We start from the raw sequence: 56632 nt of genomic DNA on the forward strand, positions 1-56632 counted from the left end.
CGTCACCGGTGTCAGCGGATCCGGCAAGTCCAGTCTGGTGAACGACATCCTCTACAAGGTGCTCGCGAACGAGCTCAATGGCGCGCGCCAGATCCCGGGCAAGCACACGCGGGTCACCGGACTCGACGACCTCGACAAGGTCGTGCACGTCGACCAGGCGCCGATCGGGCGCACGCCGCGCTCCAACCCCGCGACCTACACCGGCGTGTTCGACAAGATCCGCACCCTGTTCTCCGAGACTGCGGACGCCAAGGCTCGTGGCTACCTGCCGGGGCGTTTCTCCTTCAACGTCAAGGGCGGGCGCTGCGAGAACTGCTCGGGCGACGGCACGATCAAGATCGAGATGAACTTCCTGCCCGACGTCTACGTCGCGTGCGAGGTGTGCGGGGGAGCGCGCTACAACCGCGACACCCTCGCCGTGAAGTACAAGGGCAAGAACATCGCCGAGGTGCTCGACATGTCGATCAGCGAGGCGGCCGAGTTCTTCGAGGCGATCTCCAGCATCCATCGCTATCTCAAGACCCTGGAAGAGGTCGGACTCGGGTACGTGCGACTCGGTCAGAGCGCCACCACCCTCTCGGGCGGTGAGGCCCAGCGGGTCAAGCTCGCGACGGAGTTGCAGCGCCGTTCGATGGGGCGCAGCGTCTACGTGCTCGACGAGCCGACGACGGGTCTGCACTTCGAAGACGTGCGCAAGCTCCTGATCGTGCTGAACGGCCTCGCCGACAAGGGCAACACCGTGATCGTGATCGAGCACAACCTCGACGTGATCAAGTCCGCGGACTGGATCGTCGACCTCGGTCCCGAGGGCGGCGCCGGCGGCGGTCAGGTGATCGCGACGGGCACGCCGGAGCAGCTCGCCGAGGTCGCCGACAGCTTCACCGGGTTCTTCCTCAAGGAGACCCTGGAGGGCGCTCGCGTCTAGCGAGCCGAAGCCATGGCCCAGACCGTGAGCTGGCGCCCGAAGGCGGGCGAGATTCCGCAGCAGGCGGGCGTCTACCGCTTCCGTGACGCGAATGCGCGCGTGCTCTACGTTGGCAAGGCCAAGAACCTCCGATCCCGGCTGAGCAACTACTTCGCGCCGCTCGCGACACTGCACGAGCGCACCCGGCGCATGGTGCTGACCGCGGCATCCGTGGAATGGACCGTCGTCGGCAACGACTTCGAGGCCCTGCAACTCGAGTACACCTGGATCAAGGAGTTCGACCCGCCGTTCAACGTGCAGTACAAGGACGACAAGTCCTATCCCTACCTGGCGATCACGCTCGGCGACGACGTGCCGCGGGTGCTGGTGACCCGCAACCGTGGCATCCCGAACGCGCGGTACTTCGGGCCGTACAGTCGGGCCTGGGCCATCCGCGACACGGTCGACGTGCTGCTGAAGGCGTTCCCGATGCGCTCCTGTTCGGACGGCGTGTACCGACGCGCCCAGCAGACCGGGCGTCCGTGCCTGCTCGGCGACATCGGCAAGTGCGCCGCGCCGTGCGTCGGGCGGGTCACCCCCGAAGAGCACAAGTCGATCGCCGTCGACTTCGCGAGTTTCATGAGCGGCAACGACTCCACCTTCGTGGCCCGCATCACCAAGCGCATGAAGGATGCCGCTGCCGACCAGGACTACGAGGCCGCCGCGCGCTATCGCGACCAGATCGCCGCCATGGAGACGGCACTGGCCAAGAACGCCGTCGTGCTCGACGAGACGGTCGATGCCGACCTCTTCGGCATCGCGCACGACGAGCTCGCCGCCGCCGTGCAGCAGTTCGTGGTGCGCGGCGGTCGCATCCGCGGTGTGCGCGCCTGGGTGGTCGACAAGGAGCTCGACCTGGAGCTGCCGGATCTCGTCGAGTCGGTGCTGCAGAAGGCCTACGACGACGCCGTGCCGCCCCGGGACGTGTTCGTGCCCGCGGTTCCGGATGATGCCCCGGCACTCGAACGCTGGCTGGGGGAGCTGCGCGGTCCAGGGTCGCGCGTGCGGCTCGCGGTGGCCAAGCGCGGTGACAAGGCCGCCCTCGCCCAGACCGTGGCGCAGAACGCCACGCAGGCGCTCATCCTGTACAAGTCGCGGCGCAGTGCCGACTTCGTCGCCCGGTCGCAGGCCCTCGCCGACATCCAGGAGGCACTCGGCATGGACGAGGCGCCGCTGCGGATGGAGTGCTTCGACGTCTCGCACCTCAGCGGAACGAACATCGTCGCCTCGATGGTCGTGTTCGAGGACGGGCTGCCGCGCAAGGATCACTACCGTCGGTTCGCGATCCCCGAGTCCAGCGACGACACCGAGTCGATCTACCAGGTGCTCACCCGCCGCCTGGCCTACCTCCGGGAGCCGGTGATCGAGTCCGAGGACGGCACGGACCGGCGCAAGAAGTTCGCCTATCCGCCGCAACTGCTGATCGTCGACGGGGGACAGCCGCAGGTCGCCGCGGCGAAACGCGCGCTCGACGAGGCCGGCATCACCGGCATCCAGCTCGCCGGCATCGCCAAACGGCTCGAGGAGATCTGGTTGCCCGACGCCGACTACCCGGTGATCCTGCCGCGCAACTCCGACGCGCTGTTCCTCATCCAGCGGATCCGTGACGAGGCCCACCGCTTCGCGATCGGATATCAGCGCCAGAAGCGTCGCAAGGACATCGCGACGGTGCTCGCCGAAATTCCGGGACTCGGCCCGTCGCGCATCAAGGAGCTGCTCAAGCACTTCGGCTCCGTCGCGCGCCTGCGCCAGGCGGATGCCGCGGCCATCGCCGAGGTGCGCGGCATCGGTCCCGCGCTCGCACGAACCATCATCGAGCGGCTCGACGAATCCGCCAGAGGCTCCGCGCAACCCCGGTAGTCTTGGTGCACCATGCCAGCGGAACGTGACAGCCAGGAGATGCTCATCGTCACCGGCATGTCCGGCGCGGGCCGCTCGACGGTCGGCAACGCGCTCGAGGACCTCGGCTGGTACGTCGTCGACAACCTCCCGCCGCAGATGCTGCGCCCGTTCGTCGAGCTCGCACAGCGTGCCGGCAGCGCCCTGCCCCGCATCGCGGCGGTCGTGGACGTGCGCGGCGGCAGGGTGTTCGCCGACCTCGCCGAGGAGCTCGATCGGCTTCGCGAGGACATCCGCTTGCGCGTGCTCTTCCTGGAGGCGACCGACGCCGTGCTCGTGCGGCGCTTCGAGCAGGTGCGGCGACCGCATCCGCTGCAGGGAGACGGCACGACGCTCGACGGCATCGCGGCAGAGCGCGCGCGCATGGGCGAGGTGCGCGCGAACAGCGACCTCATCGTCGACACCTCGGACCTCAACATCCATCAGCTCGCGAATCAGATCTCGGATCTCTTCACGTCCGACGAGCGGGCCGGGCTGCGCATCACGGTGGAGAGCTTCGGCTTCAAGTACGGACTCCCGGCGGACGCCGACCTCGTCGCGGACTGCCGCTTTCTGCCCAACCCGTTCTGGATCAGCGAGCTCAAGAATCTCACCGGTCTCGACGACGCCGTGCGGGAGTACGTGCTCGGACTGCCCGGCGCCGAGCAGTTCCTCGACGATTATGCGCGTACGCTCGAACCGGTCTTCGCGGGATTCCAGCGCGAGAACAAGCGACACGCGACCATCGCGCTCGGCTGCACCGGCGGCAAGCACCGCTCGGTCGCCATGGCCGAAGCGCTCGCCGCCAGGCTGCGCGAGCTGCCGGACGTCGCCGTGAGCATCAAACACCGCGACCTGGGTCGCGAATGACGGCGGCGCCCATGTGGCGCCCAAGACGTGAGAGGAAGGACCGCGCGTGGCACTCACCGCCGAGGTCAAGGAAGAACTCGCTGGCGTTCAGGCCGGCCGCACGAGCGTGCGCGCAGCGGAGCTCGCGACGATCCTGCGGTTCTCCGGGGGACTGCATGTGATCTCGGGTCGAATCGCCGTCGAGTCCGAGCTCGAGACCGAGAAGCTCGCCCGGCGCGTGCGCAAGGACATCGCGGAGCTCTACGGGGTGCGCGCCGACGTGAGCCTCGTGTCGGCATCCGGCCAGCGGCGCGCCACGCACTATCTCGTTCGAGTGCTCGACGGCGGCGAGACCCTCGCGCGTCAGACCGGACTGCTGGATGCCCGGCGCCGACCGATCCGCGGCCTGCCCAACCGGCTAACCACCGGCGGCATCGAAGAGCTCTCCGCGGTCTGGCGCGGAGCCTTCCTCGCCGCGGGCACCCTCACCGATCCGGGACGCTCGGCCGCCCTCGAGGTGACCTGCCCGGGCAACGAGGCCGCGATGGCCCTCGTGGGCGCCGCCGGACGCCTCAAGATCTCGGCGAAGGCACGGGAGGTGCGCGGCGTGCACCGCGTCGTCGTGCGCGACGGCGAGGGCATCGCCGCGATGCTCGTGCTCATGGGCGCCGAGCACACCGTTCAGGCCTGGAACGACCTGCGCCAGCGCCGCGAAGTGCGCGCGACGGCGAACCGGTTGGTCAACTTCGACGACGCCAACCTGCGACGCTCGGCGCAGGCCGCGGTGGCCGCCTGCGCACGCGTGGAGCGCGCGCTCGAGATCCTCGCCGACGACGTGCCGGAGCACCTGCGCTACGCGGGGGAGCTGCGGCTGCGGTTCCGCGACTCCAGCCTCGATGAGCTCGGCCACCACGCCGATCCGCCGATGACGAAGGATGCGGTGGCCGGTCGCATCCGTCGCCTGCTCGCGATGGCCGACAAGAAGGCCTCCGATCTGGGTATTCCCGGCACGGATGCGAACCTTCCGCCGGACCTGGAGGAATAGAGCACTCCAGTGCCCCGGTTCACGTAGTTAGACTGGAACGGTCTCCCCGGCTCGACGTTCTGTCGCAGTTCTCGGGGCAAATCGCTAGGAGAAATCGATGGCTGACTACACCCTCCCCGAACTTCCGTACGACTACTCGGCGCTCGCACCGCACATCAGCGCGACGATCATGGAGCTGCACCACAGCAAGCACCACCAGGCCTACGTGACCGGCGCGAACGCGGCGCTGGCCGCCCTCGCCGAGGCCCGCGACAAGGGCGACCTCGCGAACGTCAACAAGCTCGAGAAGGACCTCTCCTTCAACCTCGGTGGCCACGTCAACCACTCCATCTTCTGGACCAACATGTCCCCGGATGGCGGCGACAAGCCCACCGGTGACCTCGCCTCGGCGATCGACGACCAGTTCGGCTCGTTCGACAAGTTCACCGCGCACTTCACCGCGACCGCCATGGGTGTGCAGGGCTCCGGCTGGTCGGTGCTCGCCTACGACTCCATCGGTCAGAAGCTCATCATCGTGCAGTTCTTCGACCAGCAGGGCAACCTCCCGGCCGGTATCGTGCCGCTGCTCATGCTCGACGTGTGGGAGCACGCGTACTACCTCGACTACAAGAACGTGCGCGCCGACTATGTGAAGGCGTTCTGGAACATCGTCGACTGGGGCAACGTGCAGCGTCGCTTCACCGTGGCCCGCGAGAAGACCGACGGCCTGCTGCTACTGTCATAGCGGCATCGTGGCCGGAGCCCGATGGCTCCGGCCACACTCGATCTCAACCCCTCGAAAAGCGCGTCGTGTGACGCCTGAGAAACTGGAGCAGTAGTGACCAAGATCGGTATCAACGGATTCGGCCGCATCGGCCGGAACTTCTTCCGTGCCGCACTCGCCAAGGGCAGCGACCTTGAGATTGTCGCGGTCAACGACCTCACCGACAACAAGTCGCTCGCCCACCTGCTCAAGTACGACACCATCACGGGCCGTCTCGACGCCACCGTGGAGTTCGACGACACGCAGATCATCGTCAACGGCAAGGCCATCAAGGTCTTCGAGGAGCGCGACCCCGCGAACCTGCCCTGGGGTGAACTCGGCGTCGACATCGTGATCGAGTCGACCGGTCGCTTCACCAAGTCGGAGGACGCCTCCAAGCACATCGCCGCCGGCGCCAAGAAGGTCATCGTCTCCGCCCCGGCCACCGGCTCGGATGTCGCGACCCTGGTGCTCGGCGTCAACGAGGGCACCTACGACCCCGCGATCCACAACATCATCTCCAACGCGTCGTGCACCACGAACTGCCTGGCCCCGTTGGCGAAGGTATTCATGGACAACTTCGGCATCGAGCGCGGTCTCATGACCACGGTGCACGCCTACACCGCCGACCAGAACCTGCAGGATGGCCCGCACGGCGACCTGCGCCGGGCGCGTGCCGCGGCCGCGAACATCATCCCGACCTCGACGGGCGCCGCGAAGGCGCTCGGCCTCGTCATCCCGGAGCTCGTCGGCAAGCTCGACGGCTACGCCCTGCGCGTGCCGGTGATCACGGGCTCAATCACCGACCTCACGCTCACCACCAAGGCGAACGTCACGGTCGCGCAGATCAACGAGGCCTACAAGAACGCGGCCGAGGGTGAGCTCAAGGGCATCCTCAAGTACACCGAGGACGAGATCGTCTCCAGCGACATCGTCGGCGACCCGCACTCGTCGATCTTCGACGCCGGCCTCACCAAGGTGATCGGCGACCAGGTGAAGGTCGCCTCGTGGTACGACAACGAGTGGGGCTACTCCAACCGTCTCGTCGACATCACCGAGTACGTCGGCGCCCGGCTCTAGCGCCGGCGCCTCGGCTCAGACACCATGACGCTTCGCACGATCGGATCCCTCGGGGATCTCTCGGGCAAGACCGTGCTCGTCCGATGCGATCTGAACGTCCCGCTCAAGGACGGCAAGATCACCGACGACGGCCGGATCCGCGCCTCGCTTCCCACGCTCAACGCACTCATCCACGCGGGAGCACGACTCGTCGTGATTTCGCACCTCGGCCGCCCGGATGGCGCACCCGACGCGAAGTACAGCCTCGAGCCGGTGGCTCAGCGCATGTGCGAGCTGCTCGGCAAGCCTGTCGTGTTCGCGCACGACACGGTCGGCTCGGCGGCTGCGGACGCGGTGGGCGAGCTCGAGCCCGGGGGAGTGGCCCTGCTGGAGAACCTCCGGTTCAACGCCGGGGAGACCTCCAAGGTCGACGCCGAGCGACGTGAGTTCGCGTCCAAGCTCGCGGCATTCGGCGATGCCTTCGTCTCCGACGGATTCGGCGTGGTGCACCGCAAGCAGGCGAGCGTGTACGAGCTCGCCGAGTTGCTGCCCAGCGCCGCCGGCCTGCTGGTGGAGACCGAGCTGGACGTGCTCGAGAAGCTCACGGTGCGCCCCGAGAAGCCGTACACGGTCGTGCTCGGCGGTTCGAAGGTCTCCGACAAGCTCGCGGTGATCGACGCCCTGCTGCCACGCGTGGACACGCTGCTGATCGGCGGCGGGATGCTCTTCACGTTCCTCGTCGCGCTCGGTCACAAGGTGGGTGCGAGCCTGCTCGAACAGGACCAGGTGGAGACCGTCAAGGGCTACCTCGAGCGCGCGAAGCAGCTGGGCGTCGAGCTCGTGCTGCCGACGGACATCGTGGTGGCATCCAAGTTCGGTGCGGATGCCGAGGTGCGCGTCACGCCCGCCGACGCGATCGAGGACACCCCGTTCGGCGCCTCGGGCCTGGGGCTGGACATCGGACCGGATTCCGCGGCCGCCTTCGCTCAGGCGATCGGCCGCTCCAAGACGGTGTTCTGGAACGGACCGATGGGCGTGTTCGAGCTGGCGCCCTTCGCGGCCGGCACCAAGGCGGTCGCTGAGGCGCTCACCACCATGGACGGCTTCGGTGTCGTCGGCGGCGGCGATTCGGCCGCCGCGGTGCGTGCCCTCGGGTTCCACGACGACCAGTTCGGGCACATCTCGACCGGCGGCGGCGCGAGCCTCGAGTTCCTCGAGGGCAAGCGCCTGCCAGGACTGGAGGTGCTCGGATGGCAACCGTGAAGCGCATCCCGTTGATCGCGGGCAATTGGAAGATGAACCTCGACCACCTGCAGGCGATCGCCTTCGTGCAGAAGCTCGCCTGGACGCTCAAGGACGCGAGGCACGACTACGGTGTCGACGGATCCGAGGTCGCGGTGTTCCCGCCGTTCACCGACCTCCGTTCGGTGCAGAACCTGGTCTCCGCGGACAAGCTCGACATCGTCTTCGGCGCACAGGACCTCTCCGAGCACGACTCGGGCGCGTACACCGGTGAGATCTCCGGCGCCTTCCTCAAGGCGCTCGAGTGCCGGTACGTGATCATCGGGCACTCCGAGCGTCGGCAGTACCACCACGAGACCGACGAGGAGCTCGGCCGAAAGGTGGCCGCCGCGATCAAGCACGGGCTCATCCCCGTGCTCTGCGTCGGTGAGACCGCGGACGATCTCGAGCAGCACGGCCCGAGTGCGGTGCCGGTCGCACAGCTGCGGGGCGCGCTCGAGAGCATCTCCGGCACGCCGGAGCTGGTGATCGCGTACGAACCCGTCTGGGCGATCGGTTCCGGTCAGGCGGCGACGCCTGAGCAAGCAGAGCAGGTCGCGGCACGACTGCGCGAGACGCTCGCCGAGCTTCTGGGAGACGAGGTGGCGGCTGCCACGCGCATCCTCTACGGCGGCTCGGTGAAGTCCGGGAACATCGCCGGATTCATGCGCCAGCCCAACGTGGACGGCGCACTGGTCGGGGGAGCGAGCCTGGATGTCACGGAGTTCGCGAGCATCGCCCGCTTCCAGAAGCACGTCGGCACCTGATCACATCGCGGCGACGAACTCGGCGTCGCTCGATCGACGAGGCCGAGCGTTTCACCGCTGGTCGAGCGAAGTCGAGACCCGCACTGGGCTACACTGACTGAGGCTTTTCGAAAGGTTTGCTGTGCTTGTTGACATCCTCCAGGTCTTCCTGCAGGTGATCCTCGGGATCACGAGTCTGCTGCTGACCCTGCTGATCCTGCTCCACCGTGGTCGCGGTGGCGGCCTCTCCGACATGTTCGGCGGCGGCGTCACGTCAAACCTCGGAGCCTCCGGCGTCGCCGAGCGCAACCTCAACCGCTTCACCGTGATCCTCGCGGTCGTGTGGCTGGCCTGCATCGTCGCGCTCGGTCTCATCACCAAGTTCGACGGCGCGTAAGGGGTACTCGATGGCTTCAGGAGGCAGTGCGATCCGCGGTTCCCGCGTCGGTGCGGGACCCATGGGCGAGCAGGACCGCGGTTACCGCGCGGACAGCATCGCCGTGTCCTATTGGGACGAACTCGGCAACGAGACCGTGCGCCACTTCGCGGCGAATCTCCCCGAAGAGGAGATCCCCGAGACCATCGATTCGCCCTCCACGGGCCTGCCCGCCGGCCGCGACAAGAATAACCCGCCGTCGGTCACCAAGCTGGAGCCCTACAAGACGCACCTCGCCTACGTGAAGGAGCGGCGCACCGAGGATGAGGCTGCACAGCTGCTCGAAGAAGCGCTCGTGCAGTTGCGCACGCGGCGCGGCACGCTCGGCTGATCGCCGCGACATCCCGCTCTCGGGCGACTAGCCGTCGTCGCGGGTCCAGAACTCGCCGGGGTGGATGAGGTTCTCCGGAACCTCCGCAGCGGCCTCGGCATCCACGAAGAACAAGGTCTTGCGACGGCCCTCGACGCCTGCTGCCGGCACCTCGTTGATGCTCGCGCCGGCGAGCGTCAGCCCCAGCGCCGAGGCCTTGTCGACGCCCGCGACGACCATCCAGACGCGCGCTGACGAGTTGATCGCGCGCAGCGTGAGGCTGATGCGCTCCGGCGGGGGCTTGGGCGAGTTGCGCACCGAGATCACGGTGTGCTCCGTGTCGCGGATGCCGCCGCGCTCGGGGAAGAGCGAGGCGATGTGTCCATCCGGGCCCATGCCGAGGAACGTGATGTCGAAGTGCGGCAGTTCGGCGTTGCGAGGGGCGTGCGCGGCGAGGGTCGCGGCATAGGCGGCGGAGGCGTCATCCAGCTCCAGTCCGCTGTCGGATGCCGCCATCGGGTGCACGCGTGCCGGGTCGAGCCCGACATGGTCCAGGAGGGCCGCCCTGGCCTGGGTCTCGTTGCGCTCCGGGTCACCCGTGGGCAGCCACCGCTCGTCGCCCCACCAGACGTTGACCCGGCTCCAGTCCACCAGGTCGCGGGCCGGCGAGTTGTTGATCGCCTCGAGCACGGCGGAGCCCATCGTGCCTCCGGTGAGCACGACCGAGGCCTCGTCGAACTCCTCGATCAGGTCGGTGGTCTTGGCGATGAATCGTGCCGCGACCGCCGCAGCCAGCGCGTTCTTGTCGTTGTGCACGATCACACGTCGTTCGTTGCTCATGATGCTCCCGTGATCTGCGGTCGGGGCAGCTTGCGCAGTCCCTGAGTCATGACCGCGCCGAACAGGTCGTCGGGGTCGAGTCGCCGCAGTTCCTCGGCAAGGCAGTCCCGCAGGTTGCGACGCGGCAGTGAGAGGTCGTGGATCGGCTGATTCGGCTGCACGAGGCGAGCGATTCCGGGCGTGGTGCGCTCCAGTTCGACGGTGCCCGACTTTCGCACCAGATGCACACCCTGGATGCCGCTGCTGCCGTGCGACGCCGGCGTGACCCCGAGCGTCACATCGACCCGCAACTGCAACTGCAGCCAGGCCGCGAGCAGGAACGTGGAGGGGGAGTCGGCGGCACCGCGCACTTCGATGCCGGTGACGCGCTCGTAGGGCGGCTGGTCGAGCACGGCGGCCAGTTGCGCGCGCCAGAGGGTGAGCCGGGTCCATGCGAAGTCCGTGTCGCCGGGGTGGTACGAGTTGGCGATCGTCTCGAGGGATCGCAACGGATCGGCGGTGGATGCGGCATCCGTGATCCGGCGCTGCGCTATGCGGCCGATCGCCGACTCGGAGACGACGTCGGGATGCTCGCGCGGCCACCATGCGACCACCGGAGCGTCGGGCAGCAGCAGTCCGGTGACGAGGCTCTCCTGATCGACGGCGGCGTCGCCGAAGGCGCGCACGACGACGACCTCGCTCGCACCGGCGTCGCCGCCGACGCGGATCTGCGCGTCGACGCGGGCCGCGACCGCAGGCTCGCTCTCCGGCGCCGTCGAGACCACGATCACGCGCATGGGGTGTTCGCGCGAGGCGTCGTTCGCGGCCTCGATCGCCAGCTCCTCCTCGCCGAGCGCCGTCGAGATCACGAGGGTCAGCACGCGACCGAGCGCGACGGCGCCGCCCTCCTCGCGGATCTTGACGAGGTTCTTGGAGATCTGGCTCGTGGTGGTATCGGGCAGATCGACGATCATGGACGCCTCCAGCTGCGGCCGTCACGGGCCATGAGGGCATCCGCGGATGCGGGACCCCAGGTGCCGGGACGATACTGCTCGGGCTGCCCCTGCTTGGCCCAGTACTCCTCGATCGGATCGAGGATCTTCCAACTCAACTCGACCTCCTCGTGACGCGGGAACAACGGCGGGTCGCCGAGCAGCACGTCGAGGATGAGTCGCTCATAGGCCTCCGGGCTCGCCTCGGTGAAGGCGTGGCCGTAGCCGAAGTCCATCGTCACGTCACGCACCTGCATGCCGGCACCGGGCACCTTCGAACCGAAGCGGATCGTCACGCCCTCGTCGGGCTGCACCCGAATGACGAGTGCGTTCTGGCCGAGGTCGGAGGTCTGGCTCTCCGCGAACAGGTACTGCGGTGCGCGCTTGAAGACGACCGCGATCTCGGTCACGCGTCGGCCGAGGCGCTTGCCGGTTCGCAGATAGAACGGCACTCCGGCCCAGCGACGGGTGCCGATGTCGAGGCGGATCGCGGCGTAGGTCTCCGTCGTGGAGAGGGGGTTCATGCCCTCCTCCTCGAGAAAGCCCAGCACCCGCTCGCCGCCCGACCAACCGCCCGCGTACTGCCCGCGGGCGGTGTGCTTGCCGAGATCCTTCGGCAGCCGCACCGCGGAGAGCACCTTCTCCTTCTCGGCGCGCAGATCACCGGCGTCGAAGGAGACGGGCTCCTCCATCGCCGTCAACGCCAGCAGTTGCAGCAGGTGGTTCTGGATGACGTCACGGGCGGCACCGATGCCGTCGTAGTAGCCGGCGCGACCGCCGACGCCCACGTCCTCCGCCATGGTGATCTGCACATGGTCGACGTAGTTCGCGTTCCAGATGGGCTCGTAGAGCTGGTTGGCGAAGCGCAGCGCGAGAATGTTCTGCACCGTCTCCTTGCCCAGATAGTGGTCGATGCGGAAGACGCTGTCCGGAGGGAACACCGATTCGACGACGGCGTTCAGTTCGCGCGCGGTCTTGAGGTCCGAGCCGAACGGCTTTTCGATCACCACGCGACGCCATTGCCCGTCCGCGGGCTCCGCGAGTCCCGAGTTGCGCAACTGCTCCGTCACGAGCGGGAACGACTTGGGCGGGATCGAGAGGTAGAACGCGTGATTGCCCATCGTCCCGCGCTGCACGTCGAGCTCCTCGAGGGTCGACTTCAGGCGTTCGAAGGCTTCGGGCTCATCGAACTCGCCCTGCACGAAACGGATACCCTCCGACAGCTGCATCCAGACGTCCTCGTCGAACGGCGTGCGGGCGTACTGTTTGACCGCATCGTGCACGACCTGGGCGAAGTCCTGGTCCTCCCATTCCCGGCGGGCGAAGCCCACGAGGGCGAACCCCGGCGGCAGCAACCCGCGATTGGCGAGGTCGTAGACGGCCGGCATGAGCTTCTTGCGCGACAGATCGCCGGTCACACCGAAGATCACGAGCGCGCTCGGACCGGCGATCCGGTTCAGCCGTCGATCGGTGGGCAGGCGCAGCGGGTTGAACTGAGCCGAGATCTCCACGGGTGCCATCGAGGCCCTCTCAGCGCAGGGCGTCGATCACGACGGGCAGGGACGCCGCATCGCGCACGGTGAGGCTCAGCACCGGCCGGCCGTGCGCCGCCAGGACGCTCGCATCGCCATCGGCCTGTGCCCGGATCAACTGACCGAAGGTGAACGGACGGTCCGGGATCTGCAGATCGGTCGGCTCGTCCAGCGTGAGCTGGAGGAAGACGCCGACCGCGGGGCCGCCCTTGTGGAACTGCCCGGTCGAGTGCAGGAACCGTGGTCCCCAGCCGAACGTGACCGGGCGCCCCGTGCGCGCGGCGACGGCGTCGCGCAGTTGCACCAGCTCGGGATGGGCGACACGGTCGACGTAGGCCTGGATCGCCACGTAGCCGTCGGGCCCGAGCGTCGCCAGCAATGCGTCGATCGCACCGGGGAGATCGGATGCACCGCCCACGACGTCGGCGGTACCGCGCACCTCGACCCCACCGGCCACGAACGCGGGATCCGCACGCGGCGCCGGGTGGTCGATGATCTCGCGCGTCGCGACCTTCGCGGACTCCACGTCGGGCTGGTCGAACGGATTGATGCCCAGGAGCCGTCCCGCGACGACGACCGCGTACTCCCAGGTCAGCAGCTGCGAGCCGAGCGTGCCGGTGATCTCTATCTCACCGGGCGCCACGTGGCGGGTGTCCTCCCAGTCGCCGACCAGACGGATGATCTGGAGGTCCGGCAGATCGAGCGAGAGCTCCGGAGAGTCGACATCGAGCACCACCGGGAGCACGCCCTTGCCGAGCTTGCCGGTGGACTCGGCGATGAGCTGCTCCGCCCAGTCGCCGAAGCCGAGGATGTGCGTGCCGTCCGGCACGATACCGAGCTTGCCCTTCAACGCCATCGCCGCGCCGAGCACGAGGCCCGCGTTGTCGGGGGAGTCGATCGCGAGTTCGAGCGACATGGTCTCGGCCTCGTCGAGCAGCTCCTCGAGGTCGACGCCGGCTAGGCCGGAGGGCACCAGGCCGAACGCGGTGAGCGCCGAGTAACGCCCGCCGACGTTCGGGTCGGCGTTGAACACGCGGTACCCGGCGGCACGGGCCGACTGATCGAGCGGCGAACCCGGATCGGTGACGATCACGATGCGGTCGAGCGGGTCGATGCCCGCCTCGCGGAAATACTGCTCGTAGATCCGCTTCTGGCTGTCGGTCTCCACCGTCGAACCGGACTTCGAGGAGATCACGACGGCGGTGGTGGCGAGCCGGTCGTTCAGCGCGGCGAGCACCTGGCCGGGATCCGTGGAGTCCAGCACGGTCAGCTCGACGCCGTAGGTGCGGGTGATCACCTCAGGGGCCAGCGACGATCCACCCATGCCACCCAGCACGATGTGGTCGACGCCCTGGTCGCGCAGCGAGTCCCGCAGCGCGTAGATGTCGTCGACCAGGGGGCGGGAGACGGAGACGGCCTCCACCCAGCCGAGGCGGATCGAGGCCTCGGCCTCGGCATCCGCACCCCACAGCGAGGCGTCGCTGCCCGTGATGCGGCTCGCGACCAGGTCCGAGACAAGCTGCGGCACGACGCGGCGGACCGCGTGCTCGACATCGCTGCCGAGGGCGAGCTTGACGCTCACTTGGCTGCCTCGAGCGCGGCGGAGACGGTGTCGAGCAGCTCGTTCCACGAGACGATGAACTTCTCCACGCCCTCCGACTCCAGCAAGGCCGTCACCTCGTCGTAGGAGATGCCGAGCGCGGCGATCGCGTCCAACTCGGCGCGTGCCGAGTCGTAGGCGCCGGTCACGGCGTCGCCGCGGATCTCACCGTGGTCGAAGGTGGCCTCGAGCGTCTTCTCGGGCATCGTGTTCACGGTGTCGGGCACCGCGAGCTCGACCACGTACAGGGTGTCGGGCAGCGAGGGGTCCTTGACACCGGTGGAGGCCCAGAGCGGACGCTGGGTGTGCGCTCCCTCAGCGAGCAGCGCCTTCGCGCGATCCGTGGCGAACGCCTCCGCGTACACCTGGTAGGCGAGACGGGCGTTGGCGACCCCGGCCTTGCTCTTGAGGGCCCTCGCCTCGTCGGTGCCGATCGCGTCGAGACGCTTGTCGATCTCGGTGTCGACGCGCGAGACGAAGAACGAGGCGACCGAGCGGATCGTCGAGAGGTCGATACCGGCCGCCTTGGCCTTCTCCAGCCCCGCGAGATAGGCCTCGATGACCGCGCGGTGGCGGTCCAGGCTGAAGATCAGCGTCACGTTCACGCTGATCCCGGCGCCGATGGTCTCGGTGATCGCCTCAAGGCCCTCGACGGTCGCCGGGATCTTGATCATCGCGTTCGCACGGTCGACCTTGGCCCACAGCTGCTTGGCCTGCGCGATCGTGCCGGCGGCGTCGTGTGCGAGACCGGGCTCCACCTCGATGGAGACCCGACCGTCGCGACCGCCGGTGGCGTCGTAGACGGGCCGGAAGATGTCGCACGCCGCGGAGACGTCGTCCGTGGTGATCTCGAACACCGCATCGGTCACGGTCGTGCCGGCCGCTGCGAGCGTGGTGACCTGCGCATCGTAGGCGTCGCCCTTCGCCAGCGCCGTCGCGAAGATGGTGGGGTTGGTCGTCACGCCGACGACGTTGCGGTCGGCGATGAGCTTCTGCAGGCCGCCCGAGTCGATGCGTTCACGGGAGAGGTCGTCGAGCCAGATGCTCACGCCGAGCTCGGAGAGCGCGGCCGTCGGGGTGGTGTCGGTGCTCATGGTGCTTCTTCTCTCTTTCGGCACGCTTACTGCGCGGCCAGCGATTCCTTGGCGGCGGCCACGGTGGCCTCGGTGGTGATCCCGAACTCGCGGAACAGGGTCTTGTAGTCGGCGGATGCACCGAAGTGCTCGATCGAGACGCTGCGGCCCCGCTCGCCGACGTAGCGCTCCCAGCCGAGACGCAGCCCGGCCTCGACCGAGACCCGGGCGGTGATGGCGGCGGGGAGCACGGACTCGCGGTACGCGGCATCCTGCTCCTCGAACCACTCGAGGCACGGGGCGGAAACGACGCGGGCCTGGATGCCCTCGGCCGCGAGCTGCTCACGGGCCTCCACGGCCAGCTGCACCTCCGAGCCGGTGGCGATGATGATCACGTCGGGCGAACCGTTCGGCGCATCGACGAGCACGTATGCGCCCTTGGCGGTGTTCGAGGCGTCCGCGAAGCCGTTCGCACCGCGTTCGAACACCGGGATGTTCTGGCGCGTCAGGGCGATGCCCGCCGGACCCTGCCGACGCTCGAGCATCGTCTTCCACGCCCAGGCCACCTCGTTGGCGTCGCCGGGACGCACGATGTCCAGACCCGGGATCGCGCGCAGCGACGCGAGCTGCTCGATCGGCTGGTGGGTGGGGCCGTCTTCACCGAGGGCGACGGAGTCGTGCGTCCACACGTAGATCGCCGGCGCCTTCATGAGCGCGGCCAGTCGAACCGCCGGGCGCATGTAGTCGCTGAAGATGAGGAAGGTGCCGCCGTAGGGACGCGTGTTGCCGTGCAGCACGATGCCGTTGAGGATCGCGCCCATGGCGTGCTCGCGGATGCCGAAGTGCAGCGTGCGACCGTAGGGGTTGCCGTCCCACTCGTGCGTGGAGTGTTCGGTCGGAACGAACGACTCCGCACCCGCGATCGTCGTCAGGTTCGACTCGGCGAGGTCGGCGGAGCCGCCCCAGAGCTCGGGGATGATCGCACCGAGCGCGCCGAGCACCTTGCCGCTCGCGGCGCGGGTGGAGACATCCTTGCCGGCCTCGAAGACCGGCAGTGCAGCCTCGACGCCGTCGGGCAGGGCACCGGTGAGCACCCGGTCGAGCAGCGCCTTGCGCTGCGGGTTGGCCGCGGCCCAGGCGTCGAACTGCACCTGCCAGGCCTCGTGCTCGGCCTTGCCGCGCTCGAGCGCCTTGCGCGTGTGCTCGATCACCGAAGGCTCGACGTCGAAGTTCTTGGCCGGGTCGAAGCCGAGCACCTCCTTGACGGCCGCGAGCTCCTCGGCACCGAGCGCCGAACCGTGGATCTTGCCGGTGTTCTGCTTCTTCGGGCTCGGCCAGCCGATGATCGTCTTCAGGATGATCAGGCTCGGCTTGTCGGTGACGGCCTTCGCCGCCTCGATGGCCGCGTACAGTTCGTGCACGTCCTCTTCGTAGACGCCGGTCTTCTTCCAGTCCACGACCTGCACGTGCCAGTGGTAGGCCTCGTAGCGCGCCCTCACGTCTTCGGTGAACGCGATGTTGGTGTCGTCCTCGATCGAGATCTGGTTCGAGTCGTAGATGGCGATCAGGTTGCCGAGCTGCTGGTGTCCCGCGAGCGAGGACGCCTCGCTCGAGACGCCCTCCTGCAGGTCGCCGTCACCGGCGATGACGTAGACGAAGTGGTCGAACGGGCTCGTGCCGGCCGGGGCGTCCGGGTCGAACAGGCCGCGCTCGTAGCGAGAGGCGTAGGCGAAGCCCACCGACGACGAGATGCCCTGACCGAGCGGGCCAGTGGTGATCTCCACCCCGTCGGTGTGACCGTACTCGGGGTGGCCGGGGGTCTTCGAACCCCAGGTGCGCAGCGCCTCGAGGTCGTCGAGTTCGAGGCCGTAGCCGCCGAAGTACAGCTGTACGTACTGGGTGAGCGAGCTGTGACCGGCGGAGAGGATGAAGCGGTCGCGACCGATCCACTCGTTGTCGGCCGGGTCGCGGCGCATGACCTTCTGAAAGAGCAGGTACGCGGCGGGAGCGAGGCTCATCGCGGTGCCGGGATGCCCGTTGCCGACCTTCTCGACGGCATCCGCCGCGAGGATCCGAGCGGTGTCGACCGCTCGCGAATCGATGGGTTCCCACTGGAGATCTGCCACTGACGATGACCCTTCTTGATACGGCGCCCTTGGTGTCGGGGGCGTCCGGAACGGTGCCTGCCTGGCGGCGGCGGCGGTCCGTGGGCAGCCCGGGTTCACGAATGGGCTTCTGGGCTTTGGTGCCGACGGGTGGCAGGCAGTCCAAGTATAGGGAACCTCCAGGATCGGAGCGGGAGGAGGGCGGTGACCGTGATGTCGTGACCTAGAATCGAGGCATCATGGATGTTCTGGTCGAGTCCGCGCCGCCCGTCGACCGGATCGGTTTTCTGCGCAAGGTGAAGGCGTACGTCGGGCTGACCAAGCCTCGCGTGATCGAACTGCTGCTCATCACGACCGCGCCGGTGATGATCCTCGCGGCCAACGGCATCCCGGACCTCTGGCTCGTGCTCGCCACGCTCATCGGCGGTTCGCTCAGCGCCGCCTCGGCGAACGCATTCAACTGCTACATCGACCGCGACATCGACCGTGTGATGAACCGCACCAGCAAGCGGCCGCTCGTCACGGGGGAGTTGAGCGACCGCGAGGCGCTGGTGTTCGCCTGGGTGGTCGGCGTGCTCTCGGTCGTCTGGCTCGGCCTGCTCGTCAACTGGCTCGCCGCCGCGCTCTCGCTCGCCGCGATCCTGTTCTACGTCTTCGTCTACACCCTGCTGCTCAAGCGCCGCACGCCGCAGAACATCATCTGGGGCGGCATCGCCGGCTGCATGCCCGTGCTCATCGGGTGGGCCGCGGTGACCGAGTCGCTCACCTGGACCCCGGTCGTGCTGTTCGGCATCGTGTTCCTCTGGACGCCCCCGCACTACTGGCCGTTGTCGATGAAGTACCGCGCGGACTACCAGTCGGTGAACGTGCCGATGCTCGCGGTGGTGCGCGGTCGCACGCAGGTCGGCCTGCAGGTCGTGCTCTACGCGTGGGCGACGGTGGCGTGCTCGCTGCTGCTGATCCCGGTGGCCGGCATGGGCATCCTGTACACCGTCGTGGCGATCGGATCCGGCGCGTGGTTCGTGATCGAGTCCCACCGCCTGTACGCCACCGCGATCAGGCACGGCGAGGTTCGCCCGATGCGGGTGTTCCACAGCTCGATCAGCTACCTGACCCTCGTGTTCCTCGCGGTCGGAATCGACCCGCTGCTGCCGTTCTGATCCCGCCCGCGGCGGCTATTGGTGCAGCCGCTGATGGGAGTCGTCGAAGGTGATCGAGTCGGCGGTGACACCCACGAGCCCGAGCGTCACCCGCAGCAGCCGTGGGGGCAACTCGTCTCCCGGCGGCGGGGTGGGCGCCAGCAGGCTGATCCCGAGACCGTCGAGCAGGGTCGCCGTGAGCGAGTCGACGTAAACCTGCACGTGGCCGTCGAGGGTCATGGTCGTCGCGGTGCTCACGAGCGACGGGCCGGTGGCGTGGCGCACGTCCAGCAGGAAGTCGGTGATCACGATGCGATCCGCCACGAGCTTGAGCACGGGCGCCTGACGTCCGTCGGCGAGCGGGACCGTGACGGCGCTCACCGATCGCAGCCCGCTGAACGAGATCGAGGAGCCCCCCAGTTGCGCCGCCGGGAGCGTCATGATCGGTGCACCCGGGTCGGGGGCGAGCACGACCGGAAGCCCACCGAGCGCCGGAGCGTCGTCGGGCACCGGCTCCCCGCCGTTGAGCAGCTCGCCCAGGATGCCGCCGACATCGACCGGCGGCACGATCGGCGTATCGCTCGGCGGATCGACCTCCGGGGAGCACGTCATGATCAGCGGGATGCACAGCGCCGCGGCGTGAATCGGTGCGGCGCCGAGCACGCCGAAGCCGACGGCGACGCACAGCGCGCTCAGCATGACGACGCCGCCGCCGTGGCGGGCGCGGCGGCGAGGGCTCACCGGCCCGGCGCGACGGGGCGCACGATGGCGGCTCGCGCGGCCGCATCCGTCGTGTCGTCGGCCGCGGCATCCGTGGTCCTGGGTGCCCAGGCGACGGTGAGGACCCCACCGACCGATCCCAGCAGCATGCCGAGGAAGAACCCCCCGAGGTTGACGCCCACCAGCGAGTACACCGTCACCACGAGGGAGATGACACCGTAGAACACCCGATGCACGGGCATGAGCACGGCCAGGGTACCGAGCACGACGAGCATCACGGGGATGAGGGTGGCCTGGAAGCCTTCGATACCCAGCTGTACGTGGATGTTGCCGAGGTCGAGCTGGCTTGAGAAGAACATCTCGACGCCGGCGAGCACCGTCAGCAGGCCACCGACGAATGGCCGGTCGCGCATCCACTGCCGGATCCCCGGACTCAGAAGCATGACGTGCTCCCATCGGTCAGTTCGACGTGCATTCCGTTGAGTGTGAAGACGGAAGCCTGTGTGCTCCACGCGGTCTGCTGCAGGCCGCTGATGGTGATGGTGTCGGCATCCTGCGCGAAACTGCCGGCGTCGCCCTTGGCGGCGGTGTTCACCGTCGAGGCGTCGACGCCGATCCGGATGTTGCCGAAGCTCGAGTCGCCCTTGAGATCCGTCATGCCGATCTGCAGGTCGGTCGCGGTCGCCGGCGTTCCGGCCCCACCCGCGGTGATCCTGAGGCCGACCGGGCCGAGCGGCGTCTCGGTGACGACCGACTGGCACAGGCCCGTGAGACTCGCGGAGGCGATGTTGGCGATGGCGACCTGGCGCGGTGTGCCCGCGGTGTCGTTCGCGACGCCCGCGTACTGCGAGAAGCCCGTGCCCTCGAGCAGTTCTGCGCTGATCTGGAACTGACTGCCGGAGACGGCGAATGACACCGGCACCGCACCCTGTGCGACCCCGGCCATGAGCACGGTGCTGACGACGGCGACGGGCACGGCCGCGATCGCGATCCGTCCCGCGTGCGTCGTGGTGAGTCGCTTGACTGGCATGTGATCCTCCTCGATCCGGCCGCAGTCGGCCTTCGGCGCGCTGGCGGCGCCTTCCACTCAAAGAGGACCGGTGTTCCTGCGAACTATGACGCCGCTCGCCGGACGAAAATTCTCAGCCGGCGGTCGCGGAGTCGTCACGCAAGGCCAGCACCACCGCGGTCATCGCGCCGCCGAGGCAGACCGCGAGCACCATGTGGATGCCCACGAGCACCTCGGGAAGTCCGAGGCGCGCCTGGGCGAGCCCCACCACGATCTGCGCAGCCTCGATGCCGAGCAGCACGAGGGCGAGCCGCAGCAGTCGCCCCTGTCCCAGGCGCCAGGCGCCGAGCACGAGCACGATCGTCGCGGCGAGAGTGGCGTAGGCCGGCCAGCTGTGCACGTGCTGCAACAGCTCCGAGTTCAGACCGTTGCGCGCGGCGCCGCCGTCGCCGGCGTGCGGACCGGACCCGGTCGTGACGATGCCGACCAGAATCGTCACGCTCACCAGCGCCGTCGCGGCATAGGCCAGGACCAGGTACCAGGCGGGCAGGGCGAGCCGCGGGCCGCGCGGCCCGGTGAACACGCGGTAGACGAGCACCGTGGCCAGTGCCACGAGCACAGCGGAGACCACGAAATGCAGCCCGACCACATAGGGGTTCAGGTTGGTAAGCACCGTGATGCCCCCCACTACCCCCTGCGCCGGAATGCCGAGCCCCAACGCCAGGGCCAGGGCGAACAGCTCCGGACGGGTGCGGCGCTGCCGCACCACGAACAGGAACATCGCGATCGCGATGGCTATGAGCACGAACGTCAGGAGCCGATTGCCGAACTCGATGGCACCATGGATGCCCATCTCCGGCGTCGCGACGAACGATCCGTCGGTGCACCGCGGCCAGGTGGGGCAGCCGAGACCCGAGCCGGTGAGACGCACGGCACCGCCGGTGCCGACGATGAGGATCTGCGAGACCAGCGAGAGCACCGCGGTGATGCGAACCCTGCGATCGACGGTGTCGGGCAGTGCCCGCACCCATCCTGCCGTGCTGACACTCATTCTCGGTTCCCGTCACTGTCGAAGCGGCTTCCATCCTACGAGGGCAATCGCGTCCGCCACGCTGCCCTTTCCCGGCCCGGCCCTGTAGAATCTGATGGTTCTGCGAAACGCAGCCCCTTCCCGGGAGATCGACGTCGATGCGGGGGAGTCTCCTCCCCGAGTGCTCCCGTTCCGGGCGCACCGACACGGTGGCAGCACCGGAGAGAACTGCAGCAGGGGAATGCCGCGGCGGCCCGTCAGGTTCGACCCGGCAAGGAAACGAGGTAATCCAATGTCTGACGTACTGATCGATCGCCCCGAGCTCAACGGCCTGGGGCAGTACGAGTTCGGCTGGTCGGATTCCGATGTGGCCGGGTCATCCGCCCGTCGCGGAATCGACGAGGACGTCGTCAAGGACATCTCGAAACTCAAGAACGAGCCGGAATCGATGCTGAAGACCCGCCTGAGCGGGCTCAAGCAGTTCTTCCGCAAGCCCATGCCCACGTGGGGCGCCGACCTCTCGGGCATCGACTTCGACAACATCAAGTACTTCGTGCGCTCCACCGAGAAGCAGGCGCAGACCTGGGAGGACCTCCCGGAGGACATCCGCAACACCTACGAGAAGCTCGGCATCCCGGAGGCGGAGCGCAAGCGTCTGGTCTCCGGCGTCGCAGCGCAGTACGAGTCCGAGGTCGTCTTCCACTCGATCAACGAAGAGCTCGAGCGCCAGGGCGTCATCTTCATGGACACGGACACGGCGCTGCGCGAGCACCCCGAGTTCTTCGAGGAGTACTTCGGCACGGTCATCCCCGCCGGCGACAACAAGTTCGCGGCGCTGAACACCGCCGTGTGGTCGGGTGGATCGTTCGTGTACGTGCCCAAGGGCGTGCACGTGGAGATCCCGCTGCAGGCCTACTTCCGCATCAACACCGAGAACATGGGTCAGTTCGAGCGCACGCTGATCATCGCGGACGAGGGCTCGTACGTGCACTACATCGAGGGATGCACCGCGCCGATCTACAAGAGCGACTCCCTGCACTCGGCCGTCGTCGAGATCATCGTGAAGAAGAACGCCCGCGTTCGCTACACGACGATCCAGAACTGGTCGAACAACGTCTACAACCTGGTCACCAAGCGCGCGATCGCTCACGAGGGCGCCACCATGGAGTGGATCGACGGCAACATCGGTTCCAAGGTCACCATGAAGTACCCGAGCATCTTCCTGGTGGGCGAGCACGCCAAGGGCGAGACGCTCTCGGTCGCATTCGCGGGCCCCGGCCAGCACCAGGACGCCGGCGCGAAGATGATCCACATGGCGCCGTACACGACCTCCTCGATCGTCTCGAAGTCGATCGCACGCGGCGGTGGTCGGGCCGGCTACCGCGGCGAGGTGCGCGTGGATGCCAAGGCGCACCACTCGGCGAACACCGTGCGCTGCGACGCCCTCCTGGTGGACACCATCTCGCGTTCCGACACCTACCCGGCCATCGACATCCGTGTCGACGACGTGCAGCTGGGACACGAGGCCACGGTCTCGCGGGTGAGCGCGGAACAGCTCTTCTACCTGCAGTCCCGCGGCATGCCGGAGGACGAGGCCATGGCCATGATCGTCCGGGGCTTCATCGAGCCGATCGCTCGCGAACTGCCCATGGAATACGCACTCGAACTCAACAAGCTCATCGAGATGAGCATGGAAGGCTCTGTCGGCTAGATGTCGTTGCTCACCGAAGGCCAGCACGGGCTCACCGCCCACAGCGACGGGCCGGTCCCAGTACAGACGCGCTCGGAGCGCTTCACCTCCGTGGACCCCGCGGACTTCGCGCCCGTCACCGGACTCGAACTCGAGTGGAAGCTCACGCCCGTGGCCGCCGTGCGCGAGCTCGTCGAGGGTGTGCTCGACGGAGCGCCCTACGAGGCGGCGGGGGAGTCGATCGAGTGGATCCCGCGCACGGACCCGCGCATCGGTTCCGCGGGCCTGCCCGAGGAGCGCGCATCCGCGAACGCCTGGTCGAGCTTCGAGCAGGCCCTGGCCGTCACGCTCGACTCCGAGGAGCATCGGGATGTCACGATCCACCGCTCCGGTCTCGGCACAGCACCTCGGGCCGCCCACACCGTGATCACCGCCGCGCCGAACGCGCGCGGCACCGTGATCCTGCAGTCGACCGGGCCGGCGGTGCTGAGCGAGAACGTCGAGATCGTCGTCGGCGACGGCGCCGACCTCACCGTGGTGAGCCTGCAGGAGTGGGATGACGAGGCGCTGCACCTGGCCAGCCACTTCGCGACCGTCGGGCGTGGCGCCAAGCTCAAGCACATCGTGGTCTCGCTCGGCGGCGCGGTCGTGCGTGTGAACCCCTCCGTGCACCTTGCTGGCGAGGGGGCGGAGGGCGAGCTCTACGGGCTCTACTTCGCCGACGCCGGCCAGCACATCGAGCAGCGCGTGTACCTGCATCACCTCGGCCCGAATACCAAGGGGCGCGTCAACTACAAGGGCGCACTGCAGGGCGCCGGTGCGCGCACTGTCTGGGTGGGCGACGTGCTCATCGGGCGCGAGGCGAGCGGCACCGACAGCTACGAGCAGAACCGCAACCTCGTGCTCACGGAGGGCACGCGCGCGGACTCCATTCCGAACCTCGAGATCGAGACCGGCGACATCCTGGGTGCCGGCCACGCGAGCGCGACCGGCCGCTTCGACGACGAGCAGCTGTTCTACCTGCAGGCCCGCGGCATCCCCGAGGCCGAGGCCCGACGACTCGTGGTGATCGGCTTCCTCGCCGAGATCGTGCAGAAGGTCGGCAATGCCGAGCTCGAGGCGCGACTGCACGAGGCGATCGAGCAGGAGCTCGCGGGAGGCGCCCGATGACCGCGACCCGCGTCTGCACCATCGATGAGCTCGAGACCGACAAGGCGTTCCGCGTCGTGCTCGACAAGGTGGCCATCGTGCTCGTGAAGGACTCGACCGGCACGGTGCACGCCATCGGCGACACCTGCACGCACGGCGACATCTCCCTCGCCGAGGGCTTCGTCGAGGACGACGGCATCGAGTGCTGGGCGCACGGATCGAAGTTCTCCTTCACCACTGGCAAGCCCCTCAATCTCCCGGCGTACGAACCCGTGCCGGTGTTCAAGGTCAATGTCGATGAGGATGGCGTCATCTCCATCGACCCGAGCGAGACCCTGGCCGTCGAGGCCTAGGACAGGAACAGACATGTCAGTACTGGAAATCAAGGACCTCCACGTGAGCGTGGAGACCGAGCAGGGCACCAAGCAGATCCTCAAGGGCGTCGACCTGACGATCAACGAGGGTGAGATCCACGCCATCATGGGTCCCAACGGATCCGGCAAGTCCACGCTCGCCTACTCGATCGCGGGCCACCCCAAGTACCACGTCGAGAGCGGTTCCGTGCTGCTCGACGGCGCCGAGGTGCTGGAGATGAGCGTGGACGAGCGTGCGCGCGCAGGGCTGTTCCTGGCGATGCAGTACCCCGTGGAGATCCCCGGCGTGCGCGTCGCGGACTTCCTGCGCACCGCCAAGACGGCGATCGACGGCGAAGCACCCGCACTGCGGCCGTGGATCAAAGAGGTCAACGAGTCGATGAAGGCCCTGCGGATGGACAAGTCCTTCGCCGAGCGCAACGTCAACGAGGGCTTCTCCGGTGGCGAGAAGAAGCGCAACGAGATCCTGCAGCTCGAACTGCTCAAGCCGAAGTTCGCGATCCTCGACGAGACCGACTCCGGCCTCGACGTCGACGCGCTCAAGATCGTCTCCGAGGGCGTCAACCGCGCGAAGGCGGCCACCGGCATGGGTGTGCTGCTCATCACGCACTACACCCGGATCCTGCGGTACATCACGCCCGACTTCGTGCACGTCTTCGTCGACGGCAAGGTCGCCGAAGAGGGTGGGCCGGAGCTCGCCGAGCGTCTCGAGAACGAGGGCTACGATCGATTTCTCGACACCGCGGGCGTAGCGTAGTCGCATGGCCAGCGCACTCGCCCCTGCGCTCTTCGACCAGATCGAGGAGGCGCTCAAGGATGTCGTCGACCCCGAACTCGGGGTCAATATCGTCGACCTCGGCCTGATCTACGACCTCAGTTGGGACGACGAGAACAACGCCCTCATCATCTCGATGACGCTGACCTCCGCCGGCTGTCCGCTCACCGACGTGATCGAGGAGCAGGTCGCGCAGTCCCTCGACGGGATCGTGGACGCGTTCCGCATCAACTGGGTATGGATGCCGCCGTGGGGTCCGGAGAAGATCACCGAAGACGGTCGCGACATGATGCGCGCGATCGGCTTCTCGATCTGAGAAGCCTCGGCGTCAGGCCTCGGTCGCGTCGGCGCGCTTGTCGCCGCGCTCGACCGCGAACCATGCCGCGCTGAGGATACCGGCACCGAGCGCCGCCTTGATGACCCCGCCGATGATGAAGGGGTAGAGGCCGGCTCGCAGCACCGAGTCGAGATCGTTCGGGAAGCCCGCGGCACCCAGCCACGCGGCGAGCCAGATGTTGCCGGCGATGAAGGTGACGGCGGTGCCGGCGAGGAACGCGAGGAAGGCCTTGAGCACCTTGCGGTCCCAGGTGAGCTGGGCCAGCCATCCGGTGAGCACGGCCGCGAGCACGAAGCCGATGATGTAGCCGCCGGTCGGACCGGCGATGACGCCCCAGCCCGAGGAGGCGTCGCTGAACACGGGCAGGCCGACGATGCCGAGCGCGGCGTACAGGCCCATCGAGAGGCCTCCGCGCACCGCGCCGAGGCTCATGCCGACGAGGAGCACCGCCAGAGTCTGACCGGTGATCGGCACCGGGAACATCGGCACCGCGATCTGTGCCGCGATCGCCGTGAGGGCGGCACCGGCGGCGATGAGGACGAGATCGACCGCGAGCGTACGGCTGAAGATCCGGTCGACGAGCGTCGGGCGCCCGATGGCCAGGGTCACGGTGCTCACGGGGTCCTCCTCGAATCGGCGGTCGGTCGCGGCGAACTGCACGCGGCCTCAGAGGTAGGATAGTGGGCTGGCGCAACGACCCGCGCATCCTTCCCCCTCCAAGAGAATCGGACTTCTCCTGTGCTCTCCGTGCACGATCTCGAACTGCGCGTCGGCGCACGCCTGCTCATGGAGGGCGTCAACTTCCGGGTCGACCGCGGCGACAAGATCGGTCTCGTCGGTCGCAACGGTGCGGGCAAGACCACGCTCACCAAGGTTCTGGCGGGGGAGATGCCGCCCACGGACGGCACCGTCACGCGCGACGGCGACATCGGCTACCTGCCGCAGGACCCGCGGTCCGGTGACCCGGAGGAGCTGGCGCGCACCCGCATCCTGAACGCCCGCGGACTCGGCGAGCTCGTGCTCGGCATGCAGAAGGCGACGAGCGAGATGGGCAGCGACGACCCGGCCGTGAGCGAGGCGGCGATGAAGCGCTACAGCTCGCTCACCGATCGGTTCGATGCCCTCGGCGGGTACGCCGCCGAGGCGGAGGCCGCGTCCATCGCGAGCAACCTGAGCCTGCCCGACCGCATCCTCGACCAGCCGCTCAAGACGCTCTCCGGCGGGCAGCGACGCAGGATCGAGTTGGCGCGCATCCTGTTCTCGGATGCCGGGGTGCTCATCCTCGACGAGCCGACCAACCACCTCGACGCCGACTCGGTGGTCTGGCTGCGCGAATTCCTGAAGAACTACTCGGGCGGCTTCATCGTGATCAGCCACGACGTGGAGCTGGTGGGCGAGACCGTCAACAAGGTCTTCTACCTCGACGCGAACCGGCAGTGCATCGACGTCTACAACATGGGCTGGAAGCACTACCTGCGCCAGCGCGAGGCCGACGAGGAGCGCCGCAAGAAGGAGCGCGTCAACGTCGAGAAGAAGGCCACGCAGCTGCAACTGCAGGCGGCGCGGTTCGGCGCCAAGGCCAGCAAGGCCGCCGCGGCGCACCAGATGGTGGCGCGCGCCGAGAAGATGCTCTCGGGCCTGGAAGAGGTGCGCACCGTGGATCGCGTGGCCAAGCTGCGCTTCCCCGACCCGGCACCCTGCGGTCGCACGCCGCTGCAGGCCCATAACCTCTCGAAGAGCTACGGTTCGCTGGAGATCTTCACTGCCGTGGATCTCGCCATCGATCGCGGCTCCAAGGTCGTGGTGCTCGGTCTCAACGGTGCGGGCAAGACCACCCTGCTTCGCATGCTCGCGGGCGTCGACAAACCCGACACCGGACAGATCGAACCCGGCCACGGTCTGCGCATCGGCTACTACGCGCAGGAACACGAGACCATCGACGTGAAGCGCTCGGTGCTCGAGAACATGCTCTCGGCCTCGCCGGATCTCAACGCGACTGAGGCCAGGCGGGTGCTCGGCTCGTTCCTGTTCACGGGGGATGACACGGCCAAGCCGGCCGGTGTGCTCTCCGGCGGCGAGAAGACCCGCCTCGCCCTCGCCATGATCGTCGTCAGCGGCGCCAACGTGCTGCTTCTGGACGAGCCGACCAACAACCTCGACCCGGCGAGCCGACTCGAGATCCTCGGGGCGCTCGCCGGCTACACGGGCGCCGTCGTGCTCGTCAGCCACGACGAGGGCGCGGTCGAGGCGCTCAACCCGGAACGCGTGCTGATCCTGCCGGACGGCGTCGAGGACCACTGGAACAAGGACTACGCGGAACTGATCAGCCTGGCCTGATCGCGATCAGCGTCGGTCGAGGATCGCGTCCTCGATCTCGGCGTCGGTCGGGCCCTTCGCCGCGGCCTTCGCCCGGCGCGACTGGGCCCGACGGCGCTCCTCCGGGTCGTCCTCGTTGCGAACCCGATACTCGTGCCGCACCGCCCAGCCGAGCCCGATGAAAGCGAGCACGCCGAAGGCGACCCACTGGAAGGCGTACGACAGGTGCGGTCCGCCGTCGGCGACGGGTCGCGGGTACGCGGCCGGTCGGCTCGGCGGCGCCGGATCCTCCGAGGCCAGCAATCCATAGGCGCCGGTGTAGGTCGGCTCCGCGACGAGGTCGGCGACGGTCGGGAGGTTGATCGTGGCCAACTGCCCCTCCGGGGCGCTGCGGCCCGGGATCGTCGGCTCGCCGGCCTTGAGGCGCACCACGATCGAGGTCTCGCCGGCGGGTGGGGCCGGTACGGCATCCGGCAGGTCTTGGCTGTTGCCGACGGGCACCCAGCCGCGGTCCACCACGAACACCGTGCCGTCGGTCAGCTCGAAGGGCACGAGCACCTCGAACCCCGCGTGCCCCTCGAAGGGACGGCCGCGCACGAGCAGCTGCTGGTCGGCGAGGTAGCGGCCCTGCAGCGCGACGGGCTGCCAGGTGTCATCCGGATCGAACGCGTCGAGCGCGGGGAGCACCGACGCGACGTCGACGGGTGCTGCCGACCAGTTCGTCTCGACCCGTTCGACGGCCTCACGCGCCTCCTCACTGCGCGCGAGCTGCCACATCGACAGGAACACGCACGCGATCGCGAAGACCACGACGAGCCCGAGGTAGCCGAGCCAGCGCCGCGAGAACGCGAACCCCCAGCCCTTCACACTCGCTCCACGGTCTGGCCGGTCGCGGTGACCCGCACGGGGAAGTCACGCGTGGCCAGGTAGTCGCGCAGGAACTCGACGTGCTCGTCGCACGCCGACCACACCTTCACGCGGTCCTCGGTGTGGATGCGCGGGTTGCGCCAGTTCACCCACCATGCCGCGGGAGCGGTGCAGCCTGCACGCGAACACGTGGACGACTCGGTCGTCACGACCCCTCCGAGCGTCTGACCAGACCGCGTTCGTCGGGCCGGATGACATCGCCCTGACCGCGCGAGCCGACGTTGGCGAGCACCACCGCGACGTAGGGGAGCACCACGGCACCGATGATCGGCACCAGCAGCCACCAGCCCTGCACGAAGAAGCACGAGATGACGCACGCCACCCGGATGCCCATGGCCACGCCGTAGCGCACCATACGGCGTCGACGATCGACCTCCGGCGACTCGGGGAGGGTCGTGATCGACTGCGGTTGCACCATGTCGCACCAAGCCTACGTCGCGCCGCACCGGCCCGCCGTCCGAGCGCCCCTAGGCTGGTGCGCATGACTACCCAGCTCGTCCCCAGGACCGTCCTCATCACCGGTGGCAACCGCGGCATCGGCCGCGCGATCGCGGAGGAGTTCGTCGCCCAGGGCCACCGGGTCGCCGTGACCGCGCGATCGGGCAGCGGCCCCGAGGGCACGCTCACCGTCGTCGCCGACGTGACGGATGCCGCGTCCCTCGACGCCGCGTTCACCGAGGTCGAGCAGCAGTTCGGCGCCGTGGAGGTGCTCGTCGCGAACGCGGGGATCACGCGCGACATGCTGCTCATGCGCATGAGCGACGCCGACTTCACCGAGGTGATCGACACGAACCTGAGCGGCGCCTTCCGCGTGGTCAAGCGCGCCTCGAAGGGGATGCTGAAGGCACGCTTCGGCCGCATCATCCTGGTCTCGAGCGTGGTCGGCCTGCTCGGCTCGGCGGGACAGGTGAACTACGCCGCCTCCAAGTCCGGACTCATCGGCCTCGCCCGCTCGATCACGCGGGAGCTCGGCGGCCGCGGCATCACGGCGAACGTCGTCGCCCCCGGGTTCATCGAGACGGAGATGACCGCCGAGCTCGATCCCGCCCTGCAGGAGTCCTACCTCAAGCAGATCCCGGCGGGTCGCTACGCGAGCGCGAGCGAGGTCGCGAAGGTCATCGCGTGGCTCGCGAGCGACGATGCCGCGTACATCTCGGGCGCGGTCATCCCCGTCGACGGCGGACTGGGGATGGGGCACTAGCCCCGCAGGCCCAGCAGCGGCAGCACCTGGGACAGGTCGCGCTCGTCGATGAGCACCCCGGCGAGGTCGCGCACGGGCGCCTTCGCGTCGAAGCCGACGGCGAGGCCTGCGATCGCCATCATCGGCAGGTCGTTCGCGCCGTCCCCGACCGCGACGGTGCGGCTGAGCGGCACGGTGGCGGCGGCGGCCCACTCCCGCAGCGTGGTGGCCTTGGCCGCGGCATCCACGACCGGACCGGTGAGGCCGCCCGTGAGCACGCCGTCGACGACCTCCAGCCGGTTCGCACGCCAATGATCGAGACCGAGGCGCTCGGCGATCGGGTCGACGACCTCGTGGAAACCGCCGGAGACGACGCCGACGAGACCATCGGCGGCGTGGATTCCCGCGATCATCTCCGGCACGCCGCGCGTGACCTCGACGAGCGCGCCGACCTCGGCGAACACGGAACTCGGCAGTCCCCGCAGCGTGGCGACGCGCGCGCGCAGGCTCTCCTCGAAGTCGAGTTCGCCGTTCATCGCACGGCGCGTGATCTCCTCGACCTCGGCCAGCGAACCGGCGTGATCGGCGAGGAGCTCGATGACCTCGTTCTCGATGAGCGTGGAATCGACGTCGAGCACGACGAGGAAGCGGGGCATGGTCCCTTCCGGGTGGATCAGCTGACGACGACGCCCTTGCCGACCACCGTGATGCCCGTCTCGGTGACCGTGAAGCCCCGTGCGCGGTCGGCGTCGTGGTCGACTCCGACGGATGCGCCATCGCCGATGACGACATCCTTGTCGAGGATAGCGCGACGCACGACCGCGTTCGGCCCGATGCGAACGCGCTCGAACAGCACCGCGTCGGCTACCGACGCCCCGGACTCGATGGTGGTCCATGGGCCGATGACGCTGCGTTCGACGTCGGCGCCGGAGATGACGCAGCCGAGCGAGAAGATCGAGTCGATGGTGCGACCCAGGTTGCCCTTCGCGTCGCGCACGAACTTGGCCGGCGGCGAGTTGAGCTGCTGGCTGAAGATGGGCCACTCGCGGTTGTAGAGGTTGAAGATCGGCAGCGCCGAGATCAGGTCTTGATGGGCATCGAAGAACGACTCGATGGTGCCGACGTCGCGCCAGTAGTAGCGATCGCGCTCCGTCGCACCCGGCACCTCGTTTCGGTTGAGGTCGTAGACGCCCGCGAGACCGCGCGAGACGAAGTCGGGCACGATGTCGCCGCCCATGTCGTGGTTGGAGTCGGATCGCTCGCCGTCGCGCTGCACGGCATCCATGAGCACGTCGGCGTCGAAGACGTAGTTGCCCATCGAGGCGAGCACCTCGCCGGGGGAGTCGGGCAGTCCAACGGCCTTCTGCGGCTTCTCGTGGAACGCGGCGATGCGGGTCGGATCGTCGGAATCGACCTCGATCACGCCGAACTGGTCCGCGAGGGCGATCGGCTGCCGGATCGCGGCGACCGTCAGTCCGAGCCCGGAGGCGATGTGCGCGTCGACCATCTGACTGAAGTCCATGCGGTAGACGTGGTCGGCACCGACGACGATGACGATGTCGGGCTTCTCGTCGCGCAACAGATTCAGGCTCTGCAGGATCGCGTCCGCCGACCCGCTGAACCAGCGCTTGCCGAGTCGCTGCTGGGCCGGCACCGAAGCGACGTAGGCGTTCAACAGGCCGCTCAGACGCCAGGTCTGGGAGATGTGGCGGTCGAGGCTGTGGGACTTGTACTGGGTCAGCACGACCACCTGGCGAAGCCCCGAGTTGATGAGATTGCTGAGCGCGAAGTCGATCAGGCGGTACCCGCCGCCGAACGGCACGGCTGGCTTGGCGCGGTCCGCCGTCAGCGGCATGAGGCGCTTGCCCTCGCCCCCCGCAAGGACGATTCCGAACACCCTCGTCGTTGGCATGCGCCCAGCCTAGGCGCGCCCGCGGCGACCGGCGTGACGACGGGCTGTACTAACGTCGAAGAATGCGCGTCGACATGATCACCCGGGAGTATCCGCCGGAGGTGTACGGCGGTGCCGGCGTGCACGTCGCCGAACTCGTCAGGGCCCTCCGCACCGATCTCGATGTCGTCGTGCGGTGCTTCGGCCTGCCGCGCGACGAGCCGGAGGTGTACTCCTACCTCGTGCCGCCCGGTCTCACCGAGGCGAATCCGGCGCTGCAGGCGATGGGCGTCGACCTGCAGATCGCACAGGATGTCGCGGGCGCCGACCTCGTGCACTCCCACACTTGGTACGCCAATGCCGCCGGGCACCTCGCCTCGCTGCTGCACGGCATCCCGCACGTCGTCACGGCGCACAGCCTGGAGCCGCTGCGTCCCTGGAAGGCCGAACAGCTCGGCGGCGGCTACCGCGTGTCCGGCTGGATCGAGGCGACCGCGTTCGCCGGCGCGGCCGCGGTGATCGCGGTGTCCGAGGGTATGCGCCGCGACATCCTGCGCAGCTATCCCTGGCTCGACGAACAGCGTGTGCAGGTCGTGCACAACGGCATCGATCTCGACCGCTGGCACGCCGTCGACGAGCCCGAGCTCGTGCGCGAGTTGGGCATCGACCCCGACCGGCCGTCCGTGGTCTTCGTGGGACGGATCACCCGCCAGAAGGGCCTGCCCTACCTGCTGCGCGCGGCGGCCATGCTCCCGCCCGAGGTGCAGCTGGTGCTGTGCGCCGGCGCCCCGGACACCCCGGAGATCCTTGCCGAGGTCGAGGCCGGCGTGCGCGCGCTGCAAGCCGAGCGCACCGGTGTGGTGTGGCTCGATCGCATGCTCAGCCAGCACGAGCTCTCCGCCGTGCTCACCCAGGCCACCACATTCGTGTGCCCCTCGGTGTACGAGCCGCTCGGCATCGTGAACCTGGAGGCCATGGCGTGCGGTGCCGCCGTCGTCGGTACCGCCACCGGCGGCATCCCCGAGGTCGTCGACGACGGGGTGACCGGACGGCTCGTGCCGATCGAGCAGCTCGATGACGGCACCGGCACGCCCCTCGACCCGGAGCGCTTCGTCGCCGATCTCGCGCGCATCCTCACCGAGGTCGTCGCCGACCCGGAGTCGGCACGGCGCATGGGCGAGGCCGGTCGCCTGCGGGCCCAGAACGAGTTCAGCTGGTCGAGCATCGCGACACGCACCCGGCAGATCTACGCCGCGCTCACGTGAGCTCCGGCAGCGCCTAGGCTGGAGTCATCATGTCCAGCGTTCTCCAGTTCTCCGACGTGTCCGTAGTGCGTGATGGCACGAGCATCCTCAAGTCCGTGACGTGGACGGTGGATGCCGCCGAACGTTGGGTCATCCTCGGTCCGAACGGCGCGGGCAAGACCACGCTGTTGCAGCTCGCAGCCGCGCAGATGCACCCCACACAGGGGCGGGTGCAGGTGCTCGACGACGCCCTCGGCAAGGTGGACGTCTTCGATCTCCGGCCGCGCATCGGTTTCGCCTCCACCGCGCTCGCCCGTCGGGTTCCGCGCGACGAGCGCGTGATCGACGTGGTGCTCACCGCCGCGTACTCGGTCACCGGGCGCTGGAACGAGGACTACGACGAGATCGACCTGCGCCGGGCGCAGCGCGTGCTCGCCGAGTGGAAGCTCAGCCACCTCGAGGATCGCCGCTTCGGCGACCTGAGCGACGGCGAGCAGAAGCGCGTGCAGATCGCGCGCTCCGTGATGACCGACCCGGAGCTGCTGCTGCTCGACGAGCCCGCGGCGAGCCTCGACCTCGGGGCGCGTGAGGAGCTCGTCGGACTGCTCGGCGGCTTCGCCCGGGCCGAGGAGTCGCCCGCGATCGTCATGGTCACCCACCACGTCGAGGAGATCCCTCCCGGCTTCACGCACGCGCTGCTGCTCGCCGAGGGTGCGGTGCTGGCCGCCGGGGAGATCGCGCAAGTGATCACCTCGGAGAACCTCAGCGCGGCGTTCGGCCTACCACTGGTGGTCTCCGTCGAGGCCGGGCGATTCGCCGCCCGCGCCGCCTGATCTCTGGTACCATCGATCCTTGGCTCAAGGCCACGGACTTTCGCAGCACCGCATTCAGTTCTGCATCGCACTCAACATTCAGGGAAACACCATGAAGTCGGACATTCACCCCGCATACGCCCAGATCGTCTTCCGCGACCTCGCGTCCGGAGCCACCTTCCTCACGCGCTCGACCGCGACGAGCGACAAGACCATCGAGCTGGACGGCACGACCTACCCGGTGATCGACGTCGAGATCTCGTCGGAGTCGCACCCGTTCTACACGGGCAAGCAGCGCATCATGGACTCCGCCGGTCGCGTCGAGAAGTTCAACTCCCGCTACGCCGCCTTCGGCAAGAAGGACGGCAAGTAGCCGATACCACCACGAAGGGCGCCGGTTCTCCGGCGCCCTTCGTCGTTCCCCACGGTCGCGCGGCGGTCCGCCGACGGATCAGAAGAGCGCTGACCGGCGCTCCACCCACAGCGGGAGGATCGTGTCGCGGGTGAGGGGAGCCAACTCGACGGCGGCATCCACGCTCTCCAGCCACAGCAGCTCTTCGATCTCCGCACCCGGTCGGTAGGTCTCGTACCCCACGGCGAGGGCGAAGACCTCGGCGCGGATGACCGTGTCGGGCTCGTTCGCGGCGACCGCTCGGAAACTGCCGAGGTACTCGGTGCTGTCGAGATCGATCTCGAGGCCGATCTCCTCGCGCAGCTCGCGCACCAGGGCGTCGATGGCGCTCTCACCGGGCTCGATCTTGCCGCCCGCCTGCATGAACACACCGCTGCCTCGCTTGCGCACCACGAGGGTGCGGCCGGCCGGATCGGTGACGATGCCCGCGGCGACGCGCAGCACGGTGGGTCGCTTGGGTGCGGCCGGCGGGGGAGCGGACGCGTACAGGCTCACCGGCTCGGCGGGCTCGAGGCCCTCGAGCGCCGGCAGCGATGGCGCGTAGATGTCGATCACCGGCACCGTCTGACTCGGCCTCGGCTCCAGTGGCGGCAGGGGCTGGGTGTCCTGATAGCTGCTCGGGGCCGCGGCCTGCCGCAGCGGCCATTCCAGGTCGGCGACGAACGCGTCGTCACCCTTGACCCGACGGATGTACTCCTGGAAGCTCACGGCCTGCTCCGCGTACCAGCCCGCTTGACGTCGGTGCAGCTCCGAGAGATCGATGTCGAGCTGCTCCGGATACGCGCGCGCGATCGCGAGCGCGACCCGACCGGCGGCGATCGCGTCGGCACCGGCGTCGTGAGCGCCCTCCAGGGAGACCCCGTAGCGCTCGGCGGTGACCTCCAGCGTGCGCTTTCCCTTGCGGTAGCGATCGACAGCCTTGTCGACGACGAGCGGGTCGATCACCGGGAACGGCACACCGATCGGCGTCAGGTCGTGGCGTCGGCACTCGCGGTCGAGCAGGGACAGGTCGTAGGGCGCGTTGTAGACGACCACGGGCATCCCGGTATCGAACAGCACCCGAAGCGCCGAGGTGATCTCCGCGACCACCAGCGCGGCCGAACGACCCTCGGCACGGGCGCGCTCGGTGGTGATGCCGTGCACGGCGGCTGCGGCCTCCGGGATCTCGATGCCGGGGTCGGCGAGCCAGTCCCATCTCGCGATGACATCACCGGCGGCATCCAGCACCGCGACGCACGCGGAGACGATGCGAGCGGTGTCGACGTCGACGCCCGTGGTCTCGAGGTCGAAGACGCCGAGCCGGCCCCAGTGTTCCATGCGATCAGGGTAGGAGGCGGGTGCGACAGCGAGGCTCAGGCGCGGCGTCAGCGCGCAGATTCGCCGAGATGGAGCCAGTAGAACGATTGGGTGCCGAGCGTCAGGGTGAGTGAGCCGTCTTCTCCGACGGACGGGAACTGGCTGCCCCCGAACAGGTCGTAGAGCGTGGCCCCCTCGTGGCCCTCAACCTTGATCGTCGCCGCGACGGGATTGTGCGAGAAGCTGAACACGCACAGCACGCTCTCGGGGGAATCGCCGAAGGTCGCGCTCTCGCCCTCGTACTCGCGCACGAAGGCCAGCACGGAGTCGTGATCGGTCGGCAGCACGCGCAGGCCGCCGAGCCCGAAGGTCGGGTGCCCCTTGCGCACGTGGATGACGTTGCGCACCCAGTGCAGCAGTGAACGGGACTGGGCGAGCTGCGACTCGACGTTGATGAGGTTGTAGTTGTAGACCAGGGATTGCACGATCGGCAGGTAGAGCTTGCCGGGGTCCGCGCTGGAGAAGCCGGCGTTGCGGTCGGGCGTCCACTGCATGGGCGTTCGACTCGAGTCGCGATCCGGCAGCCAGATGTTGTCGCCCATGCCGATCTCGTCGCCGTAGTACAGGAACGGGCTGCCCTGGAGGCTGAAGAGCAGGGCGTGGGCGAGCTCGAGCTCGGCGCGCGAGTTGTCGAGCAGGGGAGCGAGTCGACGACGGATGCCCACGTTCGAGCGCATCCGCGGGTCGTAGGCGTACCAGCCGTACATCGCCTGGCGGTACTCCTCGCTGACCATCTCGAGGGTCAGCTCGTCGTGGTTGCGCAGGAAGACTCCCCACGCCGCTCCGGTGGGTACCTCCGTAGTCTCCGCGAGCACGCGCACCAACTCGGTGGCGTTCTGGGAGCGCAGCGAGTAGAAGATGCGCGGCATCACCGGGAAGTCGAAGGCCATGTGACACTCCGGCTCCTCGTCGGTGCCGAAGAAGGCCGCCGTCTCGGCCGGCCACTGGTTCGCCTCGGCGATGAGCACGCGCCCCGGGTAGTCCCGGTCCACCATCGCCCGGATCTCCTTGATGAACTCGTGGGTCTTCGGCTCGCCCTCGCCGTTGCCGTCCTCGGACTCGAAGAGGTAGGGGATCGCGTCGAGACGGATGCCGTCGACGCCGAGATCCATCCAGTGCCGGATCACGTCGAGCGTCGCCTGGCGCACGGCGGGGTTCTCGAAGTTGAGGTCGGGCTGGTGCGAGAAGAATCGGTGGAAGAAGAACTGCCGTCGCACGGGGTCGAAGGTCCAGTTGGACTCCTCGGTGTCCACGAAGATGATGCGGATGTTCGGGTACTTCTCGTCGGTGTCGCTCCACACGTAGAAGTCCCCGTACGGCCCTTCGGGGTCCTGACGGGACTGCTGGAACCACTCGTGCTGATCGGAGGTGTGGTTCAACGGATAGTCGATCACGATGCGCATGTTGCGTTCGTGGGCCTTCGTGACGAGGTCCTTGAACTCGTCGAGGGTGCCGAACTCGGGCAGCACCGAGGTGAAGTCGGCGACGTCGTAGCCACCGTCGCGCAACGGGGACTTGTAGAACGGCGGAATCCACAGCGCGTCCACGCCGAGCCACTGCAGATAGTCGAGTTTCGAGATGAGTCCGGAGAGGTCGCCCGAGCCGTCGCCGTTCGAGTCGTAGAACGAGCGCACCATGACCTCGTAGAACACGGCGCGGCGATACCACTGGGGGTCGAGGGCGAGGCCGGGGAGGGTGATGGGCGCGGTGAAACTCACGCTCAGAGTCTAGGGCCGGGTGCAAGCGCTTGCCATGCGGGCCGAGTGCCTAGAATCGGATGCGTGAGCGTCGAATCCCCCTACGCGGCGCTGCTGGCGGCGGTCCCGGCTCGTGAGCACGTCGTGCGCATCGCGGGCGGCGACACCCACTACTGGGAGTACGGGCCGAGCGACGCCTCGACCACGATCGTGTTCGTGCACGGCTACCGGGGCGAGCACCACGGGCTCGAGCCCGTCGTCGCCCAGTTGCGCGGCGTGCGCGTGATCAGTCCGGATCTGCCCGGGTTCGGCGCCTCGGACCGGCTCGCGATCGGTGCCCACGACATCCCGGGATACGCCGGATGGTTGCGTGCCTTCGTCGACGCGCTCGGCCTGACCGGCCAGGCCGTCGTGCTGGGTCATTCCTTCGGCTCGATCGTCGCCGCGGCCGCCGTCGCCGATGGCCTCTCGACGCCGCGCCTCGTGCTCGTCAACCCGATCGCGGCACCGGCACTCAAGGGACCGAACGGCTTCCTCAGCCGTCTCACGCTGTTCTACTACCGGGCAGCCCGTGCCCTGCCCCCACGCCTCGGCTCGGCGCTGCTGGGCAACTGGCTCATCGTGCGATTCATGAGCGCGTTCCTCGCCCAGTCGAGCGACCGCGAGCTGCGCCGCTGGGTGCACGATCAGCATCACACCTACTTCAGCCGCTACGCGGACCGCGACAGCGTCGTGGAGGGGTTCGAGGCATCCATCTCCTCCGACGTGTCGATGTTCGCCCCCTCGATCGCGGTGCCCACGCTGCTGGTGGGTGCCGACCGCGACCCGATCACCACGGTCGCGGCGCAGGAGCGGCTCGCGACGCTGTTCCCGGATGCCCGGCTCGTGATCATCCCCGGCGTCGGTCACCTCGTGCACTACGAGAAGCCCCGCGAGGCGGCCGAGGCGATCGTCGCGTTCCTCGGCGCCGGAGAGGTCGTGACCGCGTGAAGGTGATCTTCGACTCCCGCTACACGCGCCTGGGCCGGCACGACGGCATCAGCCGCTTCGGGGCGCGCCTCGTCGAGGAACTCGCGAAGCTGCATCCGGATGTCACCATGCTCATCTCCGACGAGCGCCAGCTGGAGATGCTGCCCGACCTGCCGTGGGTGATGGGGCCCCCGCCGACCGGCGCTGGGGAGCCGTGGGTGGCCCGTCACGTCAACCGCTTCGCGCCCGACATCGTGTTCACGCCGATGCAGACCATGGGGCCGCTCGGGCGCCGGTACGCCCTCGTGACGACCGTGCACGACCTCATCTACTACACGCACCGCACACCGCCGCGCGATCTGCCCTGGCCGGTTCGGTTGATCTGGCGGGTCTATCACCTCTGGTACGGGTTCCAGCGCGCGGTGCTGAACCTCGCCGACGCGCACCTGACCGATTCGGCCACCACCCGCGACCTCATGATCGAGCACCGGATGACCCGCAACCCGGTCACGGTCGTCTGGCTCGGCACCGACGTGCCGCCGAACGTGCCCGATCGGGCCGCTCCGGAGACGCGCGAGCTGGTCTACATGGGATCGTTCATGCCCTACAAGAACGTCGACCTGCTGGCTCGCGCGATGCAGCAGCTGCCCGGCTGGACCCTCGACCTGATGAGCCGCGTGAGCGCCGAGGATCGCGCTCGCATCGAGGCGCTCGCCCCCGAGGGCTCGGTGCGGTTCTTCGACGGTGCGAGCGACGAGGACTACCAGGCGGCCCTGCTGCGCGCGACCGCGCTCGTCTCCGCGTCCAAGGACGAAGGCTTCGGCCTGCCGGTCGTCGAGGCGATGGCCGTCGGCACGCCGGCGGTGCTCAGCGACATCCCGATCTTCCGCGAGATCGGCGGCGAACCGGCGGGGTTCTTCGACCCGAACGACGTCGATTCCTTCGTCGCGGCGGTGCGCACGCTCGAGGACGACACCGAATGGCGTCGCCGCAGCCTCGCCGCTCGCGAGCGGGCCGCGCTGTTCACCTGGGAGGCTGCAGCGCGCAAGCTGCTCACCGTGCTCGAGGAGACGGTCGCTAGGCGACGCGCGCGATCGTCGCGTCGGTGAGCTCGGCCAGCCTCGCCGGCTCGATCGCAAAGACCGAGGTGGCGCTGGCCGCGGCGGCCCAGACCACCGGCAGTCGCAACAGCGTCTCGTCCATCACCGTACGCAACGGCTCGGGATGACCCAGCGGCGGCACCCCGCCGATCGATGACCCCGTCTCCGCCTTCACGCGCTTGGCGTCCGCCATCCGCACCTCGCCGCCGAGGAGTTCGGCCAGCAGCGTGGTGTCCACGCGGTTCGGGCCGGAGGCCAGCACCAGCACCGGCTCGTCGTCACGCAAGAAGAGCAGGCTCTTGACGATGGCCTCGACCCCGCAGCCGAGCGCCGCGGCGGCCTGCGCGGCGGTGTGGGTCGAGGCATCCATCTCGCGCGGCTCGATGAGGATGCCGCGTTCGGCCAGTCGCGACGCGAACCGCTCCGCCCTCGCGTCCACGCTCAGCCCCTCGCCTCGATCGGGTTCTGGGTGGCGAAGTCCTCGCCGTGCTCCGAGAGCTCGTCGATCGGGTCGTCGAAGGCGATGAGGCTGAAGGCGCCGTCGACGTAGCGGAAGCTGTGGATCGACCCGTTGGTGATCGCCGGATGCTCGCGGTCCGGATCGACGGCGCCGAGCACCGAGCGGATGACGCCGCCATGACTGACGACGACCACCGACTCGCCCTCGTGGGACTGCGCGATCGCCATCAGCGCCGGCAGCACCCGCTCGACGACCGCCTCGCGGGACTCGCGCCCCGGCACCGGGGCGTCGTTCGGGAAGCGCTCCGCGATCTCGCGATAGTCGAGTCCCTCGGCTTCGCCGTACTGGCGCTCGACCAGGTCGGCGTCGGTGCTCGGTGTCGGCAGTCCCAGCTCGGCGGCGATGATCGCACCGGTCTCGAAGGCGCGGGAGAGCGGACTGGTGATCACCGCGTCGAGGTGGCGTCGGGAGAGCAGTCGACCGGTCGCCAACGCCTGCGCCCGGCCCGTGTCGTTGAGCGGCACGTCGGTCGCGCCCTGGATGCGTCTGGCCAGGTTCCAGTCGGTCTCACCGTGGCGGACGAGGTAGAGCAGCACGCGTTCCTTCCCGGGGGCCGGTCGACCGACCCGACCGGTGGTCGGTCAGCGGTCGCCGAGCCTGACGAGCAGCGTCGCGAGCGTCTCGGATGCCCCGGCATCGATCTTAACGGTCGCCTTCGCGTCGCCCTTGGTCGCCCCGCGATTGACGATCACGATCGGGAGCCGACGACGGTACGCCTGCTCGAGCAGGCGGATGCCGGAGTTGACCACGAGCGAGGAGCCCGCGATCAGCAACGCGTCCGCGCGGCGCATCAAGGCGCTCGCCTCGTCGAACTTCTCCTTCGGGATGAACTCCCCGAAGAACACCACGTCGGGCTTGAGCATGCCGCCGCACACGGTGCACGCGGGAATGACGAACTCGTCGATCGCCGCGATCTGCACGTCGCCGTCCGGGTTCAGCACCACCTCGTCGGGCAGTTCGAGCCAAGGGTTCTCCGCGGCGAGCCGCTCGGCGATGTTCGCCCTCGCGAAGAACTGCCCGCAGGTGAGGCACCGCACGCGGTCCATGGTGCCGTGCAGGTCGACGACGCGCTGCGACCCGGCGCGCAGGTGCAGCCCGTCGACGTTCTGCGTGATGATGCCGTCGACGATGCCCGCGGCCTCCAGGTTCGCGAGCGCCACGTGTCCGGCGTTCGGCTCGGCCGAGCCGAAGCTCTTCCAGCCGAGGTGACTGCCCGCCCAGTAGCGCTTGCGATAGTGCTCGTCGGTGAGGAACTGCTGAAACGTCATCGGCGAACGCGCAGGCGCGCCCTCGCCGCGATAGTCGGGGATGCCGGAGTCCGTGCTCACGCCGGCCCCCGTCAGCACCGCCACCGTGCGCCCCTCGAGGGCCGCCACGGCGGAGTCGAGCGCGGGCGAATCGACCGTCATCGTGGACATCGCGCTCCTTCCGTGCTGCTGCAAGAGTAAACGCGCAAGTTTTCGGATATGTTTCCGACTCGTGCACATCCACCGCATCGACTCGCTCGAGGACCCCCGCCTCGAAGACTACGCGCGCCTGACGGACGTCGTGCTGCGGCGCAAGTCCGAGCCGGCAGGCGGTCTCTACATCGCCGAGTCGACGAAGGTGATCGGCCGGGCGATCGGCGCCGGTCATCGGGTGCGCTCGGTGCTCACGCTCGAGCAATGGCTGCCGGAGCTCGAGCCCATGCTCGAACCCGACACGCCGGTGTTCGTCGGTTCGGCCGAGGTGCTCGAACGGCTCACCGGCTTCCACCTGCACCGCGGCGCCCTCGCGTCGATGCATCGCCCGCCCCTGGCTCCGGTCGCCGAGGTGCTGCGAGATGCGCGGCGGGTCGTGGTGATCGAAGACGTGGTCGACCACACCAACGTCGGCGCCATCTTCCGCTCGGTCGCGGGACTGGGCGCCGACGCCGTGCTCGTGACCCCGCGCTGCGCCGACCCGCTCTACCGCCGCAGCGTGCGCGTGAGCATGGGCACGGTGCTGCAGGTGCCGTGGACGCGACTGGCGGACTGGCCGGAGGGCGGCCGGCAGCTGCACGACGCGGGGTTCCATATCGCGAGCCTCGCGCTGGCGGACGACGCCGTCGCGCTCGACGAGTTCGCGATCGACGCCCCCGAGCGGGTCGCGATCGTCGTCGGCACCGAGGGCGACGGGCTCAGCCGTGCGGCGCTGCGCAGCGCCGACACGGTGGTGACGATCCCGATGCTGCACGGGGTGGACTCGCTGAACGTCGCCTCCGCGGCCGCCGTCGCGCTCTGGGCGCTCAGGCCGCGCTGAGCGCCGCCCACCCCCGCACCCGTGCGAGGGCGTGCGCGGCGGCCGCGGCATCCCCGTCGGCGCGGTACCACGTGACATCCATCGCCGCGCGGGCATGCGCCCACCGGATCGCTCGCTGCGGGTCGGCTCCGACCAGACCCGCCGCGCGAACCATGCGCTCGTGCAGCACCGCCAACGGATGTGCGAGGCCCCACGGTGCGCCGAGCTGATCCACCAGCGGCGCAAGATCGAACGCCGGATCGCCGATCATCGGCTTCGGATCGATCACCCGCCAGCCCATGCCGTCGTCGAGCACGTTGCCGGGATTGAAGTCGCCGTGCAGGAAGGCGTCGCCGTCGTCGAGTTCGAGCAGCGCCGCGTAGTCGCGCAGCCCGGCGTCGACGAGCGCCCGGTCCGCGTCTCTCGCCGCCGTGCGCATCGCCGCGTGCGCCTGGTCGACGAACGGTGCCATGATCTCCGCGAGCCCTGGGATCTCGCGCGGCGCCGGGCGGGCGGCGAACGCGGCATGCAGCCGGCACGCGATCTCGATCGCGGCGTCCGTCGGCAGCGTCGCGTGCGAGAGCGGGGTGCCGGGACGCACGCGCTCCAGCAGCAGGCTCCAGGTGAACCGGTCTTGCCGCAGCACCGCGGGCGCCAACGGCGCACCCCACGCGTCGAGCGCGACGGCCTCGCACACCCCTTCGACGTGGGGAAAGCCGACCTTCAGCACCGCGTCGATGCCGTCCTCGGTCGTCACGGCGAGCACCACGGCCACCCGGCCGCCGGGAAAGGACTCGGCGGGGGTGAGGTGCCAGCGCTCGAGCATGAGCGCCACGAGGTCGGGGGCCGCGGCATCCCAGGCGTACCTCGTCGGGTAGGCGTCGATCGCGGCGGGATCGAAGGGCACGCACTCCACGTCTCGACCCTAGCCTCGTGCCGACGGTAGGCTCTCGACACCTCGTCGGACGGAGCCGTGATGACCAGTAGCAGCAGTACGTCGACAGCACCGCGCGAGGGTAAGGGCCTCGCCGCCGGCACACTCGGCCTCTTCGGCTCGACGGTGATCGGACTCGCGTCGACGGCACCCGTCTACTCACTCGTGGCGACCCTCGGGTTCGTGGTGCTCGCCGTCGGCGCCCAGGCGCCCATCGCCTTCATCGTCGCGTTCGTGCCCATGTTCTTCGTGGCCTTCGCCTACCGCGAACTCAACCGGGCCGTGCCGGACTGCGGCACGACGTTCACCTGGGCGACGAAGGCCTTCGGCCCGCGCATCGGCTGGATGGGGGGATGGGGCGTGGCCGTCGCCGGCATCGTCGTGCTCGCGAACCTCGCGCAGATCGGCGGAAAGTACTTCTGGCTGCTGGTGTATCCGGAGTTCGCTGCGAACACCGTCGTGGTCACGATCACCGGCGTCGCGTTCATCGCGCTGATGACCTTCATCAGCTACCGGGGGACCGAGATCGGCGAGAAGCTGCAGAACGTGCTGCTGGGCATCCAGTATCTGGCGCTCGTCGTGTTCGTGGTCGCGGTGATCGTCGCGATCGCCACCGGTCAGGCGCCGGCCGGGTCGACGCTGCCGAGCCTGGAGTGGTTCAACCCGTTCGCATTCGGCGACTTCAGCAGCTTCGTGGAGGCGATTCTGCTGGCGCTGTTCATCTACTGGGGCTGGGACACCTGCCTCGCGCTCAACGAGGAGACCAAGGACCCCGAGCACACGCCGGGGCGGGCAGCGATCCTCTCCACGGTCATCCTGCTCGTCACCTACGTCGGCGTCGCCGTCGCCGCGATGGCCTACGCGGGCCTGGGCGACACCGGCCTCGGCCTTCGCAACGAGGCGAACTCCGACGACGTGTTCTTCGCGCTGAAGGACGTGCTGCTCGGCCCGGTCGGCATCCTGCTCGTGATCGCCGTGATGGTCTCGGCGGTCTCCTCCACGCAGACCACGATTCTGCCGACCGCGCGCGGGACGCTCGCGATGGCCGCCTACAAGGCGCTGCCGAAGCGGTTCGGGATGGTGCATCCCAAGTACCTCACGCCCGCGTTCTCCACCATCGTGATGGGCGTCGTCGCCACGGTGTTCTATGTGGGGCTGACGATCATCAGCGAGGACTTCCTCTCCGACACGATCCTCTCGCTCGGACTGGCGATCGCGTTCTACTACGCGATCACCGGATTCGCCTGCGTCTGGTTCTTTCGACGCAGCCTCTTCGACTCGGCGCGCAACGTGGTGTTCCGGCTCGTGTTCCCGTTGCTGGGAGCGCTCAGCCTCAGCGCGGCCTTCGTGTTCTCGGCGATCGACATGTTCAATCCGGACTACGGCTACACCGTGCTGTTCGGCGTCGGCGGTGTCTTCGTGATCGGCATCGGCTCACTGGCGGTGGGCGTCGTGCTGATGATCGTGTGGTCGTTCTTCCCGGGCTCGAAGCCGTTCTTCCGGGGGGGAGACGCTGAACGAGACGTCCGCGGTGCTCGTGCCCGAGGAGACGGTGCCGACCCGCCGCTCCGTCGACGGGGGACTCGTCTGAGCTCGGTTAGCCTGTATCGGTGCCGCTGACCCGCCGACAGATCTACCGGCGTCGCCGCATCGCCGTGTTCGGCAGTGCCGCGCTCGTGCTCGCCATCGCCTTCTACCTGCCGCTGACCCTCCTCGCGCCGCTGCGGGCCGTGGATGCCGCGGTGCCCCCGGTACCGACTCCCGCGGTATCCCAGCCCGCCGTCTCCCTGCCCGGGTACGGGGCCGCGGCGATCGGCGCCGTCGGATACCCCGGAGTGCTCACCTCCTCGGGCAGCACCGAACCGCTGCCGATCGCCTCGATCGCCAAGGTGATCACGGCCCTCGTCGTGCTCGACGCCAAACCGCTCGCGCCCGGCGAGGCCGGCCCGGACATCGTGTTCGGCGACGCGGACCTCGACTTCTACGACCAGATGCTGGCGCTCGACGGCGTGGTCGGAGACGTGACATCCGGTCAAGCGATGTCGCAGCGCAACGTCATGAACGTCATGCTCATGACCTCCGCCAACAACTACGCGATGTCGCTGGCCAACTGGGCCTTCGGCTCGATCGACGGCTACGTCGCCGCCGCGAGCGACTGGTTGGCCCGCCACTCGCTGACCGCGACGACGATCACCGAACCGACCGGCATCCAACCCAGCGACGTCAGCTCCACGACCGACCTCATCGAGATCGCCCGACTGGTGACCGCGAACCCGGTGCTCGCCGAGATCGTCGCCACCAAGAGCATGGATATACCGGGGTTCGGGCCGATCACGAATCGCAACGGCCTGCTCGGGGTCGGCGGCATCGACGGGATCAAGACCGGCACGCTCGACGAGTCCGGGGCCTGCCTGCTGTTCTCGTGGGACTACGCGGTCGGCTCGCAGACGGTGACGCTGCTCGGGGTCGTGCTCGGCGGCCCGAACCACGCGACCGTCAACGCGACGATCGAGGGCCTCCTGGGCGAGGTCGATGCCGGCTTCAGTGAGGTGTCCCTCGCGGCGGCCGGCCAGGTGTTCGGCAGCTACAGCACCGCGTGGGGCGACAGCGCCAACGCCGTGGCGGCGGAGGCGGCATCCCTGCCGCTGTGGGCGGCCACCCCCGTCACCGCGGTCGTGGAGACGGGTGAGGTGACGCTCGGCGAGGTGGGCACCCGGGTCGGGACCGTCACCTTCACCGCCGCCGATCGCACCGTGACCGTACCGCTCGTGCTCGACACCGAGATCGACGATCCCGGGCCGTGGTGGCGGCTGACCAATCCCGACAAACTGTTCTAGGCTCCACCCAACTCACAGGCACGACCGCTAGAGTTGCCCCATCTGGAGCAGTTGCTCATCCCCGTGGCTGGGAAGTCATTCTACGATTTCGAGGCCACGTGAGCTCTGCGAACTCCGCCGTACCCGCACGCATCATCAAGACCGGCCCCCGCGGCATCGGCAACCCGCTGAGCGAGTTCTCCGCGCTGCTGCACACCGTGCGCGACGCCGGACTGCTGCGCCGCAGGGTCGGTTTCTACGTGGCCGTCTTCGCCGGCATCACCGTGGCCATGGCCGCCGCCTGGGCGGGACTCGTGCTGCTGCAGGACACCTGGTACGTGCTGATCATCGCCGCGGTCATGGGGGCGCTGTTCACGCAGTACGCCTTCATCACCCACGAGCTCGCGCACCGGCAGGTGTTCACCTCGGGCAAGACCAACGACTTCGCCGGACGCTTCATGGCCGACCTCGTGGTCGGCATCAGCTACTCGTGGTGGATGAGCAAGCACACCCGCCACCACGCGAACCCGAACACGGTCGACAAAGACCCGGACATCGAGACCGACTTCATCATCTTCCAGAAGGAGAAGGCGGTCGGCCTGCGACCGTTCGCCGGATTCCTCGCCAAGCGTCAGGGCTATCTGTTCTTCCCGGCGCTGTTGCTCGAAGGTCTGAACCTGCACATGCACGCCTTCAAGACCGTCTTCTCGCCCGGCAAGGTGGACAAGCGGGCGCTCGAGATCGTGCTGCTGCTGGTGCGCAACGTCGGCCTCGTCGCCATCGTCTTCGCGATCCTGCCCCTCGGTGCCGGCTTCGCCTTCCTCGGGGTCATGCTCGCCGTGTTCGGCGTCTACATGGGCGCCTCGTTCGCACCGAACCACAAGGGCATGCCGATCCTGCCGAAGGGTTCGAAGGTCGACTTCCTGCGTCGCCAGGTGCTCACGAGCCGCAACATCACCAGCGGCGTCTTCATGAACCACGTGATGGGCGGGCTGAACTACCAGGTCGAGCACCACCTGTTCCCGAGCATGCCGCGACCCCACCTCAAGCGGGCGGGCGAGATCGTGCGCGAGTACTGCGAGAGCCGCGGCATCCCGTACACCGAGGTCGGGCTGTTCACCTCGTACGGGATCGTGATCCGATACCTCAATGAGGTCGGGCTGGGCGCCGGAGGGGACCCGTTCGACTGTCCCGCCGCCGGTCGCAACGGCTACGCCGGATTCGCCGCCAGCTAGGAGCCGGCTAGAACGCGGGCCGCTTCGGCTCGATCTGATCGCCCGAGGACTGGTGGCGCAAGCGCCGCAGCACCCACGGCACGAGGTGCTCGCGCGCCCAGACGATGTCTTCGACACGCGCTTGGCGCCACTGCTTGGGCGGCAGCGGCTCGGGCTTGAAGGGCTCGAGGTCGTGCTCGACACCCAGTGCGTCGAGCACCATGGCCGCGATCGTGTGGTGGCCAACCGGTGAGAAATGCAGGCGGTCGGGCGCCCACATGCGAGGGTCCTTGAGTTCGCGCAGCGCCCACATGTCGGCGACGATCGCATCGTGGCGCTGAGCGATCGCCCGCAGGTTCTCGTTGTAGATCGCGACCTTGCCGCGCACCCGGCTCAGCACCGGCGTCATGCCGATGTCGGGCCCGTTGAACATCACGACGGTCGCCCCGTCGCGCCGCAGCACTCGGATGAGCGCCTCGAACCGATCCGCGATGTCGTCCGGATCGGTGCCGGGGCGGATGATGTCGTTGCCTCCCGCGGAGACGCTGATCAGGTCGGGTTTCAGTGCGATCGCGGCCTCGGCCTGCTCGGCGGCGATCTGATCGAGCAGCCGACCCCGGATGGCCAGGTTCGCGTAGGCGAAGTCATCGGCGTCGGCCGCAAGCACTTCGGCGACGCGGTCGGCCCAGCCGCGATGTCCCCCCGGACTGCCGGGCTCGGGGTCCCCGATGCCCTCGGTGAACGAGTCGCCGATGGCGACGTAGCGACTCCACGGGTGCTGCTGCGCTGACATGGCTCCATTTTCGCGCACTCGGCACCGTAGGTGCGCGTGCACCCGCCGATAGCAGAGGCGCGCACGTCGGGGCAAGGGGCTTGTCCCCCGACCGGGGGAGTGATGGGCTGTGTGCGTCCTGAAAACCGGGACGGCATGACCGAACGACTGGGAGGTCGTCATGGGAATTCTTGGCTGGATCGTACTGGGGCTCGTCGCCGGTGCAATCGCAAAGGCAATCCTGCCGGGCACGCAAGGTGGCGGCTGGATCATCACGCTCGTGCTGGGTGTGGTCGGAGCGCTCCTGGGCGGATTCCTCGGCAGCGCGATCTTCGGGATCGGTCTGGAGACCTTCTGGTCCCTCCAGACCTGGCTGCTCGCGATCGGCGGCGCGATCGTCGTGCTGCTGATCTATGGCCTCGTCACGCGCGGCTCACGTCGCGCCTGATCCATCGACGAGTGGGGGGAGGTGCGCCAAGAGCGCGCCGCCCCCCATTCGCGCATGTCGGGTCTTGTCCGCGCGATGCCGGGGTGCCAAGGTTGGGGCGCGGGGTCGAAATCGGCCCCCTTCCGCATGAACTCCTGGAGTCGCACAATGGGCTGGTTCTCGTTTCTCATCCTCGGCATCATCGCCGGCGTCATCGCCAAGCTGATCCTCCGCCAGAAGGCCGGCTGGTTCCTCACCATCATCCTCGGCGTGCTCGGTGCGATGGTCGGCGGCTGGATCGCCGGACTCATCCCCGGCGTCGGATACGAGAACTTCTGGTCGATCCAGTCGTGGCTGATCGCCATCGGGGGCGCCCTCGTGGTGCTGCTCGTCTTCGGCCTCATCACGCGCCGCCGCGCCTCGCGGTAGGCCTTCGACACGGGGCGGGTGCCACTGACGGCATCCGCCCCGTGTCGTTCCCGGGTGGGAGGATGCCACCATGGGCAAGCAGGACGGCAGCGATCGCCAGGTCACCGCGAGCAGCGTCGACGACGCGACCGCGACGATCCTGCACGCCGACCTCGACGCGTTCTTCGCCTCCGTGGAGCTGCTCGACCACCCGGAGCTCGTCGGCAAGCCCGTGATCGTCGGCCACCCGTCCGCCCGTTCGATCGTCACCGCCGCCACCTACGAGGCGCGCAAGTTCGGGGTCAACTCGGCACTGCCGATGGCCATCGCCCTTCGGCGCTGCCCGCAGGCGATCGTGCTCGAACCCCACTACGAGCGCTACACGCACTATTCGAAGCTCGTCATGGCGATCTTCGAGGAGCTCACCCCGCGAGTCGAGAAGCTCGGCATAGACGAGGCCTTCCTCGATGTCGCGGGCGCCCGCCGCATCTTCGGCAGCCCGATGCAGGTCGCGCAGCTGCTGCGCACCCGCGTCCGCGCCGAGACGGGCCTGGTGGTCTCCGTCGGAGCGGCGGCGACGAAGTTCGTGGCCAAGGTCGCCAGCGGTCTGTCCAAGCCGGATGGGCTGCTCGTGGTGCCCCTGGAGGGCACCGTCGCCTTTCTCCACCCGCTGCCGATCGCGAAGCTCTGGGGCGTCGGCGGCAAGACCGAGGAGGTGCTGCTCGCACGCGGCTACCGCACGATCGGCGACATCGCCGCGGCATCCGTGCCCGCACTGCAGGCGATCGTCGGCGAGTCGGCCGCCCAGCGCCTGCACGAGCTGTCCTGGGGCCGGGACCCGAGGCACGTGCACGCCCGGCCGGACGAGAAGAGCATCGGACACGAGATGACCTTCGAGACCGACGTCACCGACCCTGAGATCGTGCGGCGCGAGTTGCTGCGCATGTCGAACATGGTCGCGGTGCGACTGCGCCGGGCCGGTATGCGGGGACGCACGGTGGTGCTGAAGCTGCGTTTCGGCGACTTCACCACCATCACCCGCTCGCGCACCATCCGCGAACCGACCGACCTCGGCCGCACCATCTACGACGAGGTGCGCGCGATCTACGACGGGCTCGGGCGGCACGATGCGCGCATCAGGCTCGTCGGTGTGCGGGCCGAGCAACTGCAGGATGCCGACGCCGCACAGCTCGGACTGTGGGACGACTCCGAGGGCTGGCGGGATGCCGAGGAGGCGATGGATGCCGCGACCGCCCGCTTCGGGCGCGGCGCGATCCGCCCCGCCCGACTGCTCGGTCCCGAGGCCAGCGAACGGCCCCGGATGGGGCAGCGGGACTGATCCCGACCGAGCGCCATGACGGGCGGGGCTCGATCACCGATCGGTGTCGTCCGGCTCGGGTACCATCTGATCAAGTGACCACCTCCCCGTTTCCCGGCCCCACGGTCGGCACCTTCGCGGCGGAGCATCTCTCACCGGCCTACCCCGAGCGGGCCGCCCGCGGCACGGCCGACAAGCTTCGCGCCTGGCAGGCCGAGGCCCTCGACCTGTACTTCGAACGCGAACCCCGCGACTTCCTCGCCGCCGCGACCCCGGGCGCAGGCAAGACCACATTCGCCCTGAGGCTCGCCGTCGAACTGATCGCCAGACGCGTCGTTGAGCGCGTCACCGTGGTCGCTCCGACGGACCATCTCAAGCGTCAGTGGGCGGATGCCGCACACCGGGTGGGACTGCGCCTCGACCCCGGGTACGCCAACGGCGCGGCGTGGGGCGGGCGGCGGTTCCACGGCATGGCGGTGACCTACGCGCAGGTGGCGGTGAAGGCATCCCTGCACCGGCAGATCACCGAGTCGGCCCGCACGCTCGTGATCCTCGACGAGGTGCACCACGGCGGGGATGCCCTGAGCTGGGGCGACGCGATCCGCGAGGCCTTCGAACCCGCCACCCGACGCCTGTCGCTGACCGGCACGCCGTTCCGCAGCGACACCGCGCCGATCCCGTTCGTGACGTACGCGCCGGATGCGAAGGGCATCCGCACCTCGCTCACCGACTACTCCTACGGCTATGGCCGTGCCCTCGCCGACGGCGTCGTGCGGCCGGTGATGTTCATGGCCTACGCGGGCAAGATGCGCTGGCGCACCCGCATGGGCGACGAGATGGAGGCCCGGCTCGGCGAGCCCGACACCAAGGACGTCACCTCCCAGGCCTGGCGCACCGCGCTGGATCCGAAGGGGGAGTGGATGCCGTCGGTGCTGCGCGCCGCCGACGTGCGCCTCAGCGAGGTGCGGCACGCGATCCCGGATGCCGGCGGGCTCGTGATCGCGACCGACCAGGATGCCGCGCGCGCCTATGCGAAGCTCCTGCACGAGATCACGGGGGAGCAGCCCACGGTCGTGCTCTCGGACGAGAAGGACTCCTCGTCGCGGATCGAGACCTACGCCGCGAGCGAGCGGCGCTGGATGGTCGCCGTGCGGATGGTGTCGGAGGGCGTCGACGTGCCGCGCCTGGCCGTGGGCGTCTATGCGACCTCCGCGTCGACGCCGCTGTACTTCGCACAGGCCGTCGGGCGCTTCGTGCGTGCGCGGCGTCGCGGCGAGACCGCCTCGATCTTCCTGCCGAGTGTGCCCTCGCTCATGTCGTTGGCGACGCAGCTCGAGCTGGAACGCGACCACGCCCTCGACCGACCGAAGGCCGACGACGGCCTGCTCGACGACGATCTGCTCGCCGCCGAGCAGCGCGAGCAGGCCACCAGCGACGTGCTCACCGACGAGTTCACCTGGGAGGCGATCGAGTCCGACGCCAACTTCGACCGGGTGCTCTACGACGGCGACGAGTTCGGCTTCGCCGCACCGACCGGCAGTGACGAGGAGCTCGACTTCATCGGGTTGCCCGGCATCCTCGAGCCCGAGCAGGTGCGCGAGCTGCTGCGGCAGCGGCAGGCTCGGCAGTCCCGCCGGTCGGCCGCACGCCCGACCGAGGAGCAGCCCGCCCCGCTGTACCGCAACCTCAAGGAGCAGCGAAAGCTGTTGAACTCGCTGGTGGGGATGCGCGCGAAGCTCTCAGGCGAACCGCACGGCCTCATCCACGCCGAACTCCGTCGCGTGTGCGGCGGGCCTGCGGTCGCGCAGGCCACGGTCACGCAGCTGCAGGCGCGCATCGATTACCTGCGCAAGGGCCTGCGAAGCTGACCGTGCCCGGTCCCGGGCAATGAGAAACGCCCCGGCTGTCATAGCCGGGGCGTCTCCTTACTGAGCTCTCAAGTTCAGAGGGGGCGGATGTTCTCCGCCTGGGGACCCTTGGGTCCCTGCGTGATGTCGAACTCGACCTTCTGGTTCTCGTCGAGCGACTTGTAACCGCTCGTCGAGATGGCCGAGTAGTGGGCGAACACGTCAGGACTTCCATCCTCGGGGGCGATGAAGCCGAATCCCTTTTCCGCGTTGAACCACTTGACGGTACCTGTTGCCATGCAAACTCCTCCAGGAGTCTAAAACCGACCCCGACAGCCGGGGCCTACCGCGACGCCATGAAAGCGCGTTGGTGTGCTCAGGGTATAGCAGGTACGCGCCATTATGGCCAGTTATGACGAAACCGGTGCGAGATGGTAACAAAGCGTTCGCCCGCCGTTCGTCAGCGAAAGTCCCGAGAACGGGTGCGCGGCGCCATCGCAAGCGGTTCGAAATGGTCGGCGACGACGTTGGTGACACCCTCCGCCGAGCGCTCGAGCATGCCCCGCACGATGAGCGCCGGGGCGTCCCGCGCCACGCGACGGTGACGTGACCAGACGCCCACGCTGCAGATCACGTTGACAAGGCCGGTCTCGTCCTCGAGGTTCAGGAACGTGATGCCGCTCGCGGTCGACGGCCGCTGCCGGTGCGTGACCACCCCGGCGATGCGCACCCTGCGGCCGGACTCCGCCGTCGCGAGGTCGTCGGCGCTGAGGATGCCCTGTTCCGTCAGCGCGGACCGCAGGTGCTCGACGGGGTGGCTGTCGGACGACAGACCGGTCGCCCACAGATCGCTCATCACCTGCTCGACCGGCGAGGGCATCCCGAACAGCGGCGGCTGCACCGCGATCACGCTGTTCGGCAGAAACTCCGCCCGGTCTTGCGCGGCGTTGCCCGCGTTCCACATCGCCTCACGCCGACCGAGACCGAACCCGTCGAACGCGCCGGCAGCGGCGAGCACCTCCAGCTGCGCGGTCGTCAGCCCGGTGCGACGCACGAGATCGTGCATGTCCCGGTACTCGCCGCCGCTGTCACGTTCGGCGACGATGCGCTCGGCGATGGATGATCCGATGCCCCGCACCTCGGCGAGCCCGAGGCGCACGGCGTAACCGCCATCCCGACGGTGGTCGTCGGTGTCGAAGGGCGCGGTGCGCTCGAAGGCGCCGACCGGCGGCTGCTCGCGCTCCAGGCATGCGTCGTCGCCGGTGGCCGGTGGCCGGGCGGCGTCGAGACCCGTCGCCCGATCACCGTGCTCGCCCGCTGAAAGCGGCTCCAGCCCCGCGTGCACGCCCGAGAGCTGAATGTGCGGTCGCAGCACCTGCACGCCGTGCCGCCTGGCGTCCGCGACCAGGGACTGCGGCGAGTAGAACCCCATCGGCTGCGCCCGCAGCAGCGCGGCGAGGAACGCCCCCGGGTAGTGCAGCCGCATCCAGGCGCTCGCGTACACCAGCAGCGCGAAGCTCAGCGCGTGGCTCTCGGCGAAGCCGAACCCCGCGAAGGCCTGGATGGCACCGTAGATCTGATCGGCGTTCTCGCCGTGGATGCCGTTCTCCGCCATGCCCGCATAGAGCTTGTCGCGCAGCTTCTCGATCTTCTCGATGCCGCGCTTGGAGCCCATCGCCCGGCGCAGCAGGTCGGCGTCGTCGGCCGTGCAGCCGCCGACCGCCACGGCGACCTGCATGAGCTGCTCCTGGAAGATCGGCACCCCGAGGGTGCGCTCGAGCGGTTCGACGAGCTTCGGGTGCAGGTAGCTGATGGGCTCCTTGCCGAGCTTGCGCCGCACGAAGGGATGCACCGCTCCGCCCTGAATCGGCCCGGGACGCACGAGCGCGATCTCCACCACGAGGTCGTAGAACCGTCTCGGCTGCAGGCGCGGCAGCAGCCCCAGCTGAGCGCGGGACTCGACCTGGAAGACGCCGATGGCATCCGCCCGGCAGAGCTGGTCGTAGACGCCCTGCTCCTCCTTCGGAATGGTGTCGAGGTCCCACTGCTCGCCGAGTGTGTCGCGCACCAGGTCGAAGCTGTACTGCAGTGCGGAGAGCATGCCCAGACCCAGCAGGTCGAACTTGACCAGGCCCATCCATGCGCAGTCGTCCTTGTCCCACTGCACGACCGTGCGGTCCTTCATGCGTGCGTACTCGATCGGCACGACCTCGCCCACCGGGCGTTTGGTGAGCACCATGCCGCCGGAGTGGATGCCGAGGTGCCGCGGGAACTTCATCACCTGCGTCGCCAGATCCACCACCGCGTCCGGGATGTCGTGGTGCTCCAGCGCGCCGCGCTCGACCTGCTTCGACCAGGCATCCTGCTGGCCGGGGGAGTGCCCGAGGGCCTTGGCCATGTCCCGCACCGCGAACTTCGGGCGGTACTGGATCACGTTGCACACCTGCGCGGCGCGCTCCCGGCCGTACTTGGCGAACACGTACTGGATGACCTCCTCCCGCCGGTCGGAATCGAAGTCCACGTCGATGTCCGGCTCCTCCTCGCGCATCGCCGAGATGAAGCGCTCGAACGGCAGCCCGTACCGGATCGAGTCGACCGCGGTGATCTTCAGCAGGTAGCAGACCACCGAGTTCGCAGCGCTGCCGCGCCCCTGGCAGAGGATGCCCTGCTCACGGGCGTACCGCACGATGTCGTAGACGATGAGGAAGTAGCCGGCGAAGTGCTTCTCCTCGATCACGTCGAGTTCGCGTTCGATGCGCCGCCGCTTCGCATCGTCCAGGGTCATCCGTCGATCGGCGACCCCCTCCCAGACCAGGTGCCGCAACCAGCTCATCGGGGTGTGCCCCTCGGGCACCTCCTGATCGGGCAGCTCGGGCTTGGCCCGACGCAACTCGAAGGCGAGTTCCTCGGCGATCACCACCGAGTTCTCCACCGCACCCGGGTAGCGTGCGAAGCGCGCCGCCATCTCGGCACCGCTGCGAAGGTAGGCCCCGCCAGCCGCAGGCAGCCAGCCGTCGAGCTCATCGAGGCTGCGGCGAGCGCGCACCGCGGCGAGCGCCGTGTGCAGCGGATGCTGCGACGGCGTCGCGTAGTGCACGTTGCCGGTCGCGACCGCCCGCAGCTCTCGCTCGCGTGCGAGGGAGAACAGCGCGTCGTTGCGGGCGTCGTCGAGCGGATCACCGTGCGAGAAGAGCTCGACCACGACGTTCTCGTGGCCGAAGAGGCCCACGAGCCGGTCGAGTTCACGACCGGCCGCGGCGATCGAGCTCGCCGAGATCCCGCCCGGCCTCGACTGCGCCCGATCGTCGAGGGCCTGACGCACCGCACCCTTGCGGCAGCCGGTGAGCACCATCCAGTGCCCGCCCGCCGTCTCGGCGAGTTCGTCGATGTCATAGATCGGGCGTCCCTTCTCGCGCCCGCGCAGTTGCGCTCGGGTGATGGCCGAGGCGAGCCGGTGGTAGCCCTCCTGCCGACGGGCGAGCACGAGCAGATGGGTGCCCTCGGGGTCGGGCACGCCGTTCTGCGGAGCACTGAGACCGAGCGAGAGCTCGGCACCGAACACCGTGCTCGTGGTGCCGATGGCGGCAGCGGCCTCCGCCATGCGTGCGATGCCGTAGAAGCCGTCGTGGTCGGTGAGCGCGAGCGCGGTCAGCCCCAGCCGCGCCGCCTCCTCCAGCAGCGCCTCGGGCATGCTCGCGCCGTCGAGAAAGCTGAAACTCGAGTGCGCGTGCAGCTCGGCATAGGGCACGACGCCCTCCGTCGTGCGCAGCCTCGGCGGCTGGTAGGCGCCGCGCTTGCGACTCCAGGCCGGTGCATCCCCGCCGTCGCCGCCCACCGGCGGGTCCATCTGGGGCGTGCCGGCCGGGCGCGAGAGGTCGCTGAGCCGACGTTGGAGTTCGGACCAGGGGATCGGCGGATTGTTCCAGCCCATCAGTCGTACCGCGCTTCCGCCCACCAGCCACCGGCGTCGAGCACGAGCAGCCACGCGCACCCACTCTCGTCGACGGCCTGGAACCGCCACGAACTTCGCCCCTCCGCCGACCACCAGCGTTCGTCGATCGGCCATGGCCCCGCCCACGCCGTGATGCGACGAAGACCGCGGCCATCGGCTGAGAAGGTCGCCGGTACGGCCGAGACGGCACCGCGTTCGGTCACCGCGACCGGCTCCCCGGTCGAGGCGAGCACGTGCACCGCCCGCCGCGGGGCGAACACCGTGCCGGGCAGCGGGGTCGGCAACCGCCCCGGCCAGGGCCGGGCAGCAGGGCGCGCGGCGAGCGGCCGGTCTCCCCACGCGACGAGGTGCTGCCGTTCGGCGAGCGTGCGACCCCCGCCGAGGAACGGCATGAGCACACCGCCGTGTCCCAGCATGCTCTGCACGCGCGAGAGACCGTGATGGATGCGCTCGTCCGGTGCGCTGCCCCACAGTCCGGCCTCGTGGTGGCCGACGGCATCCACAGCCTCGGGAGCGATTCGCACCCGCACGACTCCGGCGCTGAACTCGCCCTGCAATTGCCAGCGCACGCGGTCGACGACATCCGCCGGAGCGAAGGACCGTGGAT

General features: G+C 68.8%; 56 protein-coding genes and 1 pseudogene (2 of these 57 only partly in view). 31 read left to right on the forward strand and 26 right to left on the reverse strand.

Going from position 1 to position 56632, the window contains the following annotated elements; all coding sequences use genetic code 11:
* The 10 genes from uvrA to PYV02_RS12350 form a co-directional block, all read left to right on the forward strand.
* Positions 1–925, forward strand: partial view of an excinuclease ABC subunit UvrA gene (gene uvrA / locus PYV02_RS12305; protein ID WP_275759442.1) — the 3' portion only. 1961 nt of this gene lie to the left of the window's left edge; 925 of the gene's 2886 nt are visible here — the last part of the coding sequence; its start codon lies beyond the left edge, outside the window; its stop codon occupies positions 923–925.
* A gap of 12 nt (positions 926–937) precedes the next feature.
* Complete coding sequence (gene uvrC / locus PYV02_RS12310) at positions 938–2824, forward strand: excinuclease ABC subunit UvrC (RefSeq protein ID WP_275759338.1); 1887 nt, start codon at positions 938–940, stop codon at positions 2822–2824.
* Positions 2825–2836: 12 nt separating this feature from the next.
* Positions 2837–3712 carry an RNase adapter RapZ gene (gene rapZ / locus PYV02_RS12315; RefSeq protein ID WP_275759339.1) on the forward strand — a complete coding sequence of 292 codons (876 nt, stop codon included), beginning with the start codon at positions 2837–2839 and terminating at the stop codon, positions 3710–3712.
* 46 nt (positions 3713–3758) lie between these two features.
* The gene (whiA, locus tag PYV02_RS12320; RefSeq protein ID WP_275759340.1) at positions 3759–4736 is read left to right on the forward strand and encodes a DNA-binding protein WhiA; all 978 of its coding nucleotides are present in this window, start codon (positions 3759–3761) and stop codon (positions 4734–4736) included.
* Between the two features lie 97 nt (positions 4737–4833).
* Complete coding sequence (locus PYV02_RS12325) at positions 4834–5460, forward strand: superoxide dismutase (protein WP_275759341.1); 627 nt, start codon at positions 4834–4836, stop codon at positions 5458–5460.
* A gap of 93 nt (positions 5461–5553) precedes the next feature.
* Positions 5554–6558: a type I glyceraldehyde-3-phosphate dehydrogenase gene (gene gap, locus PYV02_RS12330; protein ID WP_275759342.1), complete on the forward strand. Its 1005-nt coding sequence runs from the start codon at positions 5554–5556 to the stop codon at positions 6556–6558.
* A 24-nt stretch (positions 6559–6582) separates the two neighbouring features.
* Positions 6583–7800, forward strand: a complete 1218-nt coding sequence (locus PYV02_RS12335) for a phosphoglycerate kinase (protein WP_275759343.1) — start codon at positions 6583–6585, stop codon at positions 7798–7800.
* Complete coding sequence (gene tpiA, locus PYV02_RS12340) at positions 7788–8585, forward strand: triose-phosphate isomerase (RefSeq protein WP_275759344.1); 798 nt, start codon at positions 7788–7790, stop codon at positions 8583–8585. Before PYV02_RS12335 ends, tpiA begins: the two co-directional genes overlap by 13 nt.
* 121 nt (positions 8586–8706) lie before the next feature.
* Entirely contained in the window at positions 8707–8961 is a 255-nt protein-coding gene (gene secG, locus PYV02_RS12345; protein ID WP_275759345.1) for a preprotein translocase subunit SecG, read from the forward strand.
* Positions 8962–8971: 10 nt separating this feature from the next.
* Entirely contained in the window at positions 8972–9331 is a 360-nt protein-coding gene (locus PYV02_RS12350) for an RNA polymerase-binding protein RbpA (RefSeq protein WP_275759346.1), read from the forward strand.
* 27 nt (positions 9332–9358) lie between these two features.
* Here the strand turns inward: PYV02_RS12350 and pgl are convergent, their stop codons facing one another.
* Genes pgl through tkt form a run of 6 tightly spaced genes read right to left on the reverse strand, consistent with a single transcriptional unit; the run spans position 9359 to position 17452 of the window.
* The gene (pgl, locus tag PYV02_RS12355; protein WP_275759347.1) at positions 9359–10150 is read right to left on the reverse strand and encodes a 6-phosphogluconolactonase; all 792 of its coding nucleotides are present in this window, start codon (positions 10148–10150) and stop codon (positions 9359–9361) included.
* Positions 10147–11103: a glucose-6-phosphate dehydrogenase assembly protein OpcA gene (locus PYV02_RS12360; protein WP_275759348.1), complete on the reverse strand. Its 957-nt coding sequence runs from the start codon at positions 11101–11103 to the stop codon at positions 10147–10149. The genes pgl and PYV02_RS12360 overlap by 4 nt, the downstream gene beginning before the upstream one ends.
* Positions 11100–12641: a glucose-6-phosphate dehydrogenase gene (gene zwf / locus PYV02_RS12365; protein ID WP_275759349.1), complete on the reverse strand. Its 1542-nt coding sequence runs from the start codon at positions 12639–12641 to the stop codon at positions 11100–11102. The genes PYV02_RS12360 and zwf overlap by 4 nt, the downstream gene beginning before the upstream one ends.
* A 10-nt stretch (positions 12642–12651) precedes the next feature.
* Positions 12652–14235 (reverse strand): glucose-6-phosphate isomerase, encoded by a 1584-nt coding sequence (locus PYV02_RS12370; protein WP_275759350.1) that lies wholly within the window; start codon positions 14233–14235, stop codon positions 12652–12654.
* On the reverse strand, positions 14232–15347 hold the full coding sequence (gene tal / locus PYV02_RS12375) for a transaldolase (RefSeq protein ID WP_275759351.1): 1116 nt from the start codon (positions 15345–15347) through the stop codon (positions 14232–14234). Before tal ends, PYV02_RS12370 begins: the two co-directional genes overlap by 4 nt.
* 26 nt (positions 15348–15373) lie before the next feature.
* Positions 15374–17452 carry a transketolase gene (tkt, locus tag PYV02_RS12380; RefSeq protein WP_275759352.1) on the reverse strand — a complete coding sequence of 693 codons (2079 nt, stop codon included), beginning with the start codon at positions 17450–17452 and terminating at the stop codon, positions 15374–15376.
* Between the two features lie 218 nt (positions 17453–17670).
* Here tkt and PYV02_RS12385 point away from each other — a divergent pair, with 218 nt between their 5' ends.
* Complete coding sequence (locus tag PYV02_RS12385) at positions 17671–18591, forward strand: heme o synthase (protein ID WP_275759353.1); 921 nt, start codon at positions 17671–17673, stop codon at positions 18589–18591.
* A 15-nt stretch (positions 18592–18606) separates the two neighbouring features.
* Here PYV02_RS12385 and PYV02_RS12390 read toward each other — a convergent pair whose 3' ends face one another.
* From PYV02_RS12390 to PYV02_RS12405, 4 genes are all read right to left on the reverse strand, one after another.
* The gene (locus PYV02_RS12390) at positions 18607–19311 is read right to left on the reverse strand and encodes a hypothetical protein (RefSeq protein ID WP_275759354.1); all 705 of its coding nucleotides are present in this window, start codon (positions 19309–19311) and stop codon (positions 18607–18609) included.
* Entirely contained in the window at positions 19308–19733 is a 426-nt protein-coding gene (locus tag PYV02_RS12395; protein WP_275759355.1) for a DUF6114 domain-containing protein, read from the reverse strand. Before PYV02_RS12395 ends, PYV02_RS12390 begins: the two co-directional genes overlap by 4 nt.
* A complete protein-coding gene (locus PYV02_RS12400) occupies positions 19724–20320 on the reverse strand; it encodes a DUF6230 family protein (protein WP_275759356.1) in 597 nt (198 codons plus the stop codon). The genes PYV02_RS12395 and PYV02_RS12400 overlap by 10 nt, the downstream gene beginning before the upstream one ends.
* Before the next feature lie 112 nt (positions 20321–20432).
* Positions 20433–21350, reverse strand: coding sequence for a COX15/CtaA family protein (locus tag PYV02_RS12405; RefSeq protein ID WP_275759357.1), 918 nt, complete (start codon positions 21348–21350; stop codon positions 20433–20435).
* A gap of 271 nt (positions 21351–21621) precedes the next feature.
* Here PYV02_RS12405 and sufB point away from each other — a divergent pair, with 271 nt between their 5' ends.
* Genes sufB through PYV02_RS12430 form a run of 5 tightly spaced genes read left to right on the forward strand, consistent with a single transcriptional unit; the run spans position 21622 to position 25633 of the window.
* On the forward strand, positions 21622–23040 hold the full coding sequence (gene sufB / locus PYV02_RS12410; RefSeq protein ID WP_275759358.1) for a Fe-S cluster assembly protein SufB: 1419 nt from the start codon (positions 21622–21624) through the stop codon (positions 23038–23040).
* Positions 23041–24189 carry a Fe-S cluster assembly protein SufD gene (sufD, locus tag PYV02_RS12415; RefSeq protein ID WP_275759359.1) on the forward strand — a complete coding sequence of 383 codons (1149 nt, stop codon included), beginning with the start codon at positions 23041–23043 and terminating at the stop codon, positions 24187–24189.
* Positions 24186–24521 carry a non-heme iron oxygenase ferredoxin subunit gene (locus PYV02_RS12420; protein ID WP_275759360.1) on the forward strand — a complete coding sequence of 112 codons (336 nt, stop codon included), beginning with the start codon at positions 24186–24188 and terminating at the stop codon, positions 24519–24521. Before sufD ends, PYV02_RS12420 begins: the two co-directional genes overlap by 4 nt.
* Before the next feature lie 13 nt (positions 24522–24534).
* A complete protein-coding gene (gene sufC, locus PYV02_RS12425) occupies positions 24535–25299 on the forward strand; it encodes a Fe-S cluster assembly ATPase SufC (protein WP_275759361.1) in 765 nt (254 codons plus the stop codon).
* Positions 25300–25303: 4 nt separating this feature from the next.
* On the forward strand, positions 25304–25633 hold the full coding sequence (locus PYV02_RS12430; protein WP_275759362.1) for a metal-sulfur cluster assembly factor: 330 nt from the start codon (positions 25304–25306) through the stop codon (positions 25631–25633).
* 12 nt (positions 25634–25645) lie between these two features.
* Here the strand turns inward: PYV02_RS12430 and PYV02_RS12435 are convergent, their stop codons facing one another.
* Entirely contained in the window at positions 25646–26272 is a 627-nt protein-coding gene (locus tag PYV02_RS12435; protein ID WP_275759363.1) for a biotin transporter BioY, read from the reverse strand.
* A 120-nt stretch (positions 26273–26392) separates the two neighbouring features.
* Between PYV02_RS12435 and PYV02_RS12440 the strand changes: the two genes are divergently transcribed.
* Positions 26393–27991, forward strand: a complete 1599-nt coding sequence (locus tag PYV02_RS12440; RefSeq protein ID WP_275759364.1) for an ABC-F family ATP-binding cassette domain-containing protein — start codon at positions 26393–26395, stop codon at positions 27989–27991.
* A gap of 6 nt (positions 27992–27997) precedes the next feature.
* Here PYV02_RS12440 and PYV02_RS12445 read toward each other — a convergent pair whose 3' ends face one another.
* Genes PYV02_RS12445 through PYV02_RS12455 form a run of 3 tightly spaced genes read right to left on the reverse strand, consistent with a single transcriptional unit; the run spans position 27998 to position 29315 of the window.
* Positions 27998–28837 (reverse strand): SURF1 family cytochrome oxidase biogenesis protein, encoded by an 840-nt coding sequence (locus PYV02_RS12445; RefSeq protein WP_275759365.1) that lies wholly within the window; start codon positions 28835–28837, stop codon positions 27998–28000.
* Positions 28834–29046, reverse strand: coding sequence for a hypothetical protein (locus tag PYV02_RS12450; protein WP_275759366.1), 213 nt, complete (start codon positions 29044–29046; stop codon positions 28834–28836). The genes PYV02_RS12445 and PYV02_RS12450 overlap by 4 nt, the downstream gene beginning before the upstream one ends.
* On the reverse strand, positions 29043–29315 hold the full coding sequence (locus PYV02_RS12455; protein WP_275759367.1) for a DUF3099 domain-containing protein: 273 nt from the start codon (positions 29313–29315) through the stop codon (positions 29043–29045). The genes PYV02_RS12450 and PYV02_RS12455 overlap by 4 nt, the downstream gene beginning before the upstream one ends.
* Before the next feature lie 63 nt (positions 29316–29378).
* Here PYV02_RS12455 and fabG point away from each other — a divergent pair, with 63 nt between their 5' ends.
* Complete coding sequence (fabG, locus tag PYV02_RS12460) at positions 29379–30098, forward strand: 3-oxoacyl-ACP reductase FabG (RefSeq protein ID WP_275759368.1); 720 nt, start codon at positions 29379–29381, stop codon at positions 30096–30098.
* On the opposite strand, the gene serB is transcribed toward fabG, so the two are convergent.
* A complete protein-coding gene (gene serB, locus PYV02_RS12465; protein ID WP_275759369.1) occupies positions 30095–30733 on the reverse strand; it encodes a phosphoserine phosphatase SerB in 639 nt (212 codons plus the stop codon). The two genes, fabG and serB, sit on opposite strands and share 4 nt — an antisense overlap.
* Before the next feature lie 17 nt (positions 30734–30750).
* Complete coding sequence (gene glgC / locus PYV02_RS12470) at positions 30751–31989, reverse strand: glucose-1-phosphate adenylyltransferase (RefSeq protein ID WP_275759370.1); 1239 nt, start codon at positions 31987–31989, stop codon at positions 30751–30753.
* A gap of 62 nt (positions 31990–32051) precedes the next feature.
* On the opposite strand from glgC, the gene glgA reads away from it, so the two are divergent.
* The 3 genes from glgA (at position 32052) to PYV02_RS12485 (ending at position 34397) form a co-directional block, all read left to right on the forward strand.
* Positions 32052–33233: a glycogen synthase gene (gene glgA, locus PYV02_RS12475; RefSeq protein ID WP_275759371.1), complete on the forward strand. Its 1182-nt coding sequence runs from the start codon at positions 32052–32054 to the stop codon at positions 33231–33233.
* Between the two features lie 29 nt (positions 33234–33262).
* The gene (locus tag PYV02_RS12480) at positions 33263–34045 is read left to right on the forward strand and encodes an ABC transporter ATP-binding protein (protein WP_275759372.1); all 783 of its coding nucleotides are present in this window, start codon (positions 33263–33265) and stop codon (positions 34043–34045) included.
* Between the two features lie 91 nt (positions 34046–34136).
* Positions 34137–34397 carry a type B 50S ribosomal protein L31 gene (locus PYV02_RS12485; protein WP_275759373.1) on the forward strand — a complete coding sequence of 87 codons (261 nt, stop codon included), beginning with the start codon at positions 34137–34139 and terminating at the stop codon, positions 34395–34397.
* Between the two features lie 78 nt (positions 34398–34475).
* On the opposite strand, the gene PYV02_RS15415 is transcribed toward PYV02_RS12485, so the two are convergent.
* The gene (locus PYV02_RS15415; protein ID WP_420833633.1) at positions 34476–35753 is read right to left on the reverse strand and encodes an exonuclease domain-containing protein; all 1278 of its coding nucleotides are present in this window, start codon (positions 35751–35753) and stop codon (positions 34476–34478) included.
* Between the two features lie 47 nt (positions 35754–35800).
* Positions 35801–37510: a maltose alpha-D-glucosyltransferase gene (gene treS / locus PYV02_RS12500; RefSeq protein WP_275759374.1), complete on the reverse strand. Its 1710-nt coding sequence runs from the start codon at positions 37508–37510 to the stop codon at positions 35801–35803.
* A 63-nt stretch (positions 37511–37573) separates the two neighbouring features.
* Between treS and PYV02_RS12505 the strand changes: the two genes are divergently transcribed.
* Together PYV02_RS12505 and PYV02_RS12510 are read left to right on the forward strand one after the other, a co-directional pair.
* On the forward strand, positions 37574–38479 hold the full coding sequence (locus PYV02_RS12505; RefSeq protein ID WP_275759375.1) for an alpha/beta fold hydrolase: 906 nt from the start codon (positions 37574–37576) through the stop codon (positions 38477–38479).
* On the forward strand, positions 38476–39567 hold the full coding sequence (locus PYV02_RS12510) for a glycosyltransferase family 4 protein (protein WP_275759376.1): 1092 nt from the start codon (positions 38476–38478) through the stop codon (positions 39565–39567). The genes PYV02_RS12505 and PYV02_RS12510 overlap by 4 nt, the downstream gene beginning before the upstream one ends.
* Here PYV02_RS12510 and PYV02_RS12515 read toward each other — a convergent pair.
* The 3 genes from PYV02_RS12515 to PYV02_RS12525 are packed head-to-tail and all read right to left on the reverse strand — an operon-like array spanning position 39536 to position 41496.
* Positions 39536–39997: a YbaK/EbsC family protein gene (locus PYV02_RS12515; RefSeq protein ID WP_275759377.1), complete on the reverse strand. Its 462-nt coding sequence runs from the start codon at positions 39995–39997 to the stop codon at positions 39536–39538. The two genes, PYV02_RS12510 and PYV02_RS12515, sit on opposite strands and share 32 nt — an antisense overlap.
* Before the next feature lie 2 nt (positions 39998–39999).
* On the reverse strand, positions 40000–40614 hold the full coding sequence (locus PYV02_RS12520) for a histidine phosphatase family protein (RefSeq protein WP_275759378.1): 615 nt from the start codon (positions 40612–40614) through the stop codon (positions 40000–40002).
* 45 nt (positions 40615–40659) lie between these two features.
* Entirely contained in the window at positions 40660–41496 is an 837-nt protein-coding gene (locus PYV02_RS12525) for an NAD-dependent protein deacetylase (protein WP_275759379.1), read from the reverse strand.
* 61 nt (positions 41497–41557) lie between these two features.
* Here PYV02_RS12525 and PYV02_RS12530 point away from each other — a divergent pair, with 61 nt between their 5' ends.
* Complete coding sequence (locus PYV02_RS12530; RefSeq protein ID WP_275759380.1) at positions 41558–42358, forward strand: TrmH family RNA methyltransferase; 801 nt, start codon at positions 41558–41560, stop codon at positions 42356–42358.
* Here the strand turns inward: PYV02_RS12530 and PYV02_RS12535 are convergent.
* Positions 42345–43253, reverse strand: a complete 909-nt coding sequence (locus PYV02_RS12535; protein WP_275759381.1) for an aminoglycoside phosphotransferase family protein — start codon at positions 43251–43253, stop codon at positions 42345–42347. The genes PYV02_RS12530 and PYV02_RS12535 overlap by 14 nt on opposite strands.
* 60 nt (positions 43254–43313) lie before the next feature.
* On the opposite strand from PYV02_RS12535, the pseudogene PYV02_RS12540 reads away from it, so the two are divergent.
* The 3 genes and pseudogenes from PYV02_RS12540 to PYV02_RS12550 all read left to right on the forward strand — a co-directional run bounded on the left by PYV02_RS12540 (position 43314) and on the right by PYV02_RS12550 (position 47322).
* Positions 43314–44862, forward strand: a pseudogene (locus PYV02_RS12540) (APC family permease).
* A 19-nt stretch (positions 44863–44881) separates the two neighbouring features.
* The gene (locus tag PYV02_RS12545) at positions 44882–46108 is read left to right on the forward strand and encodes a D-alanyl-D-alanine carboxypeptidase family protein (protein ID WP_275759383.1); all 1227 of its coding nucleotides are present in this window, start codon (positions 44882–44884) and stop codon (positions 46106–46108) included.
* 98 nt (positions 46109–46206) lie between these two features.
* Complete coding sequence (locus PYV02_RS12550) at positions 46207–47322, forward strand: fatty acid desaturase family protein (RefSeq protein WP_275759384.1); 1116 nt, start codon at positions 46207–46209, stop codon at positions 47320–47322.
* Between the two features lie 7 nt (positions 47323–47329).
* On the opposite strand, the gene PYV02_RS12555 is transcribed toward PYV02_RS12550, so the two are convergent.
* The gene (locus tag PYV02_RS12555; protein ID WP_275759386.1) at positions 47330–48094 is read right to left on the reverse strand and encodes an SGNH/GDSL hydrolase family protein; all 765 of its coding nucleotides are present in this window, start codon (positions 48092–48094) and stop codon (positions 47330–47332) included.
* A gap of 160 nt (positions 48095–48254) precedes the next feature.
* Here PYV02_RS12555 and PYV02_RS12560 point away from each other — a divergent pair, with 160 nt between their 5' ends.
* The 4 genes from PYV02_RS12560 (at position 48255) to PYV02_RS12575 (ending at position 52094) form a co-directional block, all read left to right on the forward strand.
* Entirely contained in the window at positions 48255–48521 is a 267-nt protein-coding gene (locus PYV02_RS12560) for a GlsB/YeaQ/YmgE family stress response membrane protein (protein ID WP_275759387.1), read from the forward strand.
* Between the two features lie 147 nt (positions 48522–48668).
* The gene (locus PYV02_RS12565) at positions 48669–48929 is read left to right on the forward strand and encodes a GlsB/YeaQ/YmgE family stress response membrane protein (protein WP_275759388.1); all 261 of its coding nucleotides are present in this window, start codon (positions 48669–48671) and stop codon (positions 48927–48929) included.
* A gap of 70 nt (positions 48930–48999) precedes the next feature.
* Positions 49000–50247, forward strand: a complete 1248-nt coding sequence (gene dinB / locus PYV02_RS12570; protein ID WP_275759389.1) for a DNA polymerase IV — start codon at positions 49000–49002, stop codon at positions 50245–50247.
* A 74-nt stretch (positions 50248–50321) separates the two neighbouring features.
* Positions 50322–52094, forward strand: a complete 1773-nt coding sequence (locus PYV02_RS12575; RefSeq protein ID WP_275759390.1) for a DEAD/DEAH box helicase — start codon at positions 50322–50324, stop codon at positions 52092–52094.
* A 74-nt stretch (positions 52095–52168) separates the two neighbouring features.
* On the opposite strand, the gene PYV02_RS12580 is transcribed toward PYV02_RS12575, so the two are convergent.
* The 3 genes from PYV02_RS12580 to PYV02_RS12590 form a co-directional block, all read right to left on the reverse strand.
* Positions 52169–52372, reverse strand: a complete 204-nt coding sequence (locus PYV02_RS12580; protein ID WP_275759391.1) for a cold-shock protein — start codon at positions 52370–52372, stop codon at positions 52169–52171.
* A gap of 161 nt (positions 52373–52533) precedes the next feature.
* The gene (locus tag PYV02_RS12585) at positions 52534–56004 is read right to left on the reverse strand and encodes an error-prone DNA polymerase (protein WP_275759444.1); all 3471 of its coding nucleotides are present in this window, start codon (positions 56002–56004) and stop codon (positions 52534–52536) included.
* Positions 56004–56632 carry the 3' portion of a DNA polymerase Y family protein gene (locus PYV02_RS12590; RefSeq protein ID WP_420833634.1) on the reverse strand. Its footprint extends 913 nt past the window's final position, so only the last 629 of its 1542 coding nucleotides appear in the window; the start codon falls outside the window, past its right edge; its stop codon occupies positions 56004–56006. Before PYV02_RS12590 ends, PYV02_RS12585 begins: the two co-directional genes overlap by 1 nt.

It is taken from the genome of Antiquaquibacter metalliresistens (genome assembly GCF_029211225.1).
Taxonomy (GTDB): Bacteria; Actinomycetota; Actinomycetes; order Actinomycetales; family Microbacteriaceae; genus Rhodoglobus; species Rhodoglobus metalliresistens.

Coding starts and splice junctions, on each gene's coding strand:
- rapZ (WP_275759339.1), top strand. CDS start 2,837: ATGCCAGCGGAACGTGACAGCCAGGAGATGCTCATCGTCACCGGCATG.
- PYV02_RS12325 (WP_275759341.1), top strand. CDS start 4,834: ATGGCTGACTACACCCTCCCCGAACTTCCGTACGACTACTCGGCGCTC.
- PYV02_RS12555 (WP_275759386.1), bottom strand. CDS start 48,094: ATGTCAGCGCAGCAGCACCCGTGGAGTCGCTACGTCGCCATCGGCGAC.
- PYV02_RS12420 (WP_275759360.1), top strand. CDS start 24,186: ATGACCGCGACCCGCGTCTGCACCATCGATGAGCTCGAGACCGACAAG.
- PYV02_RS12385 (WP_275759353.1), top strand. CDS start 17,671: ATGGATGTTCTGGTCGAGTCCGCGCCGCCCGTCGACCGGATCGGTTTT.
- sufB (WP_275759358.1), top strand. CDS start 21,622: ATGTCTGACGTACTGATCGATCGCCCCGAGCTCAACGGCCTGGGGCAG.
- PYV02_RS12585 (WP_275759444.1), bottom strand. CDS start 56,004: ATGGGCTGGAACAATCCGCCGATCCCCTGGTCCGAACTCCAACGTCGG.
- PYV02_RS12400 (WP_275759356.1), bottom strand. CDS start 20,320: ATGCCAGTCAAGCGACTCACCACGACGCACGCGGGACGGATCGCGATC.
- PYV02_RS15415 (WP_420833633.1), bottom strand. CDS start 35,753: ATGGAACACTGGGGCCGGCTCGGCGTCTTCGACCTCGAGACCACGGGC.
- PYV02_RS12565 (WP_275759388.1), top strand. CDS start 48,669: ATGGGCTGGTTCTCGTTTCTCATCCTCGGCATCATCGCCGGCGTCATC.
- fabG (WP_275759368.1), top strand. CDS start 29,379: ATGACTACCCAGCTCGTCCCCAGGACCGTCCTCATCACCGGTGGCAAC.
- tal (WP_275759351.1), bottom strand. CDS start 15,347: ATGAGCACCGACACCACCCCGACGGCCGCGCTCTCCGAGCTCGGCGTG.
- PYV02_RS12580 (WP_275759391.1), bottom strand. CDS start 52,372: ATGGCAACAGGTACCGTCAAGTGGTTCAACGCGGAAAAGGGATTCGGC.
- PYV02_RS12395 (WP_275759355.1), bottom strand. CDS start 19,733: ATGCTTCTGAGTCCGGGGATCCGGCAGTGGATGCGCGACCGGCCATTC.
- dinB (WP_275759389.1), top strand. CDS start 49,000: ATGGGCAAGCAGGACGGCAGCGATCGCCAGGTCACCGCGAGCAGCGTC.
- serB (WP_275759369.1), bottom strand. CDS start 30,733: ATGCCCCGCTTCCTCGTCGTGCTCGACGTCGATTCCACGCTCATCGAG.
- PYV02_RS12360 (WP_275759348.1), bottom strand. CDS start 11,103: ATGATCGTCGATCTGCCCGATACCACCACGAGCCAGATCTCCAAGAAC.
- PYV02_RS12455 (WP_275759367.1), bottom strand. CDS start 29,315: ATGGTGCAACCGCAGTCGATCACGACCCTCCCCGAGTCGCCGGAGGTC.
- zwf (WP_275759349.1), bottom strand. CDS start 12,641: ATGGCACCCGTGGAGATCTCGGCTCAGTTCAACCCGCTGCGCCTGCCC.
- PYV02_RS12335 (WP_275759343.1), top strand. CDS start 6,583: ATGACGCTTCGCACGATCGGATCCCTCGGGGATCTCTCGGGCAAGACC.
- glgC (WP_275759370.1), bottom strand. CDS start 31,989: ATGCCAACGACGAGGGTGTTCGGAATCGTCCTTGCGGGGGGCGAGGGC.
- PYV02_RS12525 (WP_275759379.1), bottom strand. CDS start 41,496: ATGTCCACGATGACGGTCGATTCGCCCGCGCTCGACTCCGCCGTGGCG.
- uvrC (WP_275759338.1), top strand. CDS start 938: ATGGCCCAGACCGTGAGCTGGCGCCCGAAGGCGGGCGAGATTCCGCAG.
- PYV02_RS12560 (WP_275759387.1), top strand. CDS start 48,255: ATGGGAATTCTTGGCTGGATCGTACTGGGGCTCGTCGCCGGTGCAATC.
- sufC (WP_275759361.1), top strand. CDS start 24,535: ATGTCAGTACTGGAAATCAAGGACCTCCACGTGAGCGTGGAGACCGAG.
- glgA (WP_275759371.1), top strand. CDS start 32,052: ATGCGCGTCGACATGATCACCCGGGAGTATCCGCCGGAGGTGTACGGC.
- pgl (WP_275759347.1), bottom strand. CDS start 10,150: ATGAGCAACGAACGACGTGTGATCGTGCACAACGACAAGAACGCGCTG.
- PYV02_RS12405 (WP_275759357.1), bottom strand. CDS start 21,350: ATGAGTGTCAGCACGGCAGGATGGGTGCGGGCACTGCCCGACACCGTC.
- tpiA (WP_275759344.1), top strand. CDS start 7,788: ATGGCAACCGTGAAGCGCATCCCGTTGATCGCGGGCAATTGGAAGATG.
- PYV02_RS12485 (WP_275759373.1), top strand. CDS start 34,137: ATGAAGTCGGACATTCACCCCGCATACGCCCAGATCGTCTTCCGCGAC.
- PYV02_RS12350 (WP_275759346.1), top strand. CDS start 8,972: ATGGCTTCAGGAGGCAGTGCGATCCGCGGTTCCCGCGTCGGTGCGGGA.
- PYV02_RS12480 (WP_275759372.1), top strand. CDS start 33,263: ATGTCCAGCGTTCTCCAGTTCTCCGACGTGTCCGTAGTGCGTGATGGC.
- PYV02_RS12430 (WP_275759362.1), top strand. CDS start 25,304: ATGGCCAGCGCACTCGCCCCTGCGCTCTTCGACCAGATCGAGGAGGCG.
- sufD (WP_275759359.1), top strand. CDS start 23,041: ATGTCGTTGCTCACCGAAGGCCAGCACGGGCTCACCGCCCACAGCGAC.